Origin of the sequence: Microbacterium sp. NPDC057658, assembly GCF_042799975.1 — a bacterium.
In the GTDB taxonomy this organism is placed as follows: Bacteria; Actinomycetota; Actinomycetes; order Actinomycetales; family Microbacteriaceae; genus Microbacterium.
On the sequence record NZ_JBHVHT010000002.1, the window covers coordinates 1 to 43,585 of the forward strand.

Here is a 43,585-nt window from a genome sequence, read left to right on the forward strand (position 1 = left end):
CACATTCCGAACCCGGAAGCTAAGCCTCACAGCGCCGATGGTACTGCAGGGGGGACCCTGTGGGAGAGTAGGACACCGCCGGACTCCTTTTAGTCAAGAAGGCCACCCAATGCTGGGTGGCCTTCTTGCGTTAACGCGTGGAGGCGTCGCCTCAGCGGGCCAGGCGCGCCTCGAGCGTCGCCGCTGTCTCGCGCACCGCGTTCGCCAGCACGACCTCTGCACCGTCGTCGCCGGCCCAGGTGACCGCGACCGCGGCGACCGGCCAGCCGGCGACGTCGCGCACGACGGCGCCCACCGAACGCAGACCTTCCGCGACCTCGCCGTCCTCCGTCGCATACCCCCGAGAGCGTACGTCCCGGAGGAGTTCGCGCAGCTCCCCGGGGCGGCGGGGCCCTCGCCCGGTGCGGTCGGAGAACGCCGACGCCTCCGGGTACAGCGCCCGGACCTGTTCGCGGGGGAGGGCGGCGAGCATCGCGCGTCCGGTCGCGGTCAGGTGCGCGGGGAGGCGCACGCCGACGTCGGTCACCAGGGCGGGCCGCCGCGGCGCACGCTCCTCGACGATGTACAGCACGTCCCCGCCGCTCATGACCGCCAGGTGCGCGCTCTCCCCGAGCTGGTCTGAGAGCCCGGCGATGAGCGGACGGCCGAGCCGTGCCAACGGCTGCTGCCGGGCGTAGCCTCCAGCCAGCTCGAAGGCCGATGTCCCGAGTCCCCACCGGCGCTCCTCGCGGAGGTGCAGCACGAAGCCGTGGGTGGCGAGCGTGCGCAGCAGGTGATAGACCGTCGATCGCGGAAGCGTCAGCTCGCGGGCGATCGCGGACGCGGCCACCGGCGCCGGCCGGCCCGCCAAGTAGCTCAGGATGCGCAGGGTCTGCGCCGCGGCAGGCACCTGGGCGTCAGCGGTCTCGGAGATGTCTGGGATCACAGACACAGGTTGCCACGAAGCCGTGTGCACGTCGACCCCGCGGGTGTGGAATCGAGACATGAGCGATCCAGCCCCTGTCCTCGTCGGCGCCGCCCCTCTCTCCGCGGCGGAGGTCGTCCGCGTCGTCCGTCACGATGCGCCCGTCGTCGTCGACCCTGCGGCGCTGGCCAGGGTCGCCGAGACCCGGCGAGTGATCGACGGCCTCGCCGCAGACCCGCACCCGCACTACGGGGTGTCCACGGGCTTCGGCGCGTTGGCGACGACGTTCATCGCTCCGGAACGGCGACTGCAGTTGCAGGCGAGTCTCATCCGCTCCCACGCCGCGGGAACCGGCGCCGAGGTCGAGCGGGAGGTCGTACGCGGGCTCCAGCTGCTGCGCCTGCAGACGCTCGCGTCCGGCCGCACCGGGGTTCGCCCCGTCGTGGTCGAGACGTACGCCGCGCTGCTCAACGCGGGCATCGTGCCGGTGGTCCGCGAGTACGGCTCGCTGGGGTGTTCCGGGGATCTCGCGCCCCTTGCCCACATCGCGCTCGCGGCCATGGGCGAGGGCGATGTGCGTGACAGCGCGGGCCGGCTCATCCCGGCGGCCGACGCCCTCGCGGACGCCGGCATCGCACCGCTCACGCTCGTGGAGAAGGAGGGCCTCGCCCTCATCAACGGCACGGACGGGATGCTCGGCACGCTGGTGCTCGCGCTCCACGACCTGGAGACGCTGCTCCTGACGGCGGATGTGGCGGCGGCGATGTCGGTGGAGTCGCAGCTCGGCACCGATGCGGTGTTCGCCGCCGATCTCATGGCGCTGCGTCCGCAGGCGGGGCAGGCGGTATCCGCCGGTCACCTCCGGGCGCTGCTCGCCGGGTCGCCGATGGTCGCGAGCCACAAGGGCCCGGAAGACGGCCGTGTCCAGGACGCGTACTCCCTGCGCTGCTCGCCGCAGGTGCACGGCGCCGCGCGCGACACGCTCGGGTATGCCGAAATGATCGCGGAGCGCGAGCTCTCCAGCGTCATCGACAACCCGATCATCACCCTCGACGGCCGCATCGAGTCGAACGGCAACTTCCACGGGGCGCCCGTCGCGGCGGTCCTCGACTTCCTGGCGATCTCGATCGCCGACGTCGCCTCCGTGTCCGAGCGGCGCACCGACCGCGCTCTGGATCCGGCCCGCAGCCACGGGCTCCCGCCGTTCCTCGCGGCGGAGGTCGGGGTCGATTCCGGGCTGATGATCGCGCAGTACGCGGCGGCCGGCATCGTCTCCGAGCTCAAGCGTCTCGCGGTTCCCGCCTCGGTGGACTCCATCCCGTCCTCGGCGATGCAGGAGGACCACGTCTCGATGGGCTGGGCCGCAGCACGGAAGCTGCGTCGGGCGATCGACGGCCTCTCCCGCGTCCTCGCGATCGAGATCCTCACCGCCGCCCGCGCGCTGGATCTCCGCGCGCCGCTCGAGGCGGGCCCGGCGACCGGCGCCGTGCGCGATCTCATCCGCACGGTCGCCGCCGGCCCCGGCCCTGACCGCCACCTCTCGCCCGAGATGGAGGCCGTGACCGCCCTCGTCCAGTCGGGTGCCATCGCCCGTGTCGCAAAGGAGCACATGCATGACTGAGGAGAACGCAGCGCGCACGGTACGCGCAGCCCGCGGTGCCGAGCGCACCGCCAAGAGCTGGGGCGCCGAGGCGGCCAAGCGCATGCTCATGAACAACCTCGATCCCGAGGTCGCCGAGCACCCGGAAGACCTGGTGGTCTACGGCGGGACGGGCAAGGCGGCACGCAGCTGGGCGGCGTACGAGGCGATCGTCCGCACTCTCGACGAGCTGGAGCCGGATGAGACGCTGCTCGTCCAGTCCGGCAAGCCGGTGGGCGTGTTCCGCACCCACGAGTGGGCGCCGCGCGTGCTCATCGCCAACTCGAACCTCGTCGGCGACTGGGCGACCTGGCCGGAGTTCCGCCGTCTGGAGGAGCTGGGGCTGACCATGTACGGCCAGATGACCGCCGGCTCCTGGATCTACATCGGCACGCAGGGCATCCTGCAGGGGACGTACGAGACGTTCGCCGCGGTCGCCCGCTCGCTCGGGCGCGATTCCCTGCGGGGGACGCTGACGCTGACGGCCGGTGCGGGCGGGATGGGCGGGGCGCAGCCCCTCGCCGTGACCCTCAACGAGGGCGCGGTCCTGATCGTGGACGTCGACGAGACGCGGCTGGCCCGCCGTGTGGAGCATCGGTACCTCGACGAGTACTCCACCGACCTCGATGCGGCGGTGGCCCGGGTCGTCGCGGCGAAGGACGCCGGTCACGCCCTCTCGGTCGGCGTCGTGGGCAATGCCGCGGAGATCTTCCCTGAGCTCCTGCGGCGGGGCGTGCCCATCGACGTGGTCACCGACCAGACCAGCGCCCACGACCCCCTCGCGTACCTGCCGATCGGTGTCGACGTGGCCCGGTGGAAGGAGGAGGCGGCGCGCGATCCCGAGGAGTTCACCCGGCGGTCGAGGGAGTCGATGGCCGCCCACGTCGCCGCGATGGTCGGCTTCCAGGACGCGGGGGCGGCCGTGTTCGACTACGGCAACTCGATCCGCGCGGAGGCGCAGCTCGGCGGCTTCGACCGGGCGTTCGCGTTCCCCGGATTCGTCCCCGCCTACATCCGCCCGCAGTTCGAGGAAGGGCGAGGACCGTTCCGCTGGGTGGCGCTGTCCGGAGACCCGGAGGACATCTTCAAGACGGACCGCGCGATCGCCGAGCTCTTCCCCGAGGACACGGCCCTGCACCGTTGGCTCGACAAGGCGGGGTCGGCCGTCCACTTCGAGGGTCTGCCGGCGCGCATCTGCTGGCTCGGCTACCAGGAGCGGCACCTCGCCGGACTGAAGTTCAACGAGATGGTCGCCTCGGGAGAGCTGTCCGCGCCGATCGTCATCGGCCGTGACCACCTCGACTCCGGCTCCGTCGCGTCGCCGTACCGGGAGACCGAGGCCATGAAGGACGGCTCCGACGCGATCGCCGACTGGCCGCTGCTCAACGCCCTCCTCAACACCGCCTCCGGGGCGTCGTGGGTGTCGCTGCACCACGGCGGCGGCGTGGGGATCGGACGCTCGATCCACGCCGGGCAGGTCACGGTGGCGGACGGTTCGGCCCTCGCGGCGGAGAAGCTCGCCCGGGTGCTGACGAACGACCCCGGCACCGGTGTCATGCGACACGTGGACGCCGGGTACGACCACGCCAAGGAGGTCGCCCGCGACCGCGGACTGAAGGTGCCGATGCTGTGACGACGACGCTCATCTCCGGGATCGGGGAGCTGACGACCAACGTCGCCGCGGGGGGCGACCCGGCCGGCACGCTCCGCGAGGCGGCCGTGCTGATCGACGGCGCGCGGATCGCGTGGGTGGGTTCGTCTGCTGCGGCTCCCGCGGCCGATGAGGTCGTCGACGCCGGGGGGCGGGCCGTGATCCCCGGATTCGTCGACAGCCACAGCCACCTCGTCTTCGGCGGCGATCGGGCGGCGGAGTTCGAGGCGCGCATGGCGGGGCAGCCGTACGCGGCGGGCGGCATCCGCTCGACGGTGCAGGCGACGCGGGCGGCGACCGACGACGAGCTGCGCGCCCGACTGCACGGGTTCATCGAGGAGCTGCGGACGCAGGGCACCACCACGGTCGAGATCAAGAGCGGTTACGGTCTCGCCGTCGCGGAGGAGGAGCGCCTCGTGCGCCTCGCCGCCGAGGTGACGTCGGAGGTCACGTTCCTCGGCGCGCACGTGGTCCCGGTCGAGTATGCCGACGATCCCGATGCCTATGTCGACCTCGTCGTGGGGCCGATGCTCGACGCCTGCGCCCCGCACTCCCGGTGGATCGACGTCTTCTGCGAGACCGGCGCCTTCACGGTGGCGCAGGCACGGCGGATCCTGGAGGCGGGCATCACCCGGGGTCTCGCTCCTCGGGTGCATGCGAGCCAGCTCGGTCCGGGCGACGGCGTGCGAATGGCGGTCGAGCTGGGGGCGGCATCGGTGGATCACGGCACCTACCTCACCGACGCGGACATCGCCGCGCTCGCCGCGTCGGACACGGTGCTCACGCTGCTACCCGGCGTGGAGTTCTCCACGCGCCAGCCCTATCCGGATGCGCGCAGACTCCTCGACGCGGGTGTGACAGTTGCGCTGGCGTGCGACACGAACCCGGGGTCCAGCTTCACGTCGTCCATGGCCTTCTGCATCGCCATCGCCGTGCGGGACATGGGCATGACCACGGCGGAGGCGGTCTGGGCCGCCACCGCCGGCGGGGCGCGGGCACTGCGGCGCGACGACATCGGCCGGATCGCCCCCGGGGCGCGCGCCGACCTTGTGCTGCTCGACGCCCCCTCCCGCGTGCATCTGGCGTATCGCCCGGGTGTGCCGCTGGTGCAGCGCGTCTGGAAGGACGGGGCGGCCGTCGTCTGAGGGCGGCTCGGGCTAGCGTGCCGCGAGGCCCGCGAGCAGCTCGAGCACGCAGAGGGCGGCGAGCCGCACGGTGCGACCGTCCTCGGCGTCCGCGGTCGCGTCGACCTCGGCGATGTCGGCGCTCGCGACCCGCGGATCGGCGGCGACCGCCCGGGTGAGGGCGCGGAGCTCCCACGCGGCCAGGCCTCCCGGGACGCTGGCCGGGCACCCCGGTGCGACCGCGCGGTCGCACACGTCCACGTCGATGTCGAGGTGCACCCGGGCGGCGTCGCCCGCGCCCGCGATCTCGACGGCCTCGGCCACGACGTCGGCGATGCCGCGACGGCGCACGTCGTCGAGGGTGACGACCCGGATGCCCCAGTCGGCCGCGCGGCGGGCGTACGCGGCGGAGTTCGCGAAGTCGGCGAGGCCGATCTGCACGATCCGGGTGGGGTCGATGCGTGCGGTGGGGAGGGCGGACGCCGCCGGGGCGTCTTCGACGAGTCGCCGCACCGGCGTGCCGTTGGAGACGCCGTCGCGCAGGTCGAAGTGGGCGTCGAACGTGATCAGGCCCGTGGCCTCCGCTCCGAGCGCGACCGGGTAGGTGAGGGAGTTGTCGCCGCCGAGGGCGATGACGAGATCTGACGCTCCCGCGAGTTCCCGGACCCGCTCGATCGTCCGCGCCTCTCCCGCGTCGCCGTCCGGCTCCGGCACGTCCCCGGCGTCCGCGATGCGGAGCACCTCGTCCAGGTCGATCGTCGGTGGGCCGAGGACCGTCGTGCCGTAGCGGGGGAGCGCCTCGCGGATCGCGGCCGGGGTCGCGTGCGCCCCGGTCGGGGACAGGGAGGTGCGCCAGGTCGGGACGCCGAGCAGCACCGCATCGGCCGTGCCCTCGAACGCGGGCCAGGCGCCGGCACGCGGCCAGAGCGGATCGTGGGACAGTGCCATGTCAGACTCCCGGGATCAGGGCGTGGGCGACGGTGAAGATCGCGAGGCCGGCGAGGGCGCCGACGACGGTGCCGTTGAGGCGGATGTACTGCAGGTCGCGGCCGACCATGAGCTCGATCTTCTCGGTGGTCTCGGCGGGATCCCAGCGCTCCACGGTGTCGGTGATGATCGAGGCGATGTCGTGCCGGTACCGGTCGACGAGGAAGACAGCCGCATCGGAGACCCACGTGTCGACGCGGCTCTGCAGGGCGGCGTCGGTCGTGAGCCGCTCGCCGACCTCCTGCAGCGCCTGCACGGCGCGACGGCGCAGCCCGCTCTCCGGGTCGGCGAGGGAGGTGAGGAGTCCGTTCTTGGCGGTGTTCCACGCCTCTGCGGCGAGGGCGCCGACGCGCGGGCTGTCGAAGAGCGCGGCCTTGGCGTTCTCCAGCTTCTCGCGCGTCGCGGGATCGTTCTGCAGGGCGTCCGCGAGGCGGGACAGGTACCCGTCGATCGCGAGGCGGGCCGGATGCCGCGGGTCGGCCTGCACGGCGCGGACGAACTTGACCGCCTCGTTGTACACCGTGTCGTCGATGAGGCGGTGCGCGATCTTCGGCATCCATCCGGGGAGGCGCCGGGAGACGAGTCCGGTGAAGGAGGCCGCGTTGGCGTCGAGCCATCGCCCGATGCTGTCCACCGCGAGGTCGACGGCACCGTGGTGCGCCTCCGCCTCCACGATCTTCTCCAGCCACGCTCCGGCGGGCGGCCCCCACTCCGGCGCGACGAGATGCTCGCGCGCGAGGTCGGCGAGGAGATCGCGCACGTCGTCGTCGCTCAGGGCGTTCAGCACGGCCGTCGCGACCGTCGCCCCCTCGGCCGCCACGCGCTCGGCATGCGGGGTCTCCCGGAGCCACTCCCCGGCGCGGAGAGCGATCGCGGTGCTGGTCAGCTTGGTGCGCACGACGTCGGCGGCGAGGAAGTTCGTCTCCACGAACTCGCCCAGCGTGCGGCCGATCTCGTCCTTGCGGTTCGGGATGATCGCAGTGTGCGGGATGGGCAGGCCGAGCGGACGGCGGAACAGCGCGGTCACCGCGAACCAGTCCGCCAGCGCGCCGACCATGCCGCCCTCCGCCGCGGCGCGGACGTACGCGAGCCCGCCGACCCGCTCCTGGAACGCGAACGCGACGACGAAGGCGAGGGCCATGAAGATCAGCGCCCCGAGCGCGACGGCCTTCATCCGCCGCAGCGCGCGCCGGCGCTCCTGGTCGGCGACGGAGAGCAGCGTCGTGGGTGTTCGCGGCATGACGTCATCCTTTCACGGGGCGAGTAGCCTCGATACGTGATCGAAGACATCAAGAAGCGCGCCCTGCACCGCACCAGCATCCTCGAGGGTCAGATGCGCGGCGTCGCGCGGATGATCGAGAACGAGGAGTACTGCATGGACATCATCACGCAGTCCCGCGCGATCCAGCGCTCCCTCGAGTCGCTCAACCGTCTGCTGCTGGAGAACCACCTGCGCACGCACGTCACCCACATGTTCGAGGACGGCGGCGAGGAGCGCGACAAGGCCGTCGGCGAGCTCCTCAAGGCGTTCGACTTCGACCGCAAGTAGCGGCCGGCGGGGGACGCCTCTCAGCCGACCGCGTACCCGTCGGCGACCGCCAGCGCCTCCTCGATCGCCCCCAGACCCCGCACCAGCTCCGCCTCCTCGATCACCAGCGGCGGAGCGATGTGCACGCGGTGGAAGTGCGTGAAGGGCCAGACCCCTGCCCGCTTCGCGGCGGCGGCGAACGCCGTCATCGGGGCGGCGTCGGCACCGCTCGCGTTGAACGGCACCAGCGGCTCCCTGGTCTGCTGATCCCGCACGAGCTCCACCGCCCAGAACAGCCCGCGACCGCGCACCTCGCCCACGCTCGGATGCGACTGCGCCCACGAGCGCAGGGTCGGACCGACGACCCGCTCGCCGAGGTCGCGCACCCGTTCCAGGATGCCGTCGCGGCGGAACACCTCGAACGTGGCCACACCGGCGGCGCAGGCGAGAGGGTGCCCGGAGTACGTCAGTCCGCCCGCGAACGGGACGGTGTCGAAGGCCGCGGCGATGCGGTCGGAGATCACGACGCCGCCGAGGGGGACGTAGCCCGAGTTCACGCCCTTCGCGAAGGTGATCAGGTCGGGGCGGGCGTCGAAGGCATCGATCCCGAACCACTCGCCGAGCCGGCCGAACCCCACCATCACCTCGTCCGCGATGAAGACGATCCCGTAGCGATCGCAGAGCGCGCGTACCCCGGGCAGATAGCCGGGCGGAGGAAGCAGCACGCCGTTGGTGCCGACGACCGTCTCGACGATGATCGCGGCGATGGTCTGCGGTCCCTCGAGCTGGATGGTCTGCTCCAGATGCGCGAGGGCGCGCTCCGTCTCCTGCTCGGTCGTCTCGCTGTGGAACGGGGAGCGGTAGAGGTACGGTCCGAAGAACCGCACGGCCCCGGTGTCCGTGACGTCGTTCGCCCAGCGGCGGGGGTCGCCGGTGAGGGAGATCGCGGTCGCGGTGGAGCCGTGGTAGCTGCGGTACATCGAGAGCACCTTCCGGCGGCCCGTGGCCTGCCGGGCCATGCGCACCGCGTACTCGTTCGCCTCCGCGCCGCCGTTCGTGAAGAACACCTTCTCGAACCCGTCGGGAGCGACCTCGGCGATGAGACGGGCGAGCTCCCCGCGCACATCGTTGGCCATCGACGGCTGGATGGTGGCGAGCCGCCCGGCCTGCTGCTGGATCGCTGCGACGAGGTCCGGGTGCTGGTGGCCGAGGTTGAGGTTCACGAGCTGGCTGGAGAAGTCGAGGTAGGCGCTGCCCTCGTAGTCCCAGAATGTCGAGCCCCGACCGGTGGCGACCGGCAGCGGGTCGATCAGCGCCTGCGCGCTCCAGGAGTGGAAGACGTGGGCGCGGTCGTCGGCGCGCACCTGCGCCTCGGCGTCCGGGGCGGGGAGCGGGAAGGAGAGTCCGTGGCGGTCGGTGAAGGTCGTCATCGTGATCGCTCCTCGTCAGTGGTTGCTCGGGAAGCCGAGGTCGATCTGCGACGGGGTGTGGTCGGGCCACCGCGTCGTCACGACCTTCGACCGCGTGTAGAAGTGCACGGACTCCGGGCCGTAGATGTGCGCGTCGCCGAAGAGCGAGTCCTTCCACCCGCCGAACGAGTACGCGCCGATGGGCACCGGGATCGGGACGTTGACGCCGACCATGCCGACCTCGATGTCGAACTCGTACTGCCGCGCCGTCCCGCCGTCGCGCGTGAAGATCGCGGTCCCGTTGCCGTAGGCGTTCGCGTTGACGAGCGCGACCGCCTCCGCGTAGGAGCCCACGCGCACGACGGACAGGACCGGGCCGAAGATCTCGTCGTCGTAGACGCGCATGCCGGGCGTGACGTCGTCGATCAGGCTCACCCCGAGGAAGAAGCCGTCGCCGTCGAACCGCTTCGTGGTGCCGTCGACGACGACCGTGGCGCCCTCCCCGGGGGCCTCTGTGACGTAGGAGGCGACCCGGTCACGGTGCTCCGCGGTGATGAGGGGCCCCATCTCGCTCGCCGGGTCCGTGCCGGGGCCGATCGAGAGGCCGTCGATGCGGCGGGCGATCGCGGCGACGAGGTCGTCGGCGATGTCGCCCACCGCCACGAGCACGGACACCGCCATGCAGCGCTCGCCCGCGGAGCCGTACGCTGCGGAGACGGCGGCGTCGGCGGCCGCGTCGATGTCGGCGTCGGGCATCACGACCATGTGGTTCTTCGCGCCGCCGAGCGCCTGGACCCGCTTCCCGGCGGCGGACGCCCGTCCGTAGATCGACCGGGCGATCGGGGTCGAGCCGACGAAGCTCACCGCCTGCACCTGCGGGGAGCCGAGGAGCGCGTCGACGGCCTCCCGGTCGCCGTGCACGACGTTGAGGACGCCGTCCGGGAGACCGGCCTCGCGGAAGAGCCGTGCGAGCCAGACCGCGGCGGACGGATCCTTCTCGCTGGGCTTGAGGACGACGGTGTTGCCGCACGCGATCGCGGAGGCGACCATCCACAGCGGCACCATGACCGGGAAGTTGAACGGGGTGATGGCCGCGACCACGCCGACCGGCTGCTTCACGGAGTGCACGTCGACCCCGCGGGCGACCTGCTCGCTGCGCTCGCCCTTGAGCAGGTGCACGAGCCCCGCGGCGAACTCGACGTTCTCGATGCCGCGGGACACCTCGCCGGCCGCGTCGGACAGGACCTTCCCGTGCTCGGACGTGACGATGGCCGCGAGCTCGTCCGTCCGTTCCTTGAGGAGCTGACGGAGCCGGAAGAAGACGTCGGCGCGTTTGATGAGGCTCGTCTCCCGCCACGCCGGCAGGGCGGCAGCAGCGGCGGCCACCGCGGCGTCGACCTCGGTGGCCGAGGCCAGTGCGACCTCTTTCGTGACGGCACCTGTCGCCGGGTCGAAGACGGGGCCGCGGCGCGCCGCCTCGGCGGTCTCGGTGCCGTTGATGACGTGACGGACGATGTCCACGGGTGCTCCTTCGCAGAGGGGATCGCGTCTCGCACACTCTGACCGAGGGTCGCTACGCTGGGGCTCGGCCCATGCTGACAGGAAACGGAGCGGGTGCGGAGTGGCAGAGCGTCAGGACTTCTCGGTGGATCGGACACATCGTCCGGAACGACCATCCTCGGCGCTGTGCGTCGGGGACGTGCTCGCGCTCCCCGTGGTGCAGGCGGGGGCGCCGACCGTCCTCGTCGGGGGCCCGGCGCTCGACGCCGGGGTGCGGTGGGTCCACGCCTCGGACAGCGCCGCCGTCGCACGCCTGCTCGACGGCGGCGAGCTGCTGCTCACGACGGGCGCGGCCTGGCCGACGAACCCCGCAGCACTGCGCGTGCTCGTGGCGGAGCTGGCGGCGGTGGGGGTGTCCGGCATCGTCGTCGAACTCGGCCCGCGGATGCCCCGCGTCCCGGCCGCGGTCGTCGAGGCCAGTGCCGCCTCCGGCCTCGCCCTGATCGCGCTCGGGGTGGAGGTCAAGTTCGTCGCGGTGACCGAGGCCGTGCACCGCGCGCTGATCGAGGCCCAGACCGCGGCGCTCCGCGAGCGTCAGCGCCTGCACGACCTCTTCACCACCCTCAGCCTCCGCGGCGCGCCGGCCGACCTCATCGTGTCCGAGGTCGCCCGCGCGCTCGACGCCCCGGTCCACCTCGAGAATCCGGCGGGGGAGGTCGTCGCGGTCGAAGCGCTCCGCGTCCCGGTCGGCGAGGCCCTCCGCCAGGCGGAGCGGGGCGGCGATCGGGTGCCCGTGCAGGCGCGCGGTGTGCGCTGGGGCTGGCTCATCGCGGCGGAGGGTCCGCCGCATCCCGCCGGTCGGTCCACGGTCCTGGAGCTGGGAGCGACGGCCCTCGCCTTCGGCTGCCTCGCCGATGGGGAGGGGGCGTGGACCGTGCTCGCCCATCGCAGCCTCGTCGAGGATCTTCTCGGTGCGCGGTTCGCCCGCGAGGAAGACGTCGAGGTCCGGCTCCGGAGACTCGGGCTCGACCTCTCGGGCGGGACCGTCTCCGGCCTCGTCTTCCGCACGGACGAGGACGCGGGGACGCTCGTTGCCCGCGCGCGTGCGGCGGGGCTGTCCGCGGTGGGGGCCCGGCGGGGAGCGGACCTGGTCCTGCTCCTGGCCGCCGGATCCGACGCGCTGACCGATGCCGTCCTCGCGCACCTCTCGGACGGCGCGCCCGTGACCGTCGGACCGAGCGCCGAAGGCGTCCGCGGCCTCCTGGCCTCGATCCGCGCCGCGCTCGACCTCGCCGCACGGCCGTCCGGGGGCGACGTGCCGGCGGTCCGCCGCGTCGCCGACCGGCCCCTCGAACGCCTCGTATCCGCTCTGCGCGACGACCGGCGGCTCCAGGCGCACAGCGAGCAGATGCTGGAGCCGCTCGTCCGTCACGACCGGGATCGCCGCGGAGACCTGCTCGCGGTCCTCGCCGCCCTCGTCGCGCACCCCGGCAACCGCTCCGCGGCGGCGGCCGCGAGCCATCTCTCGCGCTCGGTGTTCTATCAGCGCCTCGCGCTCATCGGCGACCTGCTCGGCGCGGATCTGGACGACGGGGAGACCCTCGCCGCCCTGCACCTCGCCCTCCTCGCCCGCCGTCGCGAGGAGACGCGGCCGCGCTGAGACCGACCGTCAGCGCGTGCCCCAGGCGAACTGCTGCTTCTGGAGCTTCGCGTAGATGAAGGTCTCGGTCGACACCACGCCCGGGATCGGCCGGATGCGATCGTTGACGAGGGCCAGCAGATGGTCGTCGTCCTCGCACACCGCCTCGACGAGCACGTCGAACGATCCGACCGTGATCACGACGTAGTCGACCTCGTCGATGTCGGCGATCGCCTCGGCCACGCCTCGGGCGTCCCCGGCGACCTTGACCCCGACCATCGCCTGCCGGTGGAAGCCGAGCTGCATGGGATCGGTCACCGCGACGATCTGCATCACTCCGGACTCGGTGAGCCGCTGCACGCGCTGCCGGACGGCGGCCTCGCTCAGGCCGACGATCCGGCCGATCTCGGAGTACGAGCGCCGCCCGTCCTCCTGCAGCATCTCGACGATGGTCTTGGAGATCGCGTCGAGGGTATGGTCCTTCTTCGACGGTGCCATGGTGCGATCTTGGCACCGCGGACGGTCGTGGACAACGGGGTGTGCGTGCGCCCGCTCAGGCCTCGATCGGGCCCAGCCAGGCGCTCGCCGCGGTGGCGTGCGCCGACTCCGGGTCGGAGGGATGGAACGCGCCGGCGAGGACGTCGCGATACAGCCGGGAGAGCTCGTTGGCGCTGAAGTACGAGCCGCCGCCGGCCACCAGCATGGCCTCGTCGACGACGTGCTTGGCCATCGTCACCGCGCGATGCTTGACGCCCGAGAGCGCCGGGAACCAGCCGGCGCCGCGGTCCGCGCGCTCGTCGACATCGCGGGCGAGTACGGCGATCTGCGGAGGGAGGGCGTCGTAGGCGAGGGCCATGTCGGCGATCCGCCAGCGGATGTCCGGGTCCTGGCTGTACGCGGCGCCGCTCTTCATGGAGCGACGCCGATGGGCCGTCGCCACGGCCAGCTCGAGGGCCCGCCGGGCGATTCCGGTGTAGACGGAGGCGAGGAGGATCTCGAAGACCGCGAAGATGCCGAAGACGATCGGGTCGGGGCTCGGGCCGGGGTCGATCCGCCGCACGACGTGCGCCGCCTCCGCGACGGCCCCGTCGAGGCGCGTGGTCCGGCTCTGGGTGCCGCGCATGCCGAGGGTGTCCCAGTCGTCGGCGGTGGTGACCGCGGACGTGCGGTCGACGAAGGCGAACACGAGCTTCGGCGCGTCCGGGCTCGTGGTGTCGAGCCCGTGCAGGCCGAGCTTCGTCCACACCGGGGCGAGCGAGGTGAAGATCTTGGTGCCGGTGAAGGCGTAACCCCCGGCGCCGTCCGGCACCGCGGCCGTGTCGCTCCCGAACAGCACGAGGTCGTTGCCGCCCTCGCTGATGCCGAACGCGAAGACCTCGCCGGCCACGGCGCCGTCCTGCACGAACTCGAGACCGGGGACCCCGCGGTCCGAGAAGACCTTGGCGACGCCGGTCCAGACGAGGTGCATGTTGATCGCCAGGGCGGTTGCGGGCGCGGCGCCCGCGAGCCGCTGCTGGAGGAGGGCGGCCTGCTCGAGGCCGAGTCCCGCGCCGCCGCGCTCCCGCGGCACGAGGATCGACAGGTAGCCGGCCGCGCGGAGCTCGTCGAGGTCGGCCTGGGGGAAGGTGTTCTCCCTGTCGTGGAGGGGGGCGCGCTCGCGGATGCGGTCGAGCAGGTCGTCGGGGAGATACGCCGACGGGTCGAAGTCGGTCATGCCAGAGCCTCCAGGAGCTGTCGGATGGATTCCTCCGGGCGGTCGCGATGCACCGAGTGGCCGGCGCCGGCCACGACCGACAGGGAGATGCGGGGGTTGTTCGCGAGCACCTCGTCAGCGAGGGCCCCGGTGAAGATGCTGGAGACGGTGGGATCGCCGCCGATCACGTGCGTGGGCACCGTCAGGCGGGCTGCGTGTGCACGGACGTCCCACGGCTGGTTCTGTGCGCTGGTCTGCTCGACCGCCCACGCGCTCGCCCGCCGGACGGCGTCGACCTTGAGCTCCTGGTCCTGCGGGTGCCAGTGCGGGTGCTCCTGCCGCACCGCGTCGAGGCGGTTGTCGGCGAAGGCGCGTTCCTGGCTGCGGCGGACGTCGGCCGCGTCCTGCTGGACGACATGGATCGCGGGGTCGATGAGGACGAGGCGTCGTGTCCAGTCCGCGTCGTCCGCGGCGGCCACCGTCCCGGCGGCGCCGCCGAGCGAGTGTCCGACGACGGCATCCCAGGCGCCCGCACCGGGAGGGCGCGTGGCGGCGAGGTCCGCGGCGTACGCTGCGACGGAGTAGTCGAGCGTGCGCGGGGCGTCTCCGTGGCCGCGCAGGTCCACCGCCGTCGCGTGCCAGCCGGCTGTCGCGAGGGCATCGCCGAGCCGCCACATGAGCGCGCCGGACGAGCCCAGACCGTGCACGAGGAGGGCGCGTCGCGGCGCAGCGGCATCGCCCCAGCTCAGGCGGGGGAGGGTGACGGGAGCGGGCATGGCACCAGCCTACGACCGCGCCGGGGCGTGGCGGGCGGCGTCAGCGCGCGGGCTCCAGGGGCGGCAGGTCGGCCGCGATGCGGAGCACCCGCGCGGCGGCCTCGTGTCCGGCGGCCAGGCGGGTCTCGAGGTCGGCGCCGTCGAGCGTCGCGGCGAGGAACCCGGACGCGAAGGCGTCGCCGGCACCGACGGGCTCGACGACGTCGACCATCGGCGCGGGCACGAACACCGGGTCCGCGTCGCCCGCGAACGCCGTCGCGCCGACGTCGCCGTCCTTGACGACGAGGAGACCGCAGTGCGGGAGGTGGGCGCGGATCTCCGCTGCTGTGGCGGTGCCCCAGATGCGCTCGGCCTCGTCGCGGCCGACGAAGGCGATGTCGGCGGCGTCGGCCAGACGAGCCAGCGTGGCGGCTGCCTCCTCCGGACTCCACAGCGCCCGGCGGTCGTTGACATCGAACGAGACGACGGCTCCGGCGGTGCGCGCGTCGGCGAAGAGCTGGTCGACCATCGCCAGGCACGTCGCGGACAGCGCCGGGGTGATGCCCGTGGTGTGCACGATGCGCACGCCGGCGAGCTGCGCGGGGGACAGGAACCCCGGTGCCATGCGCGAGGCGGCCGAGCCGCGGCGGTAGTAGTAGACGGCCGACGACTCCACGCCGGGATCCTTGAACATCACACCGGTCGGTGCCTCGGCGTCGAGCTCGGTCCACAGCTCGACGCGACGCCGTTCCAGCTCGGCGGTGAGACGTCGGCCGAGGGGATCGTCGCCGAGGCGGGAGGCCCAGGCGGCGCGGTGGCCCGCGGCCGCCACGCCGACCGCGACGTTCGCCTCCGCGCCCGCGTGCGTGATCGACGCCGTGTCGGCGGACGCGAGGTCGGCGCCGGTGGGCGTGATCAGCGCCATCGACTCGCCGACGCACACGATCGCGGGGGAGGAGGACGGGACGGAGGGGCTCATGAGGGGGTGACCGCCAGGGGCTCGGTATCGGGATGGGGGCTCGCGTCGCGGTGACGCAGATCGGGGAAGGAGCGCACGAACACGATCGAGACGAGCAGTCCGACGCCCGCGAAGATGGTGGCGGCCAGGTAGGCGCCGCGCCAGTCGCCGACGTCGACGAGGAAGCCGGCGACCGCCGATCCGGCTGCGGCGCCGATGAGCTGTCCGGTGCCCGCCCAGCCGAAGGCCTCGGCGGTCTCGCTGAACTTCACGCTGGCCGTGGTGATGGCGAACAGCACTGCGAGGGCGGGAGCGATGCCGATGCCGGCGAGGATGAGCGTGCCGCCCAGCCAGAAGACGTTGAGCATCACCATCGTGAGGGCCAGGCCCACGGTGACGATGAGCAGGCGGCGCGCCATGGCCCACGGGCCGATCGGGATGTGGCCGAAGGCGAGGCCGCCGGCCAGGCTGCCGGCGGAGAAGACGGCGAGGATGAGGCCCGCCGCGAGGCTGCCGTGCTCGAACGTCGCGACCACGCCGACCTCGACCGCCGAGCAGGCGCCGATGAGGAGGAAGCCGATGACCGTCGCGAGGAGCACGGGCGGCTTGAGGACGACCTTGCCCAGCGCATTGCGGCTGCGGGGGATGCGCACGCGGCCGACCTCGGGGGAGAGGATGAACCACGCGCCGCCGGCGACGAGGACGATCGCCACCAGGAGCAGACCCTCCATGGTGCCGACCTGGGTGGAGACGAGGGTGATGACCACCGGGGCCAGCACCCAGATGATCTCCTGCAGGGACGCGTCGAGGGAGAACAGCGGCGTGAGCTGGCCGGCGTTCACGAGCTTGGGGTAGATCGTGCGGACGGCCGCCTGCACGGGCGGGGTCGACAGGCCGGCGATCATGCCGAGAGCCATGTAGCCGGGGACGGAGAGCGGCAGCAGCCCGAGACCGAGCACAGCGATCACGCAGACGGACAGGGTGAGGGTCAGCACCCGCCGCATGCCCCAGGCGCCCATCCACCGGCTGGTGATGGGGCCGGCGACCGCCTGGCCGACGCTGGTCGCGGCGAGCACGAGGCCCGCCGATCCGTACGATCCGGTCTGCTGCTCGACGTGCAGCAGGATCGCCAAGGACATCATCCCGTTGGGGAAGCGCGCGGTGAGCTGGGCGGCGATCATGCGGCCCACTCCCGGCGTGCGAAGAAGATCCCGATAGCCCGCCACTCGACAACGGTACCGGGCGGCGGCGACGTCGGAGGGACGGGCCGGTGACCGACACGCCGCGACACGCCGTGGACACGCCGACGGTCGAATTCCACAGGCCTGGGGATGTCGGAAGCCCCTCCTAGGGTGCCCCCTGTGGATGGATCTCTCACAGGCTCCTCCCAGCCGCGATTTCCCGCGGGTCGACGACCCCGGGAGAGGGGGTCCGCCTGTGGAAGAAACGGTGGACAACCTGTGTTGTATCTGTAGAGAGCGGTGGAAAAACTACACGGATGTAACTACTACCCCTTGTGGTCGCACCGAATGTCCGTCCCTATATGTAGTATTGAGATCCCGGCGGAGGTCTGCCGGAGAAACCAGAGATTTGAGGGGTTCAGATGTCGATCACGGTGTACACCAAGCCTTCCTGCGTCCAGTGCAACGCGACCTACCGTGCCCTGGATGCCAAGGGCATCGAGTACGAGATCCACGACCTGTCGGAGGACCCGACGGCCCTGGAGCAGGTCAAGGCGCTCGGCTACATGCAGGCGCCGGTCGTCGTCACGGACGAGGACCACTGGTCGGGCTTCCGTCCCGACAAGATCGACGAGCTCGCGTCCCGCCTGGCGTAGTCCGACAGGCTCGCCACCCGGCCCTTCGACAGGCTCAGGAACCCAAGGAGAGAGCTATGAGCGCCGTCGCGACCGCAGCGCCGCTCCTGGTCTACTTCTCGAGCGTGTCGGGTAACACCGCGCGCTTCATCGAGAAGCTCGGGCTTCCCGCCCGACGCATCCCCCTCCACCGGAACGAAGAGGACCTCGTCGTCGACGAGCCCTTCGTGCTGGTCACCCCCACCTACGGCGGGGGTGCCGGGCGCGGGGTCGAGAAGGGGGCCGTACCCAAGCAGGTGATCCGGTTCCTCAACGACGAGCGCAACCGGCGTCACATCCGCGGGGTCATCTCCGCGGGCAACACCAACTTCGGCGACGCGTTCTGCCTCGCCGGCGACATCATCAGCCGCAAGTGCCACGTGCCTCACTTGTATCGGCTCGAGATCTTCGGCACACAGGACGACGTGGATCGCGTGAGCGACGGATTGGAACGACGGTGGAATCTTCAGTGACCGAGACAGTGGCATTCAAGGTGAACCCCGCATACGAGGGTCTGGACTACCACGCCCTCAACGCGATGCTGAACCTGTACGACGCGAACGGGAAGATCCAGTTCGACGCCGACAAGCGCGCCGCGCGGGAGTACTTCCTGCAGCACGTGAACCAGAACACGGTGTTCTTCCACTCGCTCAAGGAGCGCCTGGACTACCTCGTGGAGAAGGAGTACTACGAGGGCGCCGTCATCGAGAAGTACTCGTTCGACTTCGTGCAGAAGCTCAACGACCTCGCCTACTCGAAGAAGTTCCGCTTCGAGACGTTCCTGGGTGCCTTCAAGTACTACACGAGCTACACGCTGAAGACGTTCGACGGCAAGCGCTACCTCGAGCGCTTCGAGGACCGCGTCGTGATGACCGCGCTCGCCCTGGCGGACGGCGACGAGAAGCTCGCCGTGAACCTCGTCGAGGAGATCATCTCCGGTCGCTTCCAGCCGGCCACCCCGACCTTCCTCAACGCGGGCAAGGCCCAGCGCGGCGAGCTCGTCAGCTGCTTCCTGCTGCGCATCGAGGACAACATGGAGTCGATCGCCCGCGGCATCAACTCCGCACTCCAGCTCTCGAAGCGCGGCGGCGGCGTGGCCCTGCTGCTGTCGAACATCCGCGAGGCGGGCGCCCCGATCAAGCAGATCGAGAACCAGTCCTCGGGCATCATCCCCGTCATGAAGCTCCTCGAAGACAGCTTCAGCTACGCCAACCAGCTCGGCGCGCGTCAGGGTGCCGGTGCGGTGTACCTCAACGCCCACCACCCCGACATCATGCGCTTCCTCGACACGAAGCGCGAGAACGCGGACGAGAAGATCCGCATCAAGACGCTGTCGCTCGGTGTCGTGGTGCCGGACATCACGTTCGAGCTCGCCAAGAACGACGAGGACATGTACCTGTTCTCGCCGTACGACGTGGAGAAGGTCTACGGCGTCCCGTTCGGCGACATCTCGGTCACCGAGAAGTACCGCGAGATGGTCGACGACCCGCGCATCAAGAAGACCAAGATCAACGCCCGCGAGTTCTTCCAGACCGTCGCCGAGATCCAGTTCGAGTCCGGCTACCCGTACGTCATGTTCGAGGACACGGTCAACAAGGCCAACCCCATCAAGGGGCGCATCAACATGTCGAACCTCTGCAGCGAGATCCTGCAGGTGAACACGCCAACCACCTACAACGACGACCTGTCGTACAAGGAGATCGGCAAGGACATCTCCTGCAACCTCGGCTCGATGAACATCGCGCTGTCGATGGACGCCGACGACCTCGGCCAGACGGTCGAGACCGCGATCCGCGCGCTCACCGCGGTCAGCGACCAGAGCCACATCCGCTCGGTCCGCTCGATCGAGGACGGCAACGACCGGTCGCACGCGATCGGCCTGGGTCAGATGAACCTGCACGGCTACCTCGCCCGCGAGCACGTCTTCTACGGCTCGGAGGAGGGTGTCGACTTCACGAACATCTACTTCTACACCGTGCTGTTCCACGCGCTGCGCGCCTCGAACCAGCTCGCGATCGAGCGCGGCACGGCGTTCGACGGATTCGCCGACTCGACCTACGCGTCCGGCGAGTTCTTCGACAAGTACATCGACCGCGCCTGGGTCCCGGAGACCGAGAAGGTCAAGGAGCTCTTCGCGGGCAAGCACATCCCGACGCAGGAGGACTGGGTCCAGCTCAAGGCGTCGATCCAGGAGCACGGCATCTACAACCAGAACCTGCAGGCCGTGCCGCCGACGGGCTCGATCTCCTACATCAACAACTCGACCTCCTCGATCCACCCGATCGCCTCGAAGATCGAGATCCGCAAGGAAGGCAAGCTCGGTCGCGTCTACTACCCGGCGGCGTTCATGACGAACGACAACCTGGAGTACTACCAGGACGCGTACGAGATCGGCTACGAGAAGGTCATCGACACGTACGCCGCGGCCACGCAGCACGTCGACCAGGGCCTGTCGCTGACGCTGTTCTTCAAGGACACCGCCACCACGCGTGACATCAACAAGGCCCAGATCTACGCATGGCGCAAGGGCATCAAGACGATCTACTACATCCGTCTGCGTCAGCTGGCGCTCGAGGGCACCGACATGACCGAGTGCGTCTCGTGCATGCTCTGACACTTCGACAGGCTCAGTGACCCAGGAACTAGGATAAGAATGACTCCTCACTCCCCGCTCAAGCTGGTCTCCAGCGTGCAGGCGATCAACTGGAACCGCATCCAGGATGACAAGGACCTCGAGGTCTGGAACCGTCTGGTGAACAACTTCTGGCTGCCGGAGAAGGTGCCGCTGTCGAACGACGTGCAGTCGTGGAACACGCTCACCCCCGACGAGCAGCTGCTCACCATGCGGGTGTTCACCGGGCTCACGCTCCTCGACACGATCCAGGGCACCGTCGGCGCGGTGTCGCTGATCCCCGACGCGATCACGCCTCACGAGGAGGCCGTCTACACGAACATCGCGTTCATGGAGTCGGTGCACGCGAAGAGCTACTCCTCGATCTTCTCGACGCTCGCGTCGACGAAGGAGATCGACGAGGCGTTCCGCTGGTCCACGGAGAATGTGAACCTTCAGAAGAAGGCGCAGATCATCATGGACTACTACCAGGGAGACGACCCGCTCAAGCGCAAGGTCGCCTCCACGCTGCTGGAGTCGTTCCTGTTCTACTCGGGCTTCTACCTGCCGATCTACTGGTCGTCGAAGGCGAAGCTGACGAACACGGCCGACCTCATCCGCCTCATCATCCGCGACGAGGCCGTGCACGGGTACTACATCGGCTACAAGTTCCAGCGCGGACTCGAGACGGCCGACCAGGCGCGCAAGGACGAGCTCAAGGACTACACGTTCTCGCTGCTCTACGAGCTCTACGACAACGAGGTGCAGTACACGCAGGACCTCTACGACGGCGTCGGGCTGACCGAGGACGTCAAGAAGTTCCTGCACTACAACGCCAACAAGGCCCTGATGAACCTGGGCTACGAGGCGATGTTCCCCTCCAGTGTCACCAACGTGAACCCGGCGATCCTGTCGGCGCTCTCCCCGAACGCGGACGAGAACCACGACTTCTTCTCCGGCTCGGGCTCCTCCTACGTCATCGGCAAGGCCGAGGCCACGGAAGACGACGACTGGGACTTCTGAGTCCTGCGCGGTGGGACGCAAGCAGAGTAATGCGTCCGACTCCGGCCGACCCGACACTCGGGCTGGCCGGAGTCGCCGTCGGGTGGTCCACCGTAGCCTGACGATCGCGGTCCGGTCGTCCGCTGTCAGCGCTCAGACGGAACGGTCGGCCTACGGCACGTACTCGCCCGAGGTGTAGTCGGCGACGAGCTTCAAGGCACCCGCTGACGGCCGCGCGGACACCCACACGGTGCGCGGATCCCACAGGTTCCCAGGCACCGACAGTTGCGGCGTCGCCCCCATCTCCGCGGCGAGTTGTTCCGGGGTCATACCGTCGGGCGGGCGAACGGTGAACGTCACCGAGCACCCACCGCTTCCGCAGCTTTCGCTCTGGCCGACCATCTGCGCGCCGGCAGGGAGGGGCACGGCTGACAGGGGAGGAGTGTCGCCCTCGTCCGCCATCATGAACAGCCAGCCCAGCCGTGCGAGGTAAAACACGATGAGGAGAGATGCGGCGACGATCAGGCCGACCCGGATCCTGCGGCGCCGGGTCGCACCCTTCTCCTGCGGACCGTGATCGGCTATCGGAGCGGGTTCCATGGCGTGAGCATACCCATCGCACCCGGAAGATCCATCCGCCGCAGACCGAGCATGACATAGGCCGGCCTCCTTCGCTCCGCGCCGACCGCGGCGAGAGTCTCCGCGCCCGCGGCATCGGATACGCAACGACGCCCCAGCGCTGAGGATGTACGGGAGTCGGCGTGCGGTATTGGAGGATGGAGAGTGGCCGTGCCGAAGGTTCTCAGGCGCATGGTGGTGCGGACCTTCGGCTATCAGAGAGAGGTTCTGGATGAAGATGCCGACGAGTCGCTCATCGCAGAACCCCCCGCGAGGCTTCCTCCGACGTGTGCTTCATCTGCTGGGCGCGGCTGCGGGCGCGATCCTGATCGTTGTCGGGGTCCGCTTCGGCACATCACCCGATTTTCAGTACATGTGTGGGCCGGGAACCTATGGGGGCCCCTGCAGTGGTGCCACGATCCTCGCCCTCGCCTGTCTCATCACGGGGGCGGTGCTGTATGGGCAGTTCGGAACCCGCCGGTGGCTCTGGGTACCCGGTGCCGGTGCTGCGGGCGCGGTCATCCTCGCCGAGTATCAGGGCGTTCCCGTGAACCCCTTCTCTTTCGCCGTCGTCCTCATCCTCGCCGCAGCGGCGGTTGCGACGAGTGTGATCGGCATCATCAAAGGGCATGTTGCGCGTTCCGCGAAGTAGCGCGGTCGTCTCACGAAGGCAGAGTCGCAAGCAGACAGTGCACCGGTTTCGATGATCGTGACGGGGATGGTCGTGCCTGGGGGCGTCCGACCCCGGCCGACCTGACCGCCAGGCTCTGACGTTCTGGTTCCGGCCCGTGATCGCGAGCCGTGGAGTGACGGGGAGTCGGTAGACCGCCGACTCGCGTCGATCAATCGCCGAGTACCGGGACGCCCCAGATCCGTGCCGCATCGGAGATGAGGCGATCCATGCCATCCGGCGACTCCCGGCGAAGCGGCGCGTCGTCCCTAGTCACCGGGACCGGGATCGCGACCTGTCCCGCTTCCTGCGAGACCACGATCACCAGGGTCGGATAGAGGAAGGCGCCCTCCTGGATGCCGCCCCTCGTCACGCCCTGGATCCGGTCCCGAGGAACGCTGTAGGCCGTGAGGAGACGCGCTCCGCCGCGGACCAGCCGAAAGCCCGAGGGCTCGATGACCCCGGTGGGGCTCGCCGTGAGCAGGCCGCGCGGTGCGGCGCCGAGTCCGAGAAGGGGGATCGTGCGCGAGAGGTACGCGGCCACGCCGTTGAGGGCGTAGGAGCCGAAGATCCGTGCCTGCGGCTCACGCTCCCGCAGCGCTCGCCGCTGGGCGCGCTGCAGTCGTCGGATGCGTCCGAGCACGATCCAGATGATCAGGCCGGCGAGTGCCACGCCAGCGACGAACACGAGCGAGGTCGCGACAGGCGGTTCGCCGTCCAACAGGGGGCGCACGAGTGCGCCCCAGACGAAGAATGCCGCCACTGCGGCAGCTATCGCGAGCATCAGCCTGTTGGCGGGCGGATTCTGGCGCACGAGATCAGCCGCCCCACAGGAACGCGGCGGCGGGAAGGATCGCCAGGACGCCGAGCACGGCTCCGGCGACCGGCCACGCATACCCTCCGCCGTCGGCGCGGGCGAAGACGAGCCCGATCACGCCGAGGACGAGGGCGATGCCACCGAAGAGGACCGCGAGCGGCAGCGTGAGGAACACCAGCCATCCGTAGTTCGGGTCCGCCGTCCCCGCCAGGACGAAGACGATCGCGGTCGGCAGGATCCCGACGACCGCCACGGCGGCGGAGGCGACTCCGCATCCGAAGGCTCGGCGACGGGGCAACGGAGGGATCTGAGTCACCCCGCGATCCTAGCGATCACGCGACTCGGCGAGGGCGAGCCCCGGCCGCTCGCGGAGGAAGCCCTTCCTTTCCGCATCGGTTTCGGCTGGACTGTGCGCATCGGTGTCGACCAATCGGAGGGTGGGACAGATGTACCGCAGCAATGGGAACTACGAAGCATTCGCACGACCCCGGAAGCCGGAGGGGGCCGACGACAAGACGGTCTGGCTGGTCGGCGGCGGTCTCGCCGCGATGGCGGCCGCGATCTTCATGATCCGCGACGGGCAGGTCGCGGGGGAGCGGATCACGATCCTCGAGGAGCTGGGGCTGCCCGGCGGCGCGCTGGACGGGATCAAGTACCCCGAGAAGGGATTCGTCATCCGCGGCGGCCGGGAGCTGGAAGATCACATGGAGTGCCTGTGGGACATGTTCCGCTCCATCCCGTCGTTGGAGATCGAGGGTGCCAGCGTGCTCGACGAGTTCTACTGGCTCAACAAGGACGACCCCAACGTCTCCCTGTGCCGGGTGACCGAGAAGCAGGGGCAGGACGCGCATACGGACAAGCTCTTCACCCTCTCGGAGAAGGCGCAGAAGGAGATCGTCGCCGTCATCCTCGCCACCCGCGAGGAGATGGAGGGCAAGCGGATCGACGAGGTGTTCGGCGACGACTTCCTCGGCAGCAACTTCTGGCTGTACTGGCGGACCATGTTCGCGTTCGAGGAGTGGCACTCGGCGCTGGAGATGAAGCTGTATCTGCACCGCTTCATGCACCACATCGGCGGGTTGCCCGACCTGTCCGCGTTGAAGTTCACGAAGTACAACCAGTACGAGTCGCTCGTGCTGCCGATGCGGAAGTTCCTCGACGACCACGGCGTGCAGTTCCGGTTCCATCACACCGTGACCGACATCCAGTTCGACATCGAGGACGGTCGCATCCAGGCGACGCGCATCGACTGGATCGCCGACGGCGAGCCCGGCGGCGTCGACCTCGGTCCGGACGACCTGTGTCTGGCGACGATCGGCTCGCTGACGGAGAACTCCGGCAACGGCGACCAGCACACCGCTCCGGAGCTGAAGACCGGCCCGGCCCCGGCGTGGGGCCTCTGGAAGCGGATCGCCGCGAAGTCGCCGGTGTTCGGGCGACCGGAGGTGTTCTGCAGCGACATCGACAAGACGAAGTGGGAGTCCGCCACCGTCACCACCGTCGACGAGCGCATCCCGAAGTACATCGAGAAGATCTGCAAGCGCGACCCGTTCAGCGGCAAGGTCGTCACGGGCGGGATCGTCACCGCCAAGGACTCGGCCTGGCTGATGAGCTGGACGGTGAACCGGCAGCCGCACTTTAAGGCGCAGAAGCCGAACGAGATCGTGGTCTGGGTGTACGGGCTGTTCGTCGAGACGCCCGGCGATTACGTCAAGAAGCCGATGCAGGAGTGCACGGGCGAGGAGATCGCGCAGGAGTGGCTCTACCACCTCGGTGTGCCGGTGGAGGACATCGCCGAGCTCGCCGCGTCGGCGGCCAAGACGGTCCCGGTGATGATGCCGTACGTGACCTCCTTCTTCATGCCGCGCCGGGCCGGCGACCGTCCGCAGGTGGTCCCGGAGGGAAGCGTCAACTTCGCCTTCCTCGGACAGTTCGCCGAGACGACGCGCGACACGATCTTCACCACCGAGTACTCCGTGCGCACCGCGATGGAGGCCACGTATCAGCTGCTCGACGTGGAACGCGGCGTGCCGGAGGTCTTCAACTCGACCTACGACATCCGCTACCTCCTCAAGGCGACCGCGCGGCTGCGCGACGGCGAGGCCGTCCACATCCCCGGCCCGAACTTCCTCCAGGGTCGCCTCCTGGACAAGCTCGACAACACGCAGATGGGAGAGCTGCTGACGGACTTCGGGCTCATCCCCGCGCACGGCGCCACGGTGCCGCGCCCGCGGGACGACGATGCGATCGCGTGAGCATGCGCTCGACGAGACCGATGCCCGGGAACCCGTGGCCGCACGACATGACCCTCACCGTCGAGGACCGTCCGCACACGCTGCTGGAGCTCCTCTGGATCCGCGAGGCGCACGGGCTGGATCCCGCCGATGACGCGCTCCCGCCGCCGCTGGTCGATCGACCGGCGGCGGCCGCGCGGCGCGTGGACGAGGAGACCCGGGCGCGCTGGACGGAGGTCTGGCCCCGCATCTGGGGCGACGCGGTCGCGCACGCCGCGACCGAACCAGACCAGGCGCTGCTCGACCGCGCCGTCGCCACGACGCTGAGTCCGGATGAGCGGGAGGCGGTGCTCACTCGGCTCGTCGGGCCCACAGCGCGGGACGAGTTCGGGGTGGAGGTGTCCGATGATGCGGCGTACCGCGCGTGGGAGCGGCGCGGTTCCGAGGCACATCTCGCGACGCACCTCACGACGATCGCGGACAGCCCCGAACGCCGTGACGTCGCCACCCTGGCCGATGCCTGGCGGCGCGGCCTCGGAAGGGTGGTGGCGCTGCCCTGCCGGGGGACGTACGTCCGGCAGATCGGACCGCAAGCGCTCCTGGTCACCGATGAGGTGCGGAGCGACTCCGCCGCGTACCGCGCGGCGCTGGACTCGTTCGGCCGAGGTCTCCCGGAGCGCCCGTCGAGGGCGTGACGTCCCGCGGGCCGAGTCAGAGGACGAGCGGGAGGAACGACACGATCAGGCCGACGGCACCGACCGCGGCGAAGACCACCCCGACAGTCCGCAGGACCCGGCGCAGATGCGGCGGCTCACCGATCCGGATGCGGGCCGGGTCGTTCGAGCTGTGGAACCCGTCGACCCATCCATCGGTGGTGGCCGCGGGCTCGCCGCGGCGCAGCGGTCTCTCGTGGAAGTCGCCGCCGGCGAACCAGCGAGCGGTGGGGCGGCCGTCCCGATCGATCACGGCGATCTCGACGGGGACCCACTGCCCCTCGACGAGCCGGATCAGCAGGGCCACGATGAGCAACGGGATTCCGACGCCGAGGCCGATCCAGGACAGCACCTCACCGACGACGGAGAGGGTGTCCACGAGCTGCACGACTCCATCGTAGAGAGAGGAACCGGTGGGAGAGTCACGCCGTCGGACGGGATCGCGGGCGGTGGGCCTGCTCCAGGTTCCTCCGAAGCCGGTCGCGGCTCTGTCCGTCGACGGACATCGCCCACATCGGGGTTCCGGGGGCGCTGCGCCAGGACGCGGCGAGCGGGCTGTCGTCGACGGTGTCGAAGCCGAGCTCGTCGTAGAGCTTCGTGACGAATGCGACGGCGTCGGCGTGATCGCTCGAGACGACCAGAGCCGTCCGATCAGCGGCTCCCCTCGGCCGCGCGAGCCTCACCAGGACCGGCACGGAGTCCTCCGGCGTCCGCGCGGGAACACGGCCGTGGAACTGGATGTGGCTGAACTCCCGGGCTCGGGGCACACCCGACCCCGCGGGAGCACGCCCTGGCGCGGGCGCTGCGCCTGGACGCCGACCACGTCGCTCACCTGAGAGCGCTCGCCGCAGAGCCGCCCGCCGTGGGGGCCTCGTCGTCGGACGACGTGCTGCCGCAGACGGCGCTCGACCTCATCGAGGCTCTGGACCAGCCCGCCTTCCTCGAAGACGCCGGTCTCACCGTCCTCGCCGCGAATGCCGCGGCCCGCGATCTCAACCCGCGCCTGCGGCCGGGCCGCAATCAGCTCCGCGACCTGTACCTCGATCCTCAGGAGCGCGCCATGCACCCGGATTGGGAGGGAGTCGCCGCGTGCATGACTGCCGGCCTCCGGTACGCGATGGGCGCAGGGGACGACGCGCGGCTCCACGCGCTGGCCGCGGAGCTCTCCGGGGCCAGCGCGACGTTCCGACGGATCTGGGCGCGACACGACGTCCGTGCGCAGCGCGGCGCCGTCGTCCGCCTCACCCACGCGGAACGGGGCGAGCAGATCTTCACCCGCGAGCAGCTCCGCCTGAACGGGACGGACGGGCTCGCGCTGGTCATCTACTCTCCCCGCGCATCGTCCGTGGGGACGACCGCCGCCATGCGCCAGACCGGCGGCGCACCGTCGGCATCGGTGAGGGCAGTCGTCCGGAATCCGTGACGCTCGTAGAGGCGCACGTTGCGCGCATCCGAGGTGTCCAGCACCACGGGTCCGCCGCCACGGCGAGCGACCTCGTCGAGTGCGAAGCGGAGGAGGTGCGAGGCGATCCCGCGTCCCTGTCGGCCAGGGTGCACGCCCAGGGTCTCGAGCCGCCACGCGCCTGCGGGGGAGGGGGTCTGGTCGACGCGGTCGAGGCGGTCGCCGTGCAGCGCGACCACCTGCGCGATGAAGGCGGCCTCCGGTTCCGCGGCGTCCGGGCGGAGAAGCGCGATGGTGCCCGCGCCCTCACCGGCGACCGCGACGATCCCCTGGTCGTGCGCGTACCCGAGGTACAGGCGCTGCAGGGCCGCGAGCCGCGCGTCGTAGTCGTCCTCGGGGATCACGTGCCGGGTCCAGGGGTAGTCGCGGAAAGCGGCGGCGAGCGTCTCCGCACAGGTCGCCAGATCCTCGCCACGGGCGAGGCGCACATCGACCTCCGTGTCGTCGTTCATTCCGGTGTCCTCTCGGTGGTGGCCCCCGCGTCGATGATCGCCTGAAGCGTGGCGAGGTGCCGGGCGAAGGCGGCGCGGCCGGCGTCCGTGATGCCGACCCAGGTGCGTGTGCGGCGACCGGAGGCCTCTTTCCGTACGGTGACGAAGCCGGCGTCGGCGAGCGCGGTGAGCGCCTGCGACAGCGTGGAGTCGCTGACCTCGAGGAGGTCGGCGAGGAATCGGAAGTCGACGTCCTCCAGGTTGCGCAGGGCGGCCAGCAGGGAGAACCTCACCGGGGAGTGGATGAGGGCGTCGATCTCCCGGCGGGGGTGACTCATCGACGGGAGCTCGCGAACACGCAGGCGAGGATCGGGGCGACCGCCACGACGCCGGCGAGCACCCACCACCAGGGGGAGGATGCCCCGACCAGCTGGAGCGCCGGATCGAACATAAGGGTGTACAGCGCGAACCACGTGCACAGGGCGATCCCCATGTTGCGGAACCCGTTCCGGGGGACGGAGCGGCGGTAGCGGACCGCGATCATCCAGATCGAGATCGTCACGAGGGCGAAGGGTGCGAACGCCTTCCAGTACGGGACATCGGCGACGTCGATCGAGAGGGTGAACGCCAGGGCGTAGGTCGCCTGCGCGATGACGAAGATCCGGAACCAGCGCGTCGCGCGCCGGGCCTCGCGGCCGATCCGCTCGGTGTCGGCGAGCTGCTGAGCCGCCTCTTCCACGGTGTACTGCTTGTCGATCATGAAAGCACTTTATCAGGCCTAAAGTGAAAAGAGGCGACGGCCGCCGCTCAGCGCCGCACACCCTCCGCCTCGCCGAGTCGCGCGAGCTCGGCCGCGGTCGGCGCCCCCTCCCAGTCGCCGGACGACAAGCACGCGAAGGCCCCCGCGGCCACCGCCCGCTGCACCCGCTCCGCGAGAGTCGCCTCCGCGGGCCGCAGGCTCAGGTACCCCGCCACGAAGGCGTCCCCGGCACCCACCGTGTCCACGGCGTCGACTGCCACGGCCGGCAGGTCGAGGCGGTCGCGGCCGTCGTCCGCGAAGGCCCCGGCCGCGCCGCGCTTGATGACGACCTCTCGCGGACCGAGGGTGCGCAGGCGCTCCGCGAGCTCACCCGGCGTCCCCGCGCCGACCAGGATGGCGGCTTCCTCCTCGCCCGCGAACAGCACATCGGCGGCCGAGGCGAGGTCACGGTAGGCGGCGCGCGCGTCCCGGCCGCGCCAGAGCGCGGCGCGATGGTTGACATCGAACGAGACGCGGGCGCCGGCCGCCCGGGCCCGCCGCGCGGCGTCCTTCGCGCAGGCGAAGGAGTCGGGGCCGAGCCCGGCGAGGATCCCTGTGAGGTGGACGACGTCCGCGGTGGCCAGGAGCGCGTCCGGGACGTCCGCCGGTGCGAGCCCGGAGGCGGCGCTCCCCGCGCGCCAGAAGGTCACCGTGGCCATCCCCGTGGTCCGTCGATGCTTGTGCATGATCCCCGTCGGGCGGTCGCTGCGGCGAGGAGCATGGACCGTCACGCCCTCCGCCCGCAGCTCGCGCGCGATGAGATCGCCGAGTGGATCGTCGCCCAAGAGGCTGACCCAGCTCGCGCGTGCTCCCAGGCGCGCCAGCCCGATCGCGACGTTGCTCTCCGCGCCGCCGAAGCTCAACGTGTGCGCCCGCGCGGAGTCGAGGGGGCCGGGCCGGTCGTTCGTGACCACACCCATCGCCTCGCCGACCGTGACGACGTGGAGCGGTGGGAGGGTCACGCGCCGCGTCCGCGGGCGACGGCCGCGAGCGCCTGCTCGGCGCGCTCGCGAAGGGCGACGAGACTGCCGCCGGCGAACGCATCCCCCAGGAGCGGGCCGCCCAGGCTCACCGCGATGCAGCCGGCGGCGATCCACGCGGGGATCTCGTCCAGCGCGATGCCGCCCGAGGGCAGCGTTCGCACGTCCGGGAAGGGTCCGCGCAGTTGCCCGATGTAGTCGGGGCCCACGGTCGCGGCCGGGAAGATCTTCACCGCCGCCGCGCCGAGTCGCCACGCGGCGTCCACCTCGGTCGGCGTCATCGCGCCCGGGTAGACCGGCACCTCCCCGGCGGCGGCCGCCTCCGCCACGCCGGGCATGATCCCCGGCGAGACGAGGAAACGGGCGCCGGCGTCGATCGCGGCACGCGCCTCGTGCTCCTCCCGGACCGTCCCCACGCCGATCTCCGCCTCACCCGCCGCTGCGATGAGTCGGGGCAGGGTGGCGATCGTGCCCGGGGTCGTCAGGGTCAGCTCGATGCAGCGGACGCCGCTCTCGGCGAGGGTCCGCACCACCGGTTCGTACAGGCTCGCATCGGGTGCGCGGAGCACGGCCAGCACGCCGGTGCGGGTGAGGGTGTCGGACGGGGTGGGGCGCATGATGGTCTCCTGCGGTCGGTCGCGCGGGGCGGTCAGGGGGTCGCGGTGGCGAATCCAGGGCGGGTGCCGTAGCGGCCGAGGGTGTCCTCGTCGAGGGTCACCCCGAGTCCGGGCGTCGCGGGGATGTCGAGGCGGCCCTCGGCGTCCAGCGTCCAGCCGCCGTGGATGAGGTCGTCGACGTAGGCCGAGCCCGTCTTGTACTCGACGAGGTCGGTGGCGGAGAGGGCGGAGGCCAGCTGCAGGTCGGCCGCGAGCCCGATGCCGGTGTTCCAGCCGTGCGGGATGAGCCGGATGCCGCGGTCCTGCGCCGCCCACCCGATCCGGCGGGACTCGCTCAGTCCGCCGCCCTTCGTCGTGTCAGGCTGCACGATGTCGAACGCGTGCCGGTCGAGGTAGGGCTGGAAGCTCTGGCGGCGGGTGAGCACCTCTCCGCCCGAGATGCGGACGGGGGACGTCGCGCGGAGCTCCGCGAAGCCGTCGATGTCGTCCGGGGCGAGCGCCTCTTCGAACCAGGCGACGTCGTAGTCGGCGAGCATCCGGGCGGTCCGCTTCGCCCAGGCCCTGTCGCCCGGGAAGAAGGCCTCGGATCCGCCGGCGTCGACGGCCAGCAGTCGATCGCCGACCGCGGCCCGTGCGGCGGCGACGGTGGCCTCGTCGGTCGCCGCGTCCACGCGGCCGAACTTCCACCAGCCGATCTTGAAGGCGGAGAAGCCGGTCGCGACGAGCGCCTCGAGATTCTCGGTCATCGGGCCGGCCTCGTCCATGAGGACCGACGCGTACGGGCGGACGCGGTCGCGGTGGCGCCCGCCGAGGAGTCGTCCGACGGGCTGGGAGGCCGCCTGGCCGGCGATGTCCCACAGGGCGATGTCGATGGCGCTCGTCGCGTGGGTGAGGGATCCGCCGCGTCCCATCCAGAAGGCGGTCTGGTGCAGCGTCTCGGTCAGGCGCTCGACTTCCTGGGGGTTCTCGCCGATGAGGTGCGGGGAGAGCAGGTCGATGGCGCCGCGCACCAGGGCCTCCGAGGTGAAGGCGCTGCCGACGCCGACGATGCCCTCGTCGGTGTGGACCGCCACGAGAGTGTGCACGATGTCGTCGGGCTGCAGCTCGTGCGACCATCCGCCCTCGGGTGTCGCACCTCGCAGTCCGCACGTGTCGATTCGGGTGATGCGCATGAAGACCTTCCAACCGTGATGAGGGAAAGGGAGCCCCTTCCGAAACCGAAGATAGTCGATTGTCGACAACTGGGCAATCTGTGGGTAATGTCTGTTCCTGCACCCGTCAGCGGTGCGACGAGAGACCACAGCGTTGTGCACGACGGCAGCGCGAAGGCCCGAACCCGAAAGGCATCACAATGAAGTTGACGCGTATCCTCACCGGCCTCGCCGTGGCCGCGACGACCGCCCTCGCCCTCACCGCGTGCACCTCGAGCGGCGGCGCGGGAGCAGGCGGCCAGGAGAGCACCCTCACGAAAGTCCTCGAGAAGAAGACGCTCGTCGTCGGTGTGTTCGCGGACGCCCCGCCCTACGGGGTCATGAAGAGCTCGGGGGAGTACGAGGGCTTCGACATCGACGCCGCGCAGGCGCTCGCCGCCTCCCTGGGGGCGGAGATCGAGTACGTGTCCACCACGAACGCGAACCGCATCCCGCTGCTGGAGACCGGCAAGGTCGACATCGTCATCGCCGCCCTCACCAACCTCGACGAGCGTGCGCAGAAGGTGGCCATGTCCCGTCCCTACGCGGCGGAGGGCCAGGTCGTCCTGGTCCCGGCGGGGAGCGACATCACCTCGTACGACGACCTCGCGGGCCGCAGCGTGGCCGCCACCCGCGGCAGCGTACCCGCCACCATCCTCGAGAAGCGCTTCCCGGAGGCCGACGCGAGCCTGTTCGAGGCGGTGGCCGACTCCATCCAGGCCCTGCGCAGCGGCAAGGTCGACGCCCTGATGGAGAGCAACTCCGTCGTCCAGGGCATCCTGGCCGACTCCGGCGACGAGTTCGTCGTCGTCGACGCCCCGCAGCTGAGCCCGTCCGTGGTCTCGATGGGGCTGAAGCAGGGCGACCAGCTGTGGCTGAACTACGTCGACAACTTCATCCGGAACTACAACATCAGCGACGCGGCGAACGACTCGTACAACGAGTGGCTCGGCACCGACGTCCCCGAGCTCATCAAGTAGCGACCTCCTCGGCTGCCCCGCCCCGGGCGGGGCAGCCGGAACGGACAACTCATGCAACTCTTCTTCGGGGACCTCATCCCCCATGCGCCCGAGCTGCTCGCCGGCCTCGGCATCAGCATCCTCATCACCCTCGCGGCCGTGCTCATCGGGTCGCCGCTGGGCGTCGGCGTGTACCTGCTGCGCGCCTCCCGTCTCCCCGTGCTCCGCGCGATCGGCGCCGCGTACGTCGAGGTGATCCGGAACACCCCGCTGCTGCTGCAGCTGTACCTGATCTACTTCGCCCTGCCGTCGGTCGGCGTCAACTTCGATCCGATCACCGCGGGCATCCTCGCCCTCAGCGTCAACAACTCCGCGTACCTCGCGGAGATCTACCGCGCCGGTTTCGAGGCGATCCCGCAGGGGCAGATCGAGGCGGCGGACGCCCTGGGTCTCTCGCGACGGACGACGTTCCTCCATGTGCGTCTCGTGCCGGCCCTGCGCAACGTCTTGCCGTCGCTGACGAACCAGGTGATCCTGCTGTTCCTCGCGTCCTCCATCGCCTCCATCGTCGCGGTGCCCGAGCTCATGCACGTGATGATGGGCATCACGACGAGCACCTTCCGCACGATCGAGACGTTCGTCGTCGGCGGGCTGCTCTATTTCCTCGTCGCGTTCCTCATCGCGGGGGCGTCGCGTCTCCTGGAGACGCGCGGCATCCGCTGGAAGGTGGCCTGATGTTCACGTCGTTCGATCTGCCCGATCTCCTCCTCATCCTCCAGGGCGCGTTCGTGACGCTGCAGATCTGCCTTCTGGCGGTGGTTCTCGGCGGGGTGGTCGGCATCGTCTCCGGCATCCTCGCGGCGAGTCCGTTCGCCCCGCTGCGCTGGATCAGTGCGATCTGGGTGGGGGCGATCCGCGGGGTCCCCGTGCTGCTCATCATCTTCTTCGTCTACTTCGCCCTGCCCCTGATGTCGCCCGGCAGCAACGTGCCGGACTACTGGGCGGCCGTGATCGCCCTCACGATCTTCGCCTCGGCGTACATCAGCGAGATCGTCCGCGGCAGCATCCAGGCCCTCCCGCGCGGTCAGTTCGAAGCGGCGCAGGCGCTGGGCCTCTCCTGGCCGAAGCAGCTCCGGTTCGTGGTGATGCCGCAGGCAGCGCGCATCATGGTGCCGCCGGGCATCGGCTTCCTCGTCGTGCTCATCAAGGACAGTTCGCTGGTGGCCGTCATCGGCCTGATCGAGCTCACCCGGGCGGGCAACATCGTCGCCTCGCAGACCGGTCAGCCCATCCTCGCCTACCTCGTGGTGGGGGCGGTCTACTTCGTCATCTGCTTCGCCCTCTCCGTCGCCGGCCGCCGCTATGAACGCCGACTCACCATCCACGCGCGCCCGCCCCGGGTGGAGGACGCGCTCACCCCCTCCCGAGGAGACTCGAAATGATCACTGTCACCGACCTGCGGCTCAGCTTCGGCGCCACGGAGGTGCTGCACGGGATCACGTGCGACGTCGCCGAAGGCGAGGTCGTCTGCATCATCGGGGCGTCCGGCTCCGGCAAGAGCACCCTGCTGCGCTGCATGAACGGACTGGAGACGCCCAGCCACGGCAGCGTCGAAGTGAACGGGCACCTGCTCACCGCGAAGGAGCGCCGGGCCGACCTCGCCGCCGTCCGCCGCGACGTCGGCATGGTGTTCCAGCAGTTCAACCTCTTCCCGCACCTCACGGCGCGGGAGAACGTCACGCTCGCCCCGCGCAAGGTGCTCGGCATCGGGGCGTCGGAGGCCGCCGCGCGGGCCGACGCCCTGCTGGCGAAGGTCGGCCTGGCCGCCAAGGCCGACGCCTACCCCGGCAACCTGTCCGGCGGACAGGCCCAGCGCGTCGCGATCGCCCGCGCCCTCGCGATGCAGCCGCGCGTGATGCTCTTCGACGAGCCCACCTCGGCGCTGGACCCCGAGATCGTCGGCGAGGTCCTCTCCGTGATGAAGGGGCTCGCGCAGGAGGGCATGACGATGGTCGTCGTCACGCACGAGATCGGCTTCGCCCGCGAGGTCGCCGACCGCGTCATCTACATGGACGACGGGCGCATCGTCGAGAGCGGCACCCCGCAGCAGCTGCTGTCCCACGCGCAGACCGAACGGGCGCGGGCGTTCCTCGGGAAGGTGCTCTGACGTCGTGATCGACCTCCTCATCCGCGGAGCGACCGTCATCGACGGCACCGGGGCGGAGCCGTTCCCGGCCGACGTCGGGATCGTCGGCGATCGCATCGCGGTCGTCGCGCCCGATGCCGGCATCGCCGCGGCCGCGGAGCTCGACGCGGGCGGCCTCCTCCTCACCCCGGGGCTCATCGATCCGCACAGCCACAGCGACTGGTCGATCCTGGGCAACCGCGATGCGCTGAGCACGGTGCACCAGGGGGTGACGACCGAGGTCGTGGGCAACTGCGGCGTCACGTACGCGCCGATCGCCGACGGCGACGAGGAGACCGCCCGCCGAGCGCTCGCGGCCTTCGGCTACGACGGCGAGGTGCGCTGGCGGTCGTTCGCCGACCTCCTCACCGTCGTGCACGACGGCGGCACGGCGCAGAACCTCGCCTGGTTCGTCGGGCACACGGGTCTCCGTCGCGCCGCCGAGCGGACGGAGGGCGACCTCGTGCGCACCATGGAGCGGCATCTCCACGAGGCGCTCGACGCCGGCGCGCTCGGTTTCAGCTCCGGTCTGGAATACGGGGCGGGGCGCAACGCCTCGACACCGGAGCTGGAGGCGCTCGCCCGTGTCGCGGGACGTCATGACGCCATGTACGCCAGCCACATCCGCAACCGGGACACGGCGCTCGCGGAGGCCGTGGCGGAGTTCTTCCGCGTCGTCCACGCCGGGGAGCTACGCGCGCAGCTGTCGCATCTGAACGTGCGACACGACACCGGCGCGCACGAGGGGGCGTGGGAGGAAGCGGTGGCACGGCTGGAGAGCGAGCGTCGGTCCGGGGTCGACGTCCTCGCGGACATGACCCCCTATCCCGACGGCATCGGACTCGCCGCGGGACTGCTGCCCGACTGGCTGCTCTCGGCGGGGGAGGAGGCCGCGGCCGACGCCCTCCGCGACCCGGCGGTGCGTGCGCGGGTGCGTGCGGACGCCGACCGGTACTGGCGCTTCGTGCACAGGGGCCAGTGGGAACGGGTCCGGCTGGCGGTGAGCCCGGCCACCCCCGACTGGGAGGGGCTGATCCTTCCGGAGATCGCGGCGGCGAACGGGACGGACGAATGGGACGCCTACTTCGACATCATGGCGGCGTCGGGTGGCGACCTCGGAGCCGTGCAGTTCATGGGAGCGCTGTTCCATCCCGACCACGTCGCCGAGGCGGTGCGCCATGAGCGCTTCCTCCTCGGCGTGGACGGCTTCACGTCCCGTCGGGACGGCGTCCTCGGCGCCCGGACCCCGCATCCCCTGTTCTTCCACGGCTCCCAGCACTTCCTGAGCCACCATGCCCTGCGCGCGAGGACTCTCCCCCTGGAGGCGGCCGTCCACAAGATGACCGGCGCGGTCGCGCGGCACTTCCGCCTCCGCGATCGGGGCGTCGTCGCCGACGGGGCCTTCGCCGACCTGGTCCTGTGGGACCCCGAACTGCTGCGGGCGACGGACACCTTCGTCCTGCCCGAGACCTACGCCACCGCCGCCCGTCACGTCTGGGTGAACGGCACCGCGGTGGTCTCGTCGGGAGCGCGCACCGTGCACCGACCCGGAATCCGACTGGAGAGAGCCGATGTCCTCTGAATACTCATCCGCCGTCGCCGGCGCCGCGCCCGAGCGCCGCCGTCGCAGGAGCGCCGCCACGACGCCCCCGCCAGGGGAGAGCGGACGTCTCACCCCCGCTGTGACCGGGTTCGCGGTCGCGGCTGCGGTCGGCGGCTTCCTCTTCGGCTTCGACACGGCCGTCATCAACGGCGCGGTCACCGCCATCGAGAACAACCTCGGACTGGACGCCGTCGGTCTGGGCGTCGTGGTCGCCGTCACGCTCCTCGGGGCGGCGGTGGGGGCGCTCGGCGCCGGGTGGATCGCGGACCGCATCGGACGGCCCCGCACCATGCTCACCGCCGGCGTCGTCTTCTTCGTCGCCGCGATCGGGTGCGGTCTCGCGCAGGGCGTGGTCGACCTCGCGGTGTGGCGGCTCGTCACCGGCATCGCGGTCGGGTTCGCGACCGTGCTCGGCCCCCTCTACATCTCGGAGATCGCTCCGGCACACGTCCGCGGACGGCTCGCCTCGATGCAGCAAATGGCGATCGTGCTGGGGATCTTCGTCGCCCTGCTCTCGGACAGCGGGATCGCGTGGGTGCTCGGCGGCGCGGATGCGGAGCTGTTCCTCGGGCTGCCGGCCTGGCGCTGGATGTTCATCGCGGGGGTGGTGCCGGCGCTGATCTACCTGGTGCTCGCGCTCGTCGTCCCGGAGTCCCCGCGATTCCTCGTGGCGCGTGGCCGGGTGGAGGCGGCGCGTCGGGTGCTGATCCGGCTGCAGCGCGTCGCGCCGGCGGAGGCGCGACTGCTCACGGACCGCATCGAGGAGTCTCTGCAGCACAAGGACGCGGGGCGCTTCCGCGACCTGCTGGACCGGCGTCGGGGGCTCCTCCCCGTGGTGTGGGTGGGCATCGGGGTCGCCGCGCTGCAGGCGCTCGTCGGCATCGACGTCATCTTCTACTACTCCACCTCGTTGTGGGAGTCGGTCGGCTTCGAGGAGTCCGCCGCATTCGGGCTGTCGGTGCTGAGTTCCTTCATCAACGTGGCGGCCACCGTCGTCGCGATCGTCCTCATCGACCGAGTGGGGCGTCGCAGGCTGCTGCTGACCGGCTCGGTGGGCATGTTCGTCAGCCTCGTGATCGTGAGCATCGGCTTCTCCACGGCGCGCATCGTGGACGGGGCGCCCCAGCTGGACGGCGTGTGGGGCCCGGTGACGCTGATCGGCGCGAACCTGTTCGTGGTCGCGTTCGCGGTGTCGTGGGGTCCGGTCGTGTGGGTGCTGCTGGGGGAGATGTTCCCCAACCGGATCCGCGGCGTCGCGCTGTCCGTGTGCGCCGCGGCGAACTGGCTCGCGGGCGTGGCGCTCAACTTCTCGTTCCCCAGCCTGCGGGACGTGTCGCTCCCCGGCAGCTACGCCCTGTACGCGGTGATGGCGGCGCTGTCGTTCCTGCTCGTGTACTTCGGGGTCCGTGAGACCAACGGCCGCTCGCTCGAGGAGATGGGGGCGAGCGCGGGACGCGGCGGGCCGGAGGGCCCGTCGCGATGACGACGTCGCGCCCGGGTGCCGGGGAGCACGCGTCGGACGCGGCGACCGTGCACGTTCTGCGGGCGGGGCGCGCGCGGGCGACGGTCGTGCCCGCGCACGGCTGCCTGATCCATGAGTTCGATCCGGGCGGTGGGGACGTGCTGTGGTCGGACGGTCGTCGCCCGCGCCTGCTCGTGCCCTCGGAACTGACGGGGGAGGAGTCGGCGCAGGAGTTCGACGAGGAGGTGCTGGTCGGCGGATGGTTCCCCATGTTCCCCGGCGCGGGACTGCCGACCCCGTCCACGGCGCAGCACGGATGGGCGCCCCGGGTGCCGTGGACGATGGTCGCGCACGCCGACGACCGCGTGGTGTGCGTCGCCGACGGGCCCTTCCTCGACGGCGGGGTGGCGGAGCTGACCCGCACGATCGCTCTCGAGGACGGCGCCCTCACGGTCTCGACCGTCGTGCGGAACACGGGTTCGGGGGTCCGGTCGTTCACGTGGGGCGAGCACCCCTGCTTCTCTCGCGCGTTCTTCGCTCCGGGGCGCGTGCTGTTCGCCGGAGAGCCGGTCGTCGCCGTGCCGGCGCACGCGGACGGCGGGGCGGGTCATATCGCCCGTCACGGGGCGCATGCGACCGGCGCGCTCCTCGGGCCCGCCGGCTCGGTCACGCTGCGAGACGTCGCCGGGACGCTGCCGCACTGGCTGCTGTGGTCCAACCACGCCGCCGCCGACCTTCCCCGCGCGGACACGATCGCGTGGGAGCCGTCCACGGCGGCGGGACTGGGGGTGGGCGATGCGCTCGCCGCCGGGACGGTGCAGCGCCTGGAGGCGGGCGACGTGTTCCACGCGGTGGTCCGCTGTGAATGGACTTTGTCGACAATCTCCCACGCATCGGTACGATGACATGATGAGCGCTCTCTCCTCCCTCCCCGCGGTCCCTGCGGCGTCGCGCCGCGAGCGCGTCGCCGAGATCCTCCGCGAGGCCATCACCACCGGCGACCTGGAGCCGGGTCAGAAGCTGACCGAGCTCGAACTGGCCGCCCAGCTGGGGACCAGCAGGGCGCCGGTGCGGGAAGCCCTGCGCCAGCTTGAGCAGGAAGGCCTCGTCGTCTCCTACCCGTACCGCGGCACCGAGGTGCTCGGCGTCTCCCAGGAGGAGATCGAGAACGTGCTCGTGCCCATCCGCATCGCGCTCGAGCGCTTCGCGTTCGAGAAGGCGATGGCCGTCGTCACGGATGAGGACGTCGCCGCCCTGACCGCGATCATCGACAGCATGGACGAGGCGGCATCCGCGGGCGACCTCGCCCGGCTCGCGGACGACGACATCCGCTTCCACGAGGCCATCGTGCTCCTCTCGGGGCAGCAGCACTGCCTGCAGATCTGGCGCACCATCCAGCCGCGGGTCCGCGCCTACTTCCGTCGCGACGCGAACTACTACGCCGACTCGCATGCCGTCGCGGACCAGCATCGCGAGCTGATCGGCGCGCTGCAGAGCGGCGACCGCGATCACGGCCTGGACGTCATCACGGAGCACATCCGCACCCACTTCTCCGCGGCCACCGCTCCGGAGGCCGACCGGTGAGCACGGTCGTCGTCACCGGTGCCGCCGCCGGGATCGGCCGCGGCATCGTGCTCCGCGCCGCCGCGCGGGGCCAGGACATCGCCCTCCTCGACATCGATGAGCGCGCGCTTGCGGACACTGCGGCGGCGGCGCTCGCCGCGGGGGCGTCGTCCGCCCTTCCGCTCCGCTGTGACGTGAGCGTCGAGAGCGAGGTCGACGCGGCCTTCACGACCGTCGCCGAGCGCCTGCCAGCGATCTCCGGGGTCGTCGCGAACGCGGGCATCGAGGTGAGCGAGACGCTGACGTCGGCGAGCGTCGAGTCGTGGGACCGCGTGATGGCGGTCAACCTTCGTGGGACCTTCCTCACGGCACGGGCGGCCTTGCAGCGCTGGCGAGCCGTGGGCACGGGCGGATCACTGGTGTGCGTCTCGTCGCCGTCCGCCTTCGTGGGCTTCGCCGGGGGAGCGAACACCGCCTACGGGGCATCGAAGGGCGGCATCTCCGCGTTCGTGCGGGCCGCCGCGTTGGACGCCGCCCCGGACGGGGTGCGGGTCAACGCCGTCGTCCCGGGCGCCACCGACACCGACATCCTCTACTTCGGCCTGGAGGGGGAGGCGTTGGCCGCCCGCCGCACCGAGCTCGGGGAGGCGGCACGTCAGCAGATCCCGCTCGGCCGGATGGCGCGTCCGGAGGAGATCGCCGACGCCGTCCTGTGGCTTCTCGGCCCGGAGAGCGCGTACGTCACCGGCAGTCACCTCGTGTGCGATGGCGGCCTCCTCGCGAAGAGCGCGAACACCTTCTAGGAGCGAGCCGGTCGGGCCTTCGCGGATAGCCTGGTGCGCATGACGGATTCCGCAGAGGTGCCGACGTCTCGCCCGATGGACGCGTGGCTCGACGCCCTCAGTCGGCCCACCGGCTCGCCGGGAGGGGGCGCAGCATCCGGGGTGATGCTGGGCCTCGCTGCCGCGCTGATGGGCATGGTCGCCGGGTACACCCCGGACGACCCCGCGGTGGTCGAGGGCACGGGCCGGCTCGACGCGGTGCGCGCCGAGCTCCTGGAGGCCGTCGAAACGGACGGGATCGTGTCGGCCCGCTTCGGCGCGGCGCTCGGGCTGGCGTCGGACGATCCCGCGCGGGAGCAGCGGGTGCGGGAGGCGGCTGTCGAGGCGGCGCGGTCGGTGGCGCAGCTCGGGCGCATCGGCATCAGCCTCGTCGCGGAGGCTCGTGCGCTCGCCGCGGACGGCAACCCGCACCTCGCCGTTGATCTCGCCGTCGCCACGGAGGCTCTGGAAGCAGGGCTGGCGGGGGCGTCCCTGAACCTTCGGGCCAACCTGCGGATCGCCCGCGTGCACGGGGCGTCGGTCGCGATCCGGGCAGGGCTCGACGAGGAGGTCGGACGACTGGCTGAGGCGCGGACCCAGGTCGAGCGGATCACGGCGGAGCTGTCCGCGCGCCTGGACTGACGTGGCGCACGAGCGGTCGCTGCATGCGCGTCGAGGAGATCCTCGATGCGTGGGATCTGCACCCGGATGGTCCGCTCCGGTCCCGCGAGGCCGGCGGTCGGCGGGCGGGTCTTGATAGCATCCCGCCCATGAGCACGCCGGACTCCGATGCCACCCGGCCCGAGCACGACCGCGCCGCGATCAAGGAGCGCGTGTACGCGACCTTCACGGGCCTCGCCATCGTGCTCGTGCAGAACTCCAACGTCCAGCACACCAGCGCCCTGCAGGCCACCGTGACCCTGCTCATCGGCATCGTCGCGATCGCTCTCGCGGGCTTCGCCGCCGATCTGGTCGCGCACCTCGCGACGCATGGCAGCTTCCCGCGAGGAGCAGACCTGCGCGAGGTCCTGGGGCTCACCGGCACGGCGCTCGGATCGGCGGCGGTGCCGCTGCTCGTCCTCCTCGCGGCCGTGCTGGGGTGGATCGAGCTGCGGACGGCTCTCACGATCGCGTCGATCGTCTACGTCGCGATCCTCGGGCTCATCGGGTACGTCGCCGTCCGCCGTACCGGGGTGAGGTGGTGGCAGCAGCTCATCGCACTGGGCATCCTCGTCGGGCTCGGCGGCGTCGTCGTGCTGGTGCAGCAACTCGCGCACGGACACTGACGGACACAGCCGTTGCGCGGACCGTGCGCATGGTTCATCCTGAACGTGCTGCACGGGCCGGCTTGGGGGGCCTCGACGGTCACGCTGCGGCCGACGGAGCGCCTGCCACTCACCTCCCTCCCCCGGCGGGCGCTCCGCTGCGAGAGCGATCTGCCGCCGTACCGACGCCGTTCGACTCACCCGGGTGATCATCATCCCCGCCCCTGTGATCGTGCGGCCCTCAGGCTTATCGTCGGTGACCAACGGCGGGCTGTCGCAGTCGGAGAACCCGTCACTCGGATCATCGGCGAGATCGAGGGACACCATGCACACGGAGACCACGCGCGCACGCTCGCGGACAGCAGGGGCACTTCTGGCGACGGCCATCGCGGCGGCGATGGTGCTCTTCGGCGCGACGCCGGCGTCCGCGCTGTGGGATCCCGACCCCGTTCTGCCGCGGGCGGGCTTCTTCACGCAGGTCACCATCACCGGCTCGCAGTACCCGACGAACGTGACGGGTGAGCTCACGACCCTGGCGCCGACTCCCGGCGCGTACCCGGCGACCGGCGCCTCGGTGGAGGCCGTGAGTCCGCAGCTCATCACCATCGCCGACCCCGTCTCCGGAGCGACCGCGTCGGCCTACTGCATCGACTTCAGCACGGAGACCGGCATCGGCGCCGGCTACAACATCGGGGAGTGGGACGCGTCGAACGTGCCCAACCTCGACTACATCAACTACATCCTGAACAACTACTTCCCCTTCAACACCGCGAACCCGCTCTCCGGTCTCCCGCTCTCGCAGCAGGTCGCCGCGGTGCAGAGCGCGATCTGGTACTTCAGCGACGGTTTCGTGCTGGCGACGGGGACCAACGCGACCATCCGGAATGCGACGGCCGCCGTCGTGCAGGCCGCCCTCGACAGCGGCGGCCTCCCGGAGCCGGCTCTGCCGACGCTCGCGATCGACCCCGACACCACCACGGTGCCGGAGGACGGATCGATCGTGGGACCCTTCACGGTCTCCGGCACCACCAGCGGCACGCTCGACGCGGCCGTGGGCGTGGAGGTCTTCCTGGACCAGGCGGGAACCCAGCCCGTTCCCGTCGGTACCGCGGTCGCTGCCGGCACGCAGCTCTGGGCGCGGTGGACCGGGCCGGCTGCGCCGGTGAACGGATTCCGGATCACGGCCCAGGCCTCGCTCACCCAGGGCACGGTCTATCTCTACGACACGGAGTCGTCGGACAGGCCCGCGGCGCAGAAGCTCGTCCTGGCGCAGACGACTACGCTCCCGCTCCGCACCGGCGTCCGCGCGACCCCGTATGCGTCCGGGGAGGTCAGCGTGCAGAAGATCATCACCGGAGACGGCGCGGGGCTGCAGGACGCCATCACCATCGACCTCGCCTGCACTCCCGCCCCGGCTGAAGGCGTCGTCGTCTCCGCCACGATTCCCGCGGGGGCCACGAGCGCGGATCCGGTGGTCTTCACCGGCCTGCCGGACGGGGCGACGTGTACGGTCAGCGAATCCGCGGACGGCGCCAACGATGCGGTCACTCTCGCGGCGCAGACCATCGAACCGGAGACGGTGACGGTCGACGCGGCCGCGACGGAGCCCGTCGTCGTGACCGTGACCAACACGTACGACCCCGTCGAGACGCCGAGCAACGGTGGCGGCGGCGGTGAGGGCGGCTCCGGCGGAAGCGCCGGCGAGGGCGAGGGACTCGCCGCCTCCGGCCCCACACTGATGACCGGTCCGCTGACGGTCGCCGGCCTCGGGCTCCTGCTCGCCGGTGCCCTCCTCCGGATCCGTCGTCGGGCGAACCTCCGCTGAGCAGGTGGGGGGGGGGGGTGGGCGGGGCCCCCCCCCGGGGGCGGGAAAGGAGGGGGGGTTTTTTTCTCCGGTTCCCTTTCTTTTTTTTTTTTTTGCTTTCGGGTGGGCGAGCCCCT

The 43,585-nt window shown here is 70.9% G+C and carries 46 protein-coding genes and 1 rRNA gene; 26 read left to right on the forward strand and 21 right to left on the reverse strand.

The genetic code is table 11. The annotated features are described in order from the left end of the window. Positions 1 to 84, forward strand: a 5S ribosomal RNA gene (gene rrf / locus ACFU8V_RS13250); the annotation flags it as partial. A gap of 67 nt (positions 85 to 151) precedes the next feature. Here rrf and ACFU8V_RS13255 read toward each other — a convergent pair. Continuing rightward, on the reverse strand, positions 152 to 889 hold the full coding sequence (locus ACFU8V_RS13255) for an IclR family transcriptional regulator (RefSeq protein ID WP_378872813.1): 738 nt from the start codon (positions 887 to 889) through the stop codon (positions 152 to 154). Positions 890 to 983: 94 nt separating this feature from the next. Between ACFU8V_RS13255 and hutH the strand changes: the two genes are divergently transcribed. The 3 genes from hutH to hutI are packed head-to-tail and all read left to right on the forward strand — an operon-like array spanning position 984 to position 5,339. Continuing rightward, positions 984 to 2,525, forward strand: coding sequence for a histidine ammonia-lyase (gene hutH / locus ACFU8V_RS13260; RefSeq protein ID WP_378871968.1), 1,542 nt, complete (start codon positions 984 to 986; stop codon positions 2,523 to 2,525). Next, a complete protein-coding gene (gene hutU, locus ACFU8V_RS13265) occupies positions 2,518 to 4,176 on the forward strand; it encodes a urocanate hydratase (protein ID WP_085605458.1) in 1,659 nt (552 codons plus the stop codon). Before hutH ends, hutU begins: the two co-directional genes overlap by 8 nt. Further along, positions 4,173 to 5,339 (forward strand): imidazolonepropionase, encoded by a 1,167-nt coding sequence (hutI, locus tag ACFU8V_RS13270; RefSeq protein WP_378871972.1) that lies wholly within the window; start codon positions 4,173 to 4,175, stop codon positions 5,337 to 5,339. Before hutU ends, hutI begins: the two co-directional genes overlap by 4 nt. Positions 5,340 to 5,351: 12 nt before the next feature. Here hutI and ACFU8V_RS13275 read toward each other — a convergent pair whose 3' ends face one another. Together ACFU8V_RS13275 and ACFU8V_RS13280 are read right to left on the reverse strand one after the other, a co-directional pair. After that, the gene (locus ACFU8V_RS13275; protein ID WP_085605455.1) at positions 5,352 to 6,266 is read right to left on the reverse strand and encodes an agmatinase family protein; all 915 of its coding nucleotides are present in this window, start codon (positions 6,264 to 6,266) and stop codon (positions 5,352 to 5,354) included. Between the two features lies 1 nt (position 6,267). Then, positions 6,268 to 7,545 (reverse strand): DUF445 domain-containing protein, encoded by a 1,278-nt coding sequence (locus tag ACFU8V_RS13280; RefSeq protein WP_025102620.1) that lies wholly within the window; start codon positions 7,543 to 7,545, stop codon positions 6,268 to 6,270. A 36-nt stretch (positions 7,546 to 7,581) separates the two neighbouring features. Between ACFU8V_RS13280 and ACFU8V_RS13285 the strand changes: the two genes are divergently transcribed. Continuing rightward, positions 7,582 to 7,854: a metal-sensitive transcriptional regulator gene (locus ACFU8V_RS13285; RefSeq protein ID WP_025102619.1), complete on the forward strand. Its 273-nt coding sequence runs from the start codon at positions 7,582 to 7,584 to the stop codon at positions 7,852 to 7,854. A gap of 20 nt (positions 7,855 to 7,874) precedes the next feature. Here the strand turns inward: ACFU8V_RS13285 and ACFU8V_RS13290 are convergent, their stop codons facing one another. Continuing rightward, complete coding sequence (locus tag ACFU8V_RS13290; protein WP_315108685.1) at positions 7,875 to 9,263, reverse strand: aspartate aminotransferase family protein; 1,389 nt, start codon at positions 9,261 to 9,263, stop codon at positions 7,875 to 7,877. A gap of 15 nt (positions 9,264 to 9,278) precedes the next feature. Beyond that, complete coding sequence (locus tag ACFU8V_RS13295) at positions 9,279 to 10,763, reverse strand: CoA-acylating methylmalonate-semialdehyde dehydrogenase (protein WP_126894616.1); 1,485 nt, start codon at positions 10,761 to 10,763, stop codon at positions 9,279 to 9,281. 178 nt (positions 10,764 to 10,941) lie between these two features. Between ACFU8V_RS13295 and ACFU8V_RS13300 the strand changes: the two genes are divergently transcribed. Continuing rightward, a complete protein-coding gene (locus ACFU8V_RS13300) occupies positions 10,942 to 12,402 on the forward strand; it encodes a PucR family transcriptional regulator ligand-binding domain-containing protein (protein WP_378871978.1) in 1,461 nt (486 codons plus the stop codon). A 9-nt stretch (positions 12,403 to 12,411) separates the two neighbouring features. On the opposite strand, the gene ACFU8V_RS13305 is transcribed toward ACFU8V_RS13300, so the two are convergent. Genes ACFU8V_RS13305 through ACFU8V_RS13325 form a run of 5 tightly spaced genes read right to left on the reverse strand, consistent with a single transcriptional unit; the run spans position 12,412 to position 16,968 of the window. After that, positions 12,412 to 12,879: an Lrp/AsnC family transcriptional regulator gene (locus ACFU8V_RS13305; protein WP_025102615.1), complete on the reverse strand. Its 468-nt coding sequence runs from the start codon at positions 12,877 to 12,879 to the stop codon at positions 12,412 to 12,414. Between the two features lie 55 nt (positions 12,880 to 12,934). Then, positions 12,935 to 14,095, reverse strand: coding sequence for an acyl-CoA dehydrogenase family protein (locus tag ACFU8V_RS13310; protein ID WP_378871982.1), 1,161 nt, complete (start codon positions 14,093 to 14,095; stop codon positions 12,935 to 12,937). Beyond that, on the reverse strand, positions 14,092 to 14,850 hold the full coding sequence (locus ACFU8V_RS13315) for an alpha/beta fold hydrolase (protein ID WP_378871984.1): 759 nt from the start codon (positions 14,848 to 14,850) through the stop codon (positions 14,092 to 14,094). Before ACFU8V_RS13315 ends, ACFU8V_RS13310 begins: the two co-directional genes overlap by 4 nt. A gap of 40 nt (positions 14,851 to 14,890) precedes the next feature. Then, complete coding sequence (locus tag ACFU8V_RS13320) at positions 14,891 to 15,808, reverse strand: sugar kinase (protein WP_378871988.1); 918 nt, start codon at positions 15,806 to 15,808, stop codon at positions 14,891 to 14,893. Further along, on the reverse strand, positions 15,805 to 16,968 hold the full coding sequence (locus ACFU8V_RS13325; RefSeq protein WP_051582162.1) for an MFS transporter: 1,164 nt from the start codon (positions 16,966 to 16,968) through the stop codon (positions 15,805 to 15,807). The genes ACFU8V_RS13320 and ACFU8V_RS13325 overlap by 4 nt, the downstream gene beginning before the upstream one ends. A 422-nt stretch (positions 16,969 to 17,390) precedes the next feature. On the opposite strand from ACFU8V_RS13325, the gene nrdH reads away from it, so the two are divergent. The 4 genes from nrdH to nrdF are packed head-to-tail and all read left to right on the forward strand — an operon-like array spanning position 17,391 to position 21,276. Next, positions 17,391 to 17,624 carry a glutaredoxin-like protein NrdH gene (gene nrdH, locus ACFU8V_RS13330; RefSeq protein WP_017202656.1) on the forward strand — a complete coding sequence of 78 codons (234 nt, stop codon included), beginning with the start codon at positions 17,391 to 17,393 and terminating at the stop codon, positions 17,622 to 17,624. A 56-nt stretch (positions 17,625 to 17,680) separates the two neighbouring features. After that, positions 17,681 to 18,115: a class Ib ribonucleoside-diphosphate reductase assembly flavoprotein NrdI gene (gene nrdI / locus ACFU8V_RS13335; RefSeq protein ID WP_060922465.1), complete on the forward strand. Its 435-nt coding sequence runs from the start codon at positions 17,681 to 17,683 to the stop codon at positions 18,113 to 18,115. Further along, the gene (nrdE, locus tag ACFU8V_RS13340) at positions 18,112 to 20,256 is read left to right on the forward strand and encodes a class 1b ribonucleoside-diphosphate reductase subunit alpha (protein WP_029989124.1); all 2,145 of its coding nucleotides are present in this window, start codon (positions 18,112 to 18,114) and stop codon (positions 20,254 to 20,256) included. The genes nrdI and nrdE overlap by 4 nt, the downstream gene beginning before the upstream one ends. Positions 20,257 to 20,295: 39 nt before the next feature. Next, positions 20,296 to 21,276 carry a class 1b ribonucleoside-diphosphate reductase subunit beta gene (nrdF, locus tag ACFU8V_RS13345; RefSeq protein WP_025102609.1) on the forward strand — a complete coding sequence of 327 codons (981 nt, stop codon included), beginning with the start codon at positions 20,296 to 20,298 and terminating at the stop codon, positions 21,274 to 21,276. A 150-nt stretch (positions 21,277 to 21,426) separates the two neighbouring features. Here the strand turns inward: nrdF and ACFU8V_RS13350 are convergent, their stop codons facing one another. Further along, on the reverse strand, positions 21,427 to 21,855 hold the full coding sequence (locus ACFU8V_RS13350; protein WP_378871994.1) for a hypothetical protein: 429 nt from the start codon (positions 21,853 to 21,855) through the stop codon (positions 21,427 to 21,429). Positions 21,856 to 22,162: 307 nt separating this feature from the next. Between ACFU8V_RS13350 and ACFU8V_RS13355 the strand changes: the two genes are divergently transcribed. Beyond that, positions 22,163 to 22,525 carry a hypothetical protein gene (locus ACFU8V_RS13355; protein ID WP_378871997.1) on the forward strand — a complete coding sequence of 121 codons (363 nt, stop codon included), beginning with the start codon at positions 22,163 to 22,165 and terminating at the stop codon, positions 22,523 to 22,525. Positions 22,526 to 22,715: 190 nt separating this feature from the next. On the opposite strand, the gene ACFU8V_RS13360 is transcribed toward ACFU8V_RS13355, so the two are convergent. Both ACFU8V_RS13360 and ACFU8V_RS13365 read right to left on the reverse strand, forming a co-directional pair. After that, positions 22,716 to 23,327: a hypothetical protein gene (locus ACFU8V_RS13360; protein WP_378872000.1), complete on the reverse strand. Its 612-nt coding sequence runs from the start codon at positions 23,325 to 23,327 to the stop codon at positions 22,716 to 22,718. Positions 23,328 to 23,361: 34 nt separating this feature from the next. Next, on the reverse strand, positions 23,362 to 23,676 hold the full coding sequence (locus ACFU8V_RS13365) for a hypothetical protein (RefSeq protein ID WP_126893819.1): 315 nt from the start codon (positions 23,674 to 23,676) through the stop codon (positions 23,362 to 23,364). A 130-nt stretch (positions 23,677 to 23,806) separates the two neighbouring features. On the opposite strand from ACFU8V_RS13365, the gene ACFU8V_RS13370 reads away from it, so the two are divergent. Both ACFU8V_RS13370 and ACFU8V_RS13375 read left to right on the forward strand, forming a co-directional pair. Then, the gene (locus ACFU8V_RS13370; RefSeq protein ID WP_378872004.1) at positions 23,807 to 25,615 is read left to right on the forward strand and encodes an oleate hydratase; all 1,809 of its coding nucleotides are present in this window, start codon (positions 23,807 to 23,809) and stop codon (positions 25,613 to 25,615) included. A gap of 20 nt (positions 25,616 to 25,635) precedes the next feature. After that, on the forward strand, positions 25,636 to 26,289 hold the full coding sequence (locus ACFU8V_RS13375) for a hypothetical protein (protein WP_249521660.1): 654 nt from the start codon (positions 25,636 to 25,638) through the stop codon (positions 26,287 to 26,289). Between the two features lie 16 nt (positions 26,290 to 26,305). On the opposite strand, the gene ACFU8V_RS13380 is transcribed toward ACFU8V_RS13375, so the two are convergent. Both ACFU8V_RS13380 and ACFU8V_RS13385 read right to left on the reverse strand, forming a co-directional pair. Next, entirely contained in the window at positions 26,306 to 26,695 is a 390-nt protein-coding gene (locus tag ACFU8V_RS13380; protein ID WP_126893822.1) for a hypothetical protein, read from the reverse strand. A 34-nt stretch (positions 26,696 to 26,729) separates the two neighbouring features. Continuing rightward, positions 26,730 to 27,074 carry a hypothetical protein gene (locus tag ACFU8V_RS13385; protein WP_249521659.1) on the reverse strand — a complete coding sequence of 115 codons (345 nt, stop codon included), beginning with the start codon at positions 27,072 to 27,074 and terminating at the stop codon, positions 26,730 to 26,732. Positions 27,075 to 27,169: 95 nt separating this feature from the next. Here ACFU8V_RS13385 and ACFU8V_RS13390 point away from each other — a divergent pair, with 95 nt between their 5' ends. Beyond that, positions 27,170 to 27,730: a hypothetical protein gene (locus ACFU8V_RS13390; RefSeq protein WP_303708747.1), complete on the forward strand. Its 561-nt coding sequence runs from the start codon at positions 27,170 to 27,172 to the stop codon at positions 27,728 to 27,730. Here ACFU8V_RS13390 and ACFU8V_RS13395 read toward each other — a convergent pair. The 6 genes from ACFU8V_RS13395 to ACFU8V_RS13420 are packed head-to-tail and all read right to left on the reverse strand — an operon-like array spanning position 27,631 to position 31,768. Next, the gene (locus ACFU8V_RS13395; protein WP_249521658.1) at positions 27,631 to 28,221 is read right to left on the reverse strand and encodes a GNAT family N-acetyltransferase; all 591 of its coding nucleotides are present in this window, start codon (positions 28,219 to 28,221) and stop codon (positions 27,631 to 27,633) included. The two genes, ACFU8V_RS13390 and ACFU8V_RS13395, sit on opposite strands and share 100 nt — an antisense overlap. After that, entirely contained in the window at positions 28,218 to 28,538 is a 321-nt protein-coding gene (locus tag ACFU8V_RS13400) for a transcriptional regulator (protein ID WP_249521657.1), read from the reverse strand. Before ACFU8V_RS13400 ends, ACFU8V_RS13395 begins: the two co-directional genes overlap by 4 nt. Beyond that, complete coding sequence (locus ACFU8V_RS13405) at positions 28,535 to 28,960, reverse strand: hypothetical protein (protein WP_085605714.1); 426 nt, start codon at positions 28,958 to 28,960, stop codon at positions 28,535 to 28,537. The genes ACFU8V_RS13400 and ACFU8V_RS13405 overlap by 4 nt, the downstream gene beginning before the upstream one ends. A 47-nt stretch (positions 28,961 to 29,007) precedes the next feature. Further along, entirely contained in the window at positions 29,008 to 29,961 is a 954-nt protein-coding gene (locus tag ACFU8V_RS13410; protein ID WP_249521655.1) for a sugar kinase, read from the reverse strand. Further along, a complete protein-coding gene (locus ACFU8V_RS13415; protein WP_249521654.1) occupies positions 29,958 to 30,596 on the reverse strand; it encodes a bifunctional 4-hydroxy-2-oxoglutarate aldolase/2-dehydro-3-deoxy-phosphogluconate aldolase in 639 nt (212 codons plus the stop codon). The genes ACFU8V_RS13410 and ACFU8V_RS13415 overlap by 4 nt, the downstream gene beginning before the upstream one ends. Positions 30,597 to 30,628: 32 nt before the next feature. After that, complete coding sequence (locus ACFU8V_RS13420; protein ID WP_126893826.1) at positions 30,629 to 31,768, reverse strand: mandelate racemase/muconate lactonizing enzyme family protein; 1,140 nt, start codon at positions 31,766 to 31,768, stop codon at positions 30,629 to 30,631. Positions 31,769 to 31,947: 179 nt separating this feature from the next. On the opposite strand from ACFU8V_RS13420, the gene ACFU8V_RS13425 reads away from it, so the two are divergent. The 12 genes from ACFU8V_RS13425 to ACFU8V_RS13480 all read left to right on the forward strand — a co-directional run bounded on the left by ACFU8V_RS13425 (position 31,948) and on the right by ACFU8V_RS13480 (position 43,469). Beyond that, on the forward strand, positions 31,948 to 32,766 hold the full coding sequence (locus ACFU8V_RS13425) for a transporter substrate-binding domain-containing protein (RefSeq protein WP_085605722.1): 819 nt from the start codon (positions 31,948 to 31,950) through the stop codon (positions 32,764 to 32,766). Between the two features lie 51 nt (positions 32,767 to 32,817). Continuing rightward, positions 32,818 to 33,480: an amino acid ABC transporter permease gene (locus tag ACFU8V_RS13430; RefSeq protein ID WP_126893827.1), complete on the forward strand. Its 663-nt coding sequence runs from the start codon at positions 32,818 to 32,820 to the stop codon at positions 33,478 to 33,480. Further along, complete coding sequence (locus ACFU8V_RS13435) at positions 33,480 to 34,187, forward strand: amino acid ABC transporter permease (RefSeq protein WP_303708751.1); 708 nt, start codon at positions 33,480 to 33,482, stop codon at positions 34,185 to 34,187. The genes ACFU8V_RS13430 and ACFU8V_RS13435 overlap by 1 nt, the downstream gene beginning before the upstream one ends. Next, the gene (locus tag ACFU8V_RS13440; RefSeq protein WP_085605728.1) at positions 34,184 to 34,912 is read left to right on the forward strand and encodes an amino acid ABC transporter ATP-binding protein; all 729 of its coding nucleotides are present in this window, start codon (positions 34,184 to 34,186) and stop codon (positions 34,910 to 34,912) included. The genes ACFU8V_RS13435 and ACFU8V_RS13440 overlap by 4 nt, the downstream gene beginning before the upstream one ends. 4 nt (positions 34,913 to 34,916) lie before the next feature. Further along, positions 34,917 to 36,512: an amidohydrolase family protein gene (locus tag ACFU8V_RS13445; RefSeq protein ID WP_085605730.1), complete on the forward strand. Its 1,596-nt coding sequence runs from the start codon at positions 34,917 to 34,919 to the stop codon at positions 36,510 to 36,512. Then, the gene (locus ACFU8V_RS13450; RefSeq protein WP_249521651.1) at positions 36,502 to 38,016 is read left to right on the forward strand and encodes a sugar porter family MFS transporter; all 1,515 of its coding nucleotides are present in this window, start codon (positions 36,502 to 36,504) and stop codon (positions 38,014 to 38,016) included. The genes ACFU8V_RS13445 and ACFU8V_RS13450 overlap by 11 nt, the downstream gene beginning before the upstream one ends. Continuing rightward, positions 38,013 to 38,900, forward strand: a complete 888-nt coding sequence (locus tag ACFU8V_RS13455; protein ID WP_378872017.1) for a hypothetical protein — start codon at positions 38,013 to 38,015, stop codon at positions 38,898 to 38,900. The genes ACFU8V_RS13450 and ACFU8V_RS13455 overlap by 4 nt, the downstream gene beginning before the upstream one ends. Positions 38,901 to 38,904: 4 nt before the next feature. Further along, positions 38,905 to 39,579, forward strand: coding sequence for a GntR family transcriptional regulator (locus ACFU8V_RS13460; protein WP_126893831.1), 675 nt, complete (start codon positions 38,905 to 38,907; stop codon positions 39,577 to 39,579). Beyond that, complete coding sequence (locus tag ACFU8V_RS13465) at positions 39,576 to 40,361, forward strand: SDR family NAD(P)-dependent oxidoreductase (RefSeq protein WP_085605736.1); 786 nt, start codon at positions 39,576 to 39,578, stop codon at positions 40,359 to 40,361. Before ACFU8V_RS13460 ends, ACFU8V_RS13465 begins: the two co-directional genes overlap by 4 nt. A gap of 39 nt (positions 40,362 to 40,400) precedes the next feature. Next, entirely contained in the window at positions 40,401 to 41,021 is a 621-nt protein-coding gene (locus ACFU8V_RS13470; protein WP_378872022.1) for a cyclodeaminase/cyclohydrolase family protein, read from the forward strand. 128 nt (positions 41,022 to 41,149) lie between these two features. Continuing rightward, on the forward strand, positions 41,150 to 41,665 hold the full coding sequence (locus ACFU8V_RS13475; RefSeq protein WP_315109210.1) for a hypothetical protein: 516 nt from the start codon (positions 41,150 to 41,152) through the stop codon (positions 41,663 to 41,665). 304 nt (positions 41,666 to 41,969) lie between these two features. Next, the gene (locus ACFU8V_RS13480; protein ID WP_378872026.1) at positions 41,970 to 43,469 is read left to right on the forward strand and encodes a thioester domain-containing protein; all 1,500 of its coding nucleotides are present in this window, start codon (positions 41,970 to 41,972) and stop codon (positions 43,467 to 43,469) included. Positions 43,470 to 43,585 lie beyond the last annotated feature (116 nt).

Excerpts from the sequence above, each read along its gene's own strand:
- ACFU8V_RS13430 (WP_126893827.1), top strand. The coding sequence starts at position 32,818 with ATGCAACTCTTCTTCGGGGACCTCATCCCCCATGCGCCCGAGCTGCTC.
- ACFU8V_RS13275 (WP_085605455.1), bottom strand. The coding sequence starts at position 6,266 with ATGGCACTGTCCCACGATCCGCTCTGGCCGCGTGCCGGCGCCTGGCCC.
- nrdF (WP_025102609.1), top strand. The coding sequence starts at position 20,296 with ATGACTCCTCACTCCCCGCTCAAGCTGGTCTCCAGCGTGCAGGCGATC.
- ACFU8V_RS13320 (WP_378871988.1), bottom strand. The coding sequence starts at position 15,808 with ATGAGCCCCTCCGTCCCGTCCTCCTCCCCCGCGATCGTGTGCGTCGGC.
- ACFU8V_RS13395 (WP_249521658.1), bottom strand. The coding sequence starts at position 28,221 with ATGAACGACGACACGGAGGTCGATGTGCGCCTCGCCCGTGGCGAGGAT.
- hutH (WP_378871968.1), top strand. The coding sequence starts at position 984 with ATGAGCGATCCAGCCCCTGTCCTCGTCGGCGCCGCCCCTCTCTCCGCG.
- ACFU8V_RS13415 (WP_249521654.1), bottom strand. The coding sequence starts at position 30,596 with ATGCGCCCCACCCCGTCCGACACCCTCACCCGCACCGGCGTGCTGGCC.
- ACFU8V_RS13405 (WP_085605714.1), bottom strand. The coding sequence starts at position 28,960 with ATGATCGACAAGCAGTACACCGTGGAAGAGGCGGCTCAGCAGCTCGCC.
- ACFU8V_RS13305 (WP_025102615.1), bottom strand. The coding sequence starts at position 12,879 with ATGGCACCGTCGAAGAAGGACCATACCCTCGACGCGATCTCCAAGACC.
- ACFU8V_RS13460 (WP_126893831.1), top strand. The coding sequence starts at position 38,905 with ATGAGCGCTCTCTCCTCCCTCCCCGCGGTCCCTGCGGCGTCGCGCCGC.
- ACFU8V_RS13325 (WP_051582162.1), bottom strand. The coding sequence starts at position 16,968 with ATGATCGCCGCCCAGCTCACCGCGCGCTTCCCCAACGGGATGATGTCC.
- ACFU8V_RS13400 (WP_249521657.1), bottom strand. The coding sequence starts at position 28,538 with ATGAGTCACCCCCGCCGGGAGATCGACGCCCTCATCCACTCCCCGGTG.
- ACFU8V_RS13480 (WP_378872026.1), top strand. The coding sequence starts at position 41,970 with ATGCACACGGAGACCACGCGCGCACGCTCGCGGACAGCAGGGGCACTT.
- ACFU8V_RS13290 (WP_315108685.1), bottom strand. The coding sequence starts at position 9,263 with ATGACGACCTTCACCGACCGCCACGGACTCTCCTTCCCGCTCCCCGCC.
- ACFU8V_RS13420 (WP_126893826.1), bottom strand. The coding sequence starts at position 31,768 with ATGCGCATCACCCGAATCGACACGTGCGGACTGCGAGGTGCGACACCC.
- ACFU8V_RS13435 (WP_303708751.1), top strand. The coding sequence starts at position 33,480 with ATGTTCACGTCGTTCGATCTGCCCGATCTCCTCCTCATCCTCCAGGGC.
- ACFU8V_RS13375 (WP_249521660.1), top strand. The coding sequence starts at position 25,636 with ATGCCCGGGAACCCGTGGCCGCACGACATGACCCTCACCGTCGAGGAC.
- ACFU8V_RS13350 (WP_378871994.1), bottom strand. The coding sequence starts at position 21,855 with ATGGAACCCGCTCCGATAGCCGATCACGGTCCGCAGGAGAAGGGTGCG.
- ACFU8V_RS13440 (WP_085605728.1), top strand. The coding sequence starts at position 34,184 with ATGATCACTGTCACCGACCTGCGGCTCAGCTTCGGCGCCACGGAGGTG.
- ACFU8V_RS13475 (WP_315109210.1), top strand. The coding sequence starts at position 41,150 with ATGAGCACGCCGGACTCCGATGCCACCCGGCCCGAGCACGACCGCGCC.
- ACFU8V_RS13425 (WP_085605722.1), top strand. The coding sequence starts at position 31,948 with ATGAAGTTGACGCGTATCCTCACCGGCCTCGCCGTGGCCGCGACGACC.
- hutU (WP_085605458.1), top strand. The coding sequence starts at position 2,518 with ATGACTGAGGAGAACGCAGCGCGCACGGTACGCGCAGCCCGCGGTGCC.
- nrdI (WP_060922465.1), top strand. The coding sequence starts at position 17,681 with ATGAGCGCCGTCGCGACCGCAGCGCCGCTCCTGGTCTACTTCTCGAGC.
- ACFU8V_RS13370 (WP_378872004.1), top strand. The coding sequence starts at position 23,807 with ATGTACCGCAGCAATGGGAACTACGAAGCATTCGCACGACCCCGGAAG.
- ACFU8V_RS13450 (WP_249521651.1), top strand. The coding sequence starts at position 36,502 with ATGTCCTCTGAATACTCATCCGCCGTCGCCGGCGCCGCGCCCGAGCGC.
- ACFU8V_RS13315 (WP_378871984.1), bottom strand. The coding sequence starts at position 14,850 with ATGCCCGCTCCCGTCACCCTCCCCCGCCTGAGCTGGGGCGATGCCGCT.
- ACFU8V_RS13455 (WP_378872017.1), top strand. The coding sequence starts at position 38,013 with ATGACGACGTCGCGCCCGGGTGCCGGGGAGCACGCGTCGGACGCGGCG.
- nrdH (WP_017202656.1), top strand. The coding sequence starts at position 17,391 with ATGTCGATCACGGTGTACACCAAGCCTTCCTGCGTCCAGTGCAACGCG.
- ACFU8V_RS13280 (WP_025102620.1), bottom strand. The coding sequence starts at position 7,545 with ATGCCGCGAACACCCACGACGCTGCTCTCCGTCGCCGACCAGGAGCGC.
- ACFU8V_RS13470 (WP_378872022.1), top strand. The coding sequence starts at position 40,401 with ATGACGGATTCCGCAGAGGTGCCGACGTCTCGCCCGATGGACGCGTGG.
- ACFU8V_RS13360 (WP_378872000.1), bottom strand. The coding sequence starts at position 23,327 with ATGCTCGCGATAGCTGCCGCAGTGGCGGCATTCTTCGTCTGGGGCGCA.
- ACFU8V_RS13310 (WP_378871982.1), bottom strand. The coding sequence starts at position 14,095 with ATGACCGACTTCGACCCGTCGGCGTATCTCCCCGACGACCTGCTCGAC.